Source organism: Amycolatopsis dongchuanensis (assembly GCF_039542405.1).
Lineage (GTDB): Bacteria > Actinomycetota > Actinomycetes > Mycobacteriales > Pseudonocardiaceae > Amycolatopsis_E > Amycolatopsis_E sacchari.
Genome location: NZ_BAABIB010000093.1, coordinates 1 through 55,903, shown reverse-complemented (window position 1 = coordinate 55,903; position 55,903 = coordinate 1). Strand labels below are relative to the sequence as shown.

Sequence of the window (55,903 nt, the reverse complement as noted above, 5' to 3'; positions counted from 1 at the left end):
CGACCCGCCGCCCCCGACGATCGTCGTCGCGTTCTCGGTCACCCGCACCTGCCGCGCCCGGCCGAGGTGCTCCAGCGTCATGGTCTCCAGCGTGAACCCCGACTGCTTCGACAGCACGGCACCGCCCACCACCGCGGCGAGGTCCTCCAGCTTGTGCAGCCGCCGGTCGCCGAACCCCGGCGCGCGCACGGCCACCGACGAGAACGTGCCGTTGACGTGGTTGTGCACCAGCATGCTCAGCGCGGGACCCTCGACGTTCTCGGCGATGACCACCAGCGGCCGCGGCTGCCGCATGATCCGGTCCAGCAACGGCATCAGCTGCTGCACCTTCGTGATCTTCTCCGCGCACATCAGGATGTACGGGTCGTCGAGCACCGCCTCCAGCCGCCCCGGATCGGTGACCAGGTACGGCGACACGTAACCGTTGTCGAACTCGAACCCCTCCACGAACTCCACCGACATCCCCAGCGCCGGCGACTCTTCGACCGTGACCACTCCCCCGTCGCCGACCGTGTGCAGCGCCTTCGCGATCACCGAACCGACCGCGTCGTCGTCGTTCGCCGAGATCGCGGCCACCCTCGCGTAGTCCTGTTCGGACACCACCGGGTGCGCCGCCTTCTCCAGGTGCTCCACGAGCCGCCCGACCGCGTGGTCGATGCCGCGTTTGACCAACACGGGATTCCCGCCGCGGGCGATGGCCCGCATCCCCTCGCGCACGATCGCCTGCGCGAGCACCGTCGCCGTGGTGGTGCCGTCGCCCACGACGTCGTTGGTCTTGATCGCCGCTTCCTTGACCAGCTGCGCCCCCATGTTCTCGAACTGGTTCTTCAGGTGGATCTCCCGCGCGATGGTCACGCCGTCGTTGGTCACCACGGGCGAGCCGGTGATCTTCTCGATGATCACATTGCGCCCCTTGGGTCCCAGCGTCGACTTCACCGCCTCCGCGAGTTTGTCCACTCCGGACAGCAGCAGCTCCCGCGCCTCCGCGCCGAACCGCAGTTCCTTGGCCATGCCGCAACTCCTAAGGCGTGAGGATCGCGCGGCCGCGGACCCGGCCGGCGTCGAGGTCGGCCAGCGCGTCGAGCGCCGCCTCAAGCGGGTACTTCCTGGTGTGCAAGGTGACCCTGCCGGTCTGCGCCAGCACCATCAGCTCGGCGAGGTCGTTGTACGTGCCGACGAGGTTGCCCACGACGTTCCGCTCGGTGGAGATGAGGTCGATCGTCGGGACTTCAAGCGTGCCACCGTAACCGATGACGAAGTGTGACCCGTCGCGCCTGGTCATCGCGAAGGCGTCCTGCTGGGCGCCCTGTTCGGCGACGAAGTCGAGCACGACTTCGGCCCCGTGGCCACCGGTCAGATCGAGCACGGCCTCCACGTGGGAACCGTCACCCAGCACGGTTTCATCCGCGCCGAGCTGTTCGGCGAGCTTCAGCGCGTCCGGGTTCCGGTCCACCACCACGACTTTCGCCGCGGTCAGCGCCCGCAGCGACTGGATGCCGATGTGCCCGAGGCCCCCGGCCCCGTTCACGACGCACACGGTGCCCGGGTACAGCAGCGGCACGGCCTTGCGCACGGCGTGGTAGGCGGTGATCCCGGCGTCGGCGAGCGCCGCCACGTCCGCCGGGTGCGTCGACGGGTCGAGCTTGATGCACGCCCGCGCCGACGTGAGCAGGTACTCCGCCATCCCGCCGTCGCGGTTGAGGCCGGGGAACACGCTGTTCTCGCAGTGCATGTCGTTGCCCGCGCGGCAGGCGTGGCACAGCCCGCAGGTCGGTGTCGGGTGCAGGATAACCGTGTCCCCCACCGCGACGTTGGTGACCGCGGAGCCGACCTCGTGCACCCAGCCCGCGTTCTCGTGGCCGAGGGTGTACGGCATCGTGATCTCGGCCAACCCGTCCCACTGCCCCTCGATCAGGTGCAGGTCGGTGCGGCACACCCCGGCGCCGCCGATCTTCACCACCACGTCGAACGGCTCCTTCGCGGTGGGTTCCGGCACCTCCTCGACGACGGGTGAGCGGTGGTACTCGTGCAGGCGGACGGCTTTCATCCCGTGCCCTCCTCTTCCGCGATCCCCGGGTAGCGCACGCGCAGCATCCCGCGGCACACCCCCGAGTTGGCCTCCATGCTGGTGCGGGTGAGCCGGGCGACCGCGAGGTGCCGCCGCACCTGTCCCGGCCCGATCCCGCCGCCGCTGCCCGGGTCGACCAGCAGCGGCGCGTCGTCGCCCGCGGGCAGCCCCAGTTCACGGCGGCGGGCCCGCAGGCGGTCGAGGTCGGCGCTCGGCGGGACGTCGCCGAGGGTGAGCGCCGGAGTGACCTCGACCCCGGCCGACCGCAGCGCGCGGCACACCCGGTCGGTGCCCGCGAACACGGCCTTGCGCAGGAAGTCGGCGCGCAGTGCGTCCAGCTCGGCGACCGCCTCCCCCTCGAACGAGGCGACGAACCCCGCCCGCGCCGCGACACCCCGGTTGATCGCCTCCGCCGCGAAGTGGTCCAGCAGCACGACTTCCGGCTCGGCGACCGCGGACACCGCGTCGTAGGCGTCCGCGACCATGAGGAACGCGAAGTTCGGGGCGCAGAAGTACGTCGGCAACCGCAGCTCGACGTACGCCCGCGTGCCCCGGACCTCGCACCTCGCGACGAAACCGAGGTCCGTCAGCGGCTCGTCCAGTTCCGGATCGCGGACGGTCGCCAGTGCGGACCACACCTCCTCGGCTGTCACGGGTTCGGCACGCCGACCGGCTCGACCACCTGTGGTGCCCGCAGCCGCAGCTCTTCGGGTACCTCGATGTCGTAGAGCCGGGCCGCGTTCAGGCCGAGGATCTTCTTCTTCTGGTCGACGGTCAGCGGCGGGAAGTCCGACAGCTCCTCGTCGGCCGGCATGTTCCAGTCCACGAACCCCTCGACCTGCCACTTCGGCTCCCAGATGGCGTAGTCCGCGCCGAAGACCAGCTTGTCCTCGCCGAGCCAGAACATCAGCTCGCCCATGACCTTCGCGAAGAACTTCGGCCGGGCGTGCATGAGGCCACCGATCACGACGGCGAGCCCCGCGTACACGTTGCGCTCCTGCGTGGCCATGAAGCAGAAGTCCTCGATGCGGGGCAGGCCGACGTGCTCGACGATGAAGTTCAGCCCCTGGAAGCTCGTGGCCACCTGGTCCACATCGGACACGTCGAACGCGTCCTTGTCCAGCGGCCAGATCGTCGGTCCCTTGTGGACGTGGATGTTCTTGACGCCCAGTTCCTCGCACTTCTCCAGGTACTTCGCGGCCTCGGGGTCCTTCAGCGACCAGCCCCGCGAATCGCCCAGCCACTCGGCGGTGTACAGCTTGACGCCCTTGCAGCCGTAGCGCCTGACCCGTTCGGTGAACGCCTTCATGCCCGCGTCGCCCTCGCGCGGATCGAAGTAGGTGTTGACCAGGAACTTGCCGGGGTGCTTCTCGGCGAGCGCGCCGTCGGTCTCGGTGGTGTTGAACCCGGTGCGGTACCACTGCCGCAGGTTGGTGGGCTGGAAGATCGCCTTGTCCACGTGCCCGGCCTCGAACAGGTCGTGCATCATCAGTTCCTCGGAGTACTTCTGGAACCGGTCGATGGGCCAGTGCGTCTCCTCCGGGCCGAGGCCCTGGTAGGCGTGGAAGCACTCGATCCAGCCCTTGGCGTACTCCTCCTGCCCCTCGACCCAGTTCGCCGGGCTCGCGTCCCAGAAGTGGGTGTGCCCGTCGACCACGAAGTACTTCTCGCCGTCCTTCTCGTACATCGCGGAGTCCTTTCAGCGCAGGGGCTTGAGGTCGAAGTCGAGGTACTCGGCGGCGTCCTCGGGGTTGGCGAACATGATCGTGCGGTCGTCGAGGTGGACCATGCGGCCGTAGTGGGTCGACATGCTCTCCTCGAACTCGGCCGCGTCGAACCAGCCCTCCTCCTCGCCCGCCGCCTCGTCGATGTCGGCGTACACGACGTCGAAGCGGCCCACGCCGTCGACGCGGATCATCGACGGCAGGTGCGTGATGGTGACGTTGTCGAGCCTGCCGAGCACCTCCGCGACGATGGTGCCGACCTGGTTGTTCATCAGCGTGAAGCCGCACCTGTTGGACGCGGTGCTGTCGGCCTTGAAAGGGCTTTCCGTCCGGGAACTCGTGGTGGTCACTGGTTCAGCTCCTTCGGTGCGGGCAGGCCGAGGTCGGCCAGGATGCCGCTGAACCGGCTCTTCGCCCGGTCCAGCCCGTCTTCGAACCGCGGGGGTTTCGCGTCCGGCTGCGACCACAGGGGCTGCAGCGTCCGCGCGGCGTGCAGGCACCGCGGCACCCACTCGCCCAGCCACCCGCGCAGCAGGCTCCGGTTGTGCTCGGCGAACTCGCGGTCGTCGACGAGCAGCCGGAACAACGCGCGGGTGTACCGCAGGTCGCGCTCGGAGAAGTCGTACTCCTCGGCGCCGATCAGCGTCGGCGTCACGAAGTCCCCGTTGGCGGGGGCGGCCTGCTGCACGAGGTTGCTGCGGAACAGCTCCCCCACGAGCGGCTCGAACACGACGTTGGCGGCGAACACCGCCTCGGCCCAGTCCCAGATCCCCGTCAGCTGCTCGGCGACCTCGCGCACGCCCTGCCACGCCGGGTCGTCGTTCCACGTCACCAGGTGCGCCGTGCCGTCGAAGTGGCTGATCTCCTCGGTCAGCGTCAGGTTGTACAGCGCGAGGTCCTGCGCGGCGCGGATGCGGTGCATGCTGTTGACCGCGATCGCCGTGTTGTGCATGTTCGTCGGGCCGCGGCGGTTGGCGTTGGCGAACAGGTACAGCCCGAGCCCGTGGTCCACGTGCATCCACGCGCCCACGTGCTGCGCCACGAAGTGCGTCCAGTTGCGGTTCCACTGGTCGAACGCCTTGGCCTGCCGCGCCGCCTCGACGTTCTGGTTGAGCTGGCGGACGACGTTGGCGTTGTAGCGGTAGAGCGTGAGCTCCCACTCCTCGTTGGGGTCGCGGAACTCGTGCCAGCCGTGGGCGGGCCAGTCGTAGCCCCGGCCCCCCGATCCGGGGCCACGCTCCGGCACCGGCCGGTCCGAGCCCCAGGCCTTCAGTTTCGTCCACTCCAGCGGGTAGCCGCCCTGGCCGTCGGCGAAGCCGTACAGCCAGCCCTGCGCCAGGTAGTGCCGCGGGTCGGGCTGCACCTCGACGGTGACGTCCTCGTAGTGGCTCTGCTTGCGCTTGGCCGGGTCGAAGTAGTTGAACCGCCGCAGGTTCGAGTCGGGGAACTCCCTCGCGCCGGCCTCGGCGTCGGTGAAAACAGGCTTCGGCACACTGCGGACGGGTGTGGTGGTCGGCGTAGACATCGGTTTTCACCCTTCGCCTGTCGTGGTGAACTTGTCGTAGAACACCCGCTTTTCGGGCACGCCCAGCGCGGGCAGCAGTTCCAGTGCCGCCTCCACCATCGGAGGCGGCCCGCAGACGTACGCGTCGGCGCCGCGCAGCGCGGTCTCCCGCCGCCGGACGACGTCCGTGATCAGGCCCGTCTCCCCGTCCCAGCCGTCACCGTCCGGTTCGGACAGTGCCGGGACGTACCGGAAGTCGGGCAGTTTCTCCTCCAGCGCATGCAGTTCCTCGGTGAAGCAGAGGTCACGGCGGCGGCGCGCGCCGTAGTAGAACACCGCGGGCCTGCCGATCCCGCGTTCGGCCATCGAGCGCAGCAGCGCCAGGATCGGGGCGATCCCGGCGCCACCGCCGACGAACACCACCGGCGCGTCCGGGTTGTCCCGCAGGGTGAACACCCCGAACGGCCCGGTCACGGCGAGCCGGTCGCCCGGCCTCAGCCGGGTGTCGAGGAACTGCGAGAACAGGCCGCCCGGGTAGACCTTGATCACGAACTCCAGGCGGCCGTCCTCCCGGCACGAGGTGTTGGCCATCGAGAACGAGCGCGTCTCCTCCGTGCCGGGGACGGCGAAGTCCAGGTACTGGCCCGGGAAGAACTTCAGCGTCTCCGGCTCCAGGAGCCGCACGACGAGGTGCCGCAGGTCGTGCGTCACGTGGCCGATCGACACGACCTCCACCACGCCCTCCTGGATCGGGAGGCCGGAGTGGATCATCTCCTCGTCGTAGTTGAGCAGCTCGATGGTCAGGTCCTCGTACGCGTGTGCCCGGCACAGCAGCGTGTAGCCCTCCTCCTTCTCGAAGTCCGGCAACGCGAACGTGGAGTACCGCTCGTGCTCGACGTCGTCGCCCTCCAGGAGGAAGGACTTGCAGGAGGCGCACTGCCCCTCCTTGCAGCCGTGCATGAGCATGACGCCCTGTTCCGCGGCCGCGCGCAGGATCGTCTGGTCCTCGTCCGCCTCGATCTCGATGCCGACGGGTTCGAAGCGGACGACGTGCTTGTCGGCCATGTCAGCCGGCCGGTGCCGGGCGACCGGCGGGGCCCTGCCGGTGGTAGTCCGCCACGAACGCGGCGCGCTCGTCGTCGGTCATCTGGTTGAGCAGCACGTTCGGGCTCTGCACCTCGGGCATGCGGCGCAGGTGGTCCAGCGTCCACATCCGCTTGGGGTCGAGGTCGAGGTGCGGCTGCGCGACCATCGTCTTTCCGTCGTCGCGGACGAAGCCCATGTCGCTGACCACGTCGGCCCAGTTCCAGCCGTGGTACAGGGTCTCCCATTCGCGGGCACCGATCAGCTTGCCCATGTTGGGGGTGTTGCGGCCCTGGTAGGTGGGCCGGAACGCGGTCGCGTCGGTCCAGTGGCAGGTCTCCGAGCAGTAGGTGCGCCACTGGCCGTCCACCTGGTCGCACACCATGTCCTCGCGGACCAGGCACGGCACCATGCAGGTCCAGCAGCGGTGCGGGTACACGTAGTCGACGTCCTCGGCGACGATCGGGTGGTGCCCGTTGGGCTTCGACAGGCGGTTGTAGTTCTCCCACCACTTCCCGTACTTGTCGTACCAGCCGGGGTACTTGTGCTCGAACCACTCGAAGTCCTCGTCCGTCATCGGGTCTATCCGCCAGTAGTTGGCGAGCCAGCCGGTGGCGAAGAACTGGGCGACCTCGTGCACGTAGCCCTTGTTCCAGATCCGGTTCCACGCCTCCTCGATGAGGTCGTGCGGGATCACCAGCCCGTACTTCTCCAGCGGCACGAGGTAGCTGCGGTAGTAGTCGTCGTAGATCCACCGGCGCCACATCTCGGCGTAGCTCTCGCGGTCCTTGCGGCGGTCCTTCGTGCCGTACTCGATGAACGTGCCGATCGCCGCGTCCACGACGCAGTGGTTGTTCCACCAGGCGTAGCGCAGGTCGCGTTCCAGCAGCTGGTGGTTGCTCTCGTCGGAAAGCGCCATCAGCAGGGTGGCGTAGCCGTTGCTGATGTGGCGGGACTCGTCGGACTGCACGGAGTGGAACACCGTCGGCAGCAGGTAGTCGCCGTTGGCGGCCGCCTCGGCGGGCATCGCCACGAAGAGAGTGTTCGTGAAAGCGGTTTCCGCGACGATCGTCAGGTAGATGCTGGCGGCGGTGATGGCGTCACCGGTGATGAAGCCCTCCGCGAACTGGCGGCCGATCGTGCCGCAGTAGTCGTTCTGGAAGTTGCGCAGCGACGAGTTGAACCCGGCGGGGTCGATGTAGTTGTTCATGTACAGGCGTTTGAGGTTCTGCTGGATCGTCGAGTGCCGGACCTCGTCGATCATCTGGATCGCCTGGCCGTTGTGCAGTTCCGGGTTGGGCACCGTGCGGAACAGCAGCGGCATGGCGCGTGCGGCGGAGATCTCCGGCAGCGGGATGATGGACAGGAACAGCTTCTGCCACTCCAGCCACCGTTCCTGCACCTGCCGGAACATGTTGCCGCGGATCGCGCCGTCCTCCGCGCCGTAGACGCGGTGGTCCTTCTCCTCCTGCATCGGGAAGTAGGACCGCAGGACCTGCTTGAGCGGGTCCTTCTTCTTGGCTTTCCGGAACGTGTAGTCCGTGCCGTACTGGGAGACGGGCTCGTGGTAGGCCGGTTCCCAGGACAGTTCCTGGATCTTCTGGTGGGCTTTCGCCACGCTCTGGCGGCTCATGTCGGCTCCTTGGGGCGGCAAGTCCTGTGCCGACGATTACAAGGCCCCCGGCCCGCGTCGCGGGTCTCAATATGAGACAGCGCTACGGCTCGCCGAGCATCCGCTCCCGCAGCTCCGCCAGTTCCCGGTGCGAAGCGTCACCGACGCGCGAGTCGCCTTCCGCGCGCGGCTCGATGCCGAGCGCCCGCAGCAGAGCCGCGGCGGGCTCCCCCGGATGACCGCCGTCGCCCAGTTCCGGGTGCAGGCCCTGCTCCGCCAGGTGCGAGAACACGACGTTCACGATCGTCCACGGGTTGTACGTTTCACCGCGCATGCCCCCATCCCACCGCCGCCGGGCGGCGCGGGCTGTCTCAATTTGAGACACCGGCACGGTGGCCCCCTGGCCTACCCTGTGAGCACGACACAGCGAGGTGCCGGGAGGCCAAGGTGGACCGTGCGACCACGATCCGGCCCGACGACGAAGGCCTCGCCCGTACGCGCGAACGGTTCCTCACCAGGGAACCCGTAGAGCCCGGCGAGGTCAGGGACCCGATTTTGGCTTCGTGGTGGCGTTCGCGCGAGTTCCGCGTGCCCGCCGACCGGATCGACCTGCCGTTCCTCGGCGACGCCGACCCCGAAACGCCGTTGCTGCGCGGCGCCGCCCCGGTGCTGGAGCGGCTGGGCGACCAGCTGGCGGGCCAGCCGATCAGCCTCATCCTCACCGACCCGGCCGGTGTCGTGCTGACGCAGCGCACCGGCGACCGCGACCTGCACCGGCACCTGGAGCGGGTGGAGCTGGTGCCCGGCTACAGCTACGGCGAACGGTTCGTGGGCACCAACGGCATCGGCACCGCGCTCGAGGACGGCCGCCCCACCTACGTCTTCGGGCACGAGCACTACGCCGAGCACCTGGAGAACCTCGCGTGCGCCGGCGTGCCGATCCAGCACCCGATCTCCGGCAAGACCATCGGCGCCGTGGACCTGACGTGCTGGCGCAAGGACGCCGGCGGGCTGCTCGTCGCGCTCGCGCGCAGCACGGCCGAACAGGTGCGGCAGGCGCTGCTGACGCACAGCAGCCTGCGCGAGCTGGTGCTGTTCCAGTCCTACCTGCAGGCGTGCCGCCGCACGACGGGCATCGTGCTGGCGTTCAACTCCGACGTCGTGATGATGAACGACAGCGCCCGCCGCCTGCTGGACCCGGCCGACCAGACGATGCTGCTCAACCGCGCGCACCAGGAGCTGGCCGAGCGCCACCGCGTCACCACGACGGTCACGTTGTCCAGCGGTGGCAAGGTGCGGCTGCAGTGCCGCCGGGTGAGCGGCCACCGCGAGGGCGAGGTCGCGGGCGGCGTGCTCACGGTGAAGCTGCTCGACTCCGACGAGAGCGCGGGTGTCGCGCTGCCGGTGGTGCCGATGTTCCTGCCCGGCGTGGTCGGCTCGTCCCCGGCGTGGTTGCGCGCCGCGCAGGACGTCGATCTCGGCTACGGCCGCGAATGGCTCGTGCTCGCGGGCGAGGCGGGCAGCGGCAAGTACACCCTGGTGCGTGGCGTGCACCAGCGGCGCAACCCGGCCGGGCGGCTGCACGTGCTCGACGCGGCGCGCCGGACCGAGGACTGGGCCGGCGACCTGCGCCGCGAGCTCGTCACCGACCCCGTCGACACCCTCGTCGTGCGGCACGTCGACCGGCTGCCCCCGCCCGGCCTCGGCGAACTGGTGGCGGCGCTGCGGGAGGCGCGCGGCAGCACGTGGGTCGCGGTCACCCTCGCCCCGGACGCCGACGCCGACCCGGCGCTGCTGGAGTTGTTCCCCCGCACGGTCACCGTGCCCCCGCTGCGGCGGCACGCCGATGACCTGCGTGACCTGGTCCCGCTGCTCCTCGGCCGCCTCGGCGGCGGGCTGACCTGCTCGCCCGCGGCACTGCACCTGCTCATGCGCGCGAGCTGGCCCGGCAACGTCACGCAGCTGTACCGGGTGCTCAAGCAGGTCACCCAGCGCCGCCGCACGGGCACGATCGTGCCGACGGACCTCCCCGCCGAGTACCACGCGCTCGCGCGGCGCCCGCTCAACCGGTTCGAGACCGTCGAGCGGGACGCCATCGTGCGGAGCCTGGAGGACGCCAACGGCAACAAGGTGCGCGCCGCGAAGCTGCTGGGCATCTCGCGCGCCACGATCTACCGCAAGATCCACGAGTACGGGATCGTCACGCCCGGCCGCTGACCGGTTCGCCCGGTTTCCGCGTGACGCGTGTTACTCCCCGCGTCCGCACGGGAATGCTCTGCGACACCCGCGGGCTTCGAGGAAGCGAAGCCGTTTCCGAGGAGGGTCATGTCGCAGGACGCCCAGCCCGTCCGCAGTCTCCGGCTCGTCATGGTCGTGCTCGCGTTCTCGTGCGGGGCGACGGTGGCGAACCTGTACTACCCGCAGCCGTTGCTGGACGAGATCTCGCGCGCGTTTTCGGTGAGCCAGGGCGCCGCCGCGCTCGTGGTGACGCTGACGCAGCTCGGGTACGCCGCGGGCATGGCGTTGCTCATGCCGCTCGGCGACCTGCTGGAGAACCGCGGCCTGGCCGCGCGCACGCTCGTGTTCACCACGATCGCGCTGGTCGTCGCGGGCCTGTCGCCGGTGTTCGGGGTCTTCCTGGCCGCGTCGGTGCTGATCGGCATCACGTCGGTGGTGGCGCAGATCCTCATCCCGTACGCCGCGCACCTCGCGCCCGAGGAGCAGCGCGGCCGCTTCGTCGGCACGGTCATGACGGGGCTGCTGCTGGGGATCCTGCTGGCGCGGACGGTGTCGAGCCTCATCGCGGAAGCGTGGGGCTGGCGGACGATCTACCTCGTCTCCGCCGGGCTGATGCTGCTGGTGGCGGCGGCCGTCGTGCGGCTGCTGCCGCGCCGCGAGCCCGGCCACGACGTGCGGTACCCGCACCTGATGCGGTCCATCCTGACGCTCGCCCGCGAGGAGCCCGCGCTGCGCCGGCGTGCCGCGTGCCAGGCGCTGATGTTCGGTGCCTTCAGCGCGTTCTGGACCACGGTGGCGTTCGAGCTGACCGGCAGGCACGGGCTGACGCAGACGGGTGTGGGGATCTTCGCGCTCGTCGGCGCGGCCGGTGCCGCCGCGGCCCCGGTCGCGGGGCGGCTGGGCGACCGCGGGTACGGCCAGGTGGCCAGCGGGGTGGCGCTCGCGCTCGGCGCGGCGGCGATGGTGCTGGCCGACGTCGGGGTGGGCAGCCTCGTCGTGCTGGCGGCCGCCGGCGTGCTGCTGGACCTCGCCGTGCAGGGCCACCAGGTGCTGAGCCAGCGCGAGATCTACGGTCTGCGGGCCGACGCGAGGGCCCGGATCAACACGGTGTTCATGACGACGATCTTCGTCGGTGGTGCCGCGGCGTCGGCGATCGCCGGGGCCGTTTACGATCTTGCCGGGTGGACGGGCTCGAGCCTGTTCGGCGCGGCGCTGCCGGTGCTCGGCCTGGCAATCTGGACCTGGTCCCGCGTGCGCGCCCGGCGCGGAGCCCACACCGGGTTGACACCCGTGGGGTAAAGATGAGCTTGTCTCATTTTCTGGAGCTGGGGAGGCCAGGATGATCGGCCACGACGAGGCGCTGCGCGCCGTCGAAGGCAGCCTCGACCGGCCGTCCGCGGCGCGGGTCTACGACTACTTCCTCGGCGGGGACACCAACTACGCCATCGACAGGGAGTTCGCCCACAAGATCCGTGCCCGGCTCCCGCTCATCGGGCAGTACATGCGCACCAGCAGGCAGTTCCTCGCGCGTGCCGTGCGGCGGTGCGCGGAGCTGGGCGTGACGCAGTTCGTCGACATCGGCTCCGGCCTGCCCACCGCGGGCAACGTGCACGAGGTCGCCGACGAGACGCGCCCGCAGCGGGACTCCCGCGTGGTCTACATCGACAACGAGCCGGTCGCGCTGGCCCATTCGACGCTGCTGCTGGCCGACACCGCCGATCCGGACCGGCACCGGGCGATCGCGGGTGACCTCCTGCAGCCCGACCTGGTGTGGGAGCGCGTGCTCGAGACCGGGCTGATCGACCTGACGCGGCCGGTCGCGCTCGTCGTGAACGCGGTGCTGCACTTCATCAAGGACGAGACCGGCCCGGACTCGGTGCTGGCGGCCTACCGCGACGCGCTCGCGCCGGGCTCGCTGCTCGTGCTGTCGCAGATGACGAACGAGAACCCGCGCAGCGACGACGAGCGCCAGGCGCTGGCCGACCTCGTGGCGTACTACGAGCAGACGACGAACCCCGGCCAGCTGCGCACGACGGCCGAGTTCGCCCGCTTCTTCGGGGACTGGGACCTGCTGGAGCCGGGCCTGGTCTACGCACCGGCGTGGCACCCGGACGAGGAGACGGTGTTCGCCGCCGCGCCGTCGGAGTCCCGCGTGATCGGCGGCGTGGGGCGGAAGCCGGGGGCGTGAACGTCCTCTCATTCATCATCCCTGCTTATCAATCCCCCGCAAATCAGTCTTTGTGCTGACGGAATCCGCTCCCTAGGTTGGAGGTCGACCGGCGAGCGGAAATGAGGCACGGACGATGGAGTTGCGGCACCTGCGGTACTTCGTGACCGTCGCCGAGACCTGCCACTTCGGGCGGGCCGCCGAACGCCTGCACATCGCGCAGCCCGCGCTCTCCCAGGCCATCCGGCAGCTGGAAGCCGAGCTCGGCGCCTCGCTGTTCACGCGCACGACGCGGCAGGTCGCGCTCACCGCGGCCGGCGGGTTCTTCCTCGCGGAGGCGCGGCGCGTGCTCGGCACCGTCGAGGAGAGCGTGCGGGGCGTGCGCCGGATCGCCGACGGGCGGCTCGGGCTGGTGCGCATCGGCTTCACCGGCACCGCGGCCTTCTCCCACCTGCCGGCGATCGCGCGCAGGGTGCAGCAGGAGCTGCCCGGCGTCGCGCTGGAGATCGAGGCCGACCTGCTCACCCCGGCCCAGTGCGACGCGCTGCGTGACGGCACGCTCGACCTGGCCGTGCTGCGCCCGCCGACCCGCGGGGACGGGATCGAGCTGCGCACCCTGGAGGTCGAGCCGCTGATCCTCGCGGTGCCCGCCGCGCACCCGCTGGCCACCGCACCCACCGTCTCCGTCGCGGACCTGCGTGGCGAGGGGTTCGTCGGTTACGCCAGCAAGGACTCCGTCGTCAACGACGCCGTCAACCGCGCCTGCCAGGCCGCGGGGTTCAGCCCGCGCCGCGAGCACGACGCGGCGGGCACGGCCGTGCTGCTCGCGCTCGTCGCGGGCGGGCTCGGCGTCGCCGTGGTGCCGGCGTCGGCCAGGGCCCTGCCGCTGGCGGGCGTGGTGTTCCGCGACCTGGCCGACGGCGGCACCGTCGAGCTCGCGCTCGCCTGGCGCGGCGACGACGATTCGCCGCTCGTCCGCGCCGTGCTCGACGTCCTCGAAACCCCCGGCTGCGAGGTGTCCCGGTGAAGATCACCCAGGTCGAGGCGATCCCGTTCGCCATCCCCTACCGCAAACCGCTGCGCTTCGCCTCCGGCGAGGTGCACACCGCCGAGCACGTCCTGGTCCGCGTGCACACCGACGACGGGATCGTCGGCGTCGCCGAGGCACCGCCGCGCCCGTTCACCTACGGCGAGACGCAGGCGAGCATCGTCGCGGTGCTGGAGCAGCTCTTCGCGCCGCAGGTCGTCGGCCTGAGCCTGCTGGAACGCGAAGAGCTGCACGCCCGCCTCGGCCGCACGGTCGGCAACCCGGTCGCGAAGGCCGCGCTCGACATGGCGGTGTGGGACGCGCTCGGCCGCACGCTCGACGTGGGGGTCACCGAACTGCTGGGCGGCTACACCGACCGGATGCGCGTGTGCCACATGCTCGGTTTCGACGAACCCGCCGCGATGGTCGACGAGGCCCAGCGGATGCGGGACACCCACGGCATCACCACGTTCAAGGTCAAGGTGGGCCGCCGCCCGGTGGCGCTCGACACCGCCGTGGTGCGCGCGCTGCGGGAGAACCTCGGCGAGGACGTGGAACTCTACGTCGACGGCAACCGCGGCTGGACGGCCTCGGAGTCGGCGCGGGCGATGCGGGAGATGGCCGACCTCGGGCTACTGTTCGCCGAGGAACTGTGCCCGGCCGACGACGTGCTCGGCCGCCGGTGGCTGGTGTCCCAAGTGGACGTTCCGTTCATCGCCGACGAGTCGGCCGTCACCGCCGCCGACGTGACCCGCGAAGTGCTGGGTGGCTCCGCCACGGCGATCAGCATCAAGGTCGCCCGCACGGGGTTCACGCATTCCCAGCGCGTGCACCACCTCGCCGAGGGACTGGGCCTGGAAGTCGTGCTGGGCAACCAGATCGACGGCCAGCTCGGTTCACTGTGCGGTGTCGCGTTCGGAGCGGCCTTCCGGCTCACCTCGCGGCGGGCCGGGGAGCTGTCCAACTTCCTCGACCTCAGCGACGACCTGCTCGCCGAGCCGCTCGAAATCAGCGACGGAGAGCTGGTCATCCGTCCCGGCGCCGGCCTCGGCGCCGAACTCGACCCCGGCAAACTCGCCCACTACCGCCAGGACCAGTGACCGGCACCGGAATCAAGGAGGATCCCATGACCGCCACACACGCCCCCGTACCCACCGCCGCGGACTCCGGCAGCAGCGCCACCGAGCGCTTCAAGGCCGACAAGTCCGGCAACGTCGCCAACACCTCCCCGGAGCGCGTGGACCTGCTCGTCCGCGAGGTGCTGTCGGCCGTGCACGACACGATCCGGCGCCACAAGGTCAGCTACGCCGAGTACAACGCGCTCAAGGCGTGGCTGATCGACGTCGGCGAGACCGGCGAGTGGCCGCTGTTCCTCGACGTGTGGGTGGAACACGTCGTCGAGGAGGTCGCGACCGAGCACCGCGAGGGCAACAAGGGCACGATCGAAGGCCCGTACTACGTGCCGGGCGCGCCGGAGCGCGGCTCACGCGGCTCGGTGCCGATGCGCGAGGACGAGCCCGGCACTCCCCTGCTCTGGACCGGCCGGGTCACCTCGACCGACGGGCAGCCGCTGGAGGGGGCGAAGATCGAGCTGTGGCACGCCGACGCCGAGGGGCTGTACTCGCAGTTCGCGCCCGGCATCCCGGAGTGGAACCTGCGGGGCACGTTCAGCGTGGAGCCCGACGGTTCGTTCGAGATCACTACGGTGCGCCCCGCGCCCTACATGATCCCCACCGACGGCGCGTGCGGCAGGCTGATCGCGGCCGCGGGCTGGCACCCGTGGCGCCCGGCGCACCTGCACGTCAAGGTCTCCGCGCCCGGGCACGAACAGCTCACCGCGCAGCTGTACTTCCCCGGTGACCAGCACAACGAAGACGACGTCGCGTCCGCCGTGAAGCCGGAGCTGATCCTCGACCCCAAACCGTCGGGCGACGGGAAGGGCGAGACAGTCGTCTACGACTTCGCGCTCGACCCGGTGCGGGGCTGAGGGCGCCATGCTGTTCCACGTCCGGATGGACGTCCGGCTCCCCCACGACCTCGACCCGCAGGTCAAGGCGGACCTCGTGGCCAGGGAAAAGGCGTACAGCCAGCAGCTGCAGCGGGCGGGCAAATGGCCGCAGCTGTGGCGGATCGCCGGTGAGTACGCGAACTTCTCGGTGTTCGACGTGGACTCGGCCGAGGAGCTGCACGAGCTGCTGTCCGCGCTGCCCCTGTTCCCGTACCTGGACGTCGAGGTCACACCCCTGGTCCGCCATCCCTCCAAAGTGGACTGATCACCTAGCCTCGATTGGGCCGAATGGAGCAGTTGCCCGGCGCGCCGCGGCCCCCCAGGTGAAACTGCTGGGGGAACGCGAGGAGGTCCGATGACGGGTGGCCCGGTGGCGCGGCGGGCGTCGCGCGCGGAGAGCAGCAGGACCGCGCAGGTGGCGGGGCGCCTGGGCATGGCGTGCTGGGGGCTCGTGCACCTGGTGGTCGCCTACCTCGCGGTCCGCGTCGCGTTCGGGGACAGCGGGCACGAGGCCGACCAGAAGGGCGCGCTGCAGGAGATCGGCGGGACCGCGTTCGGGCAGGTCCTGCTGTGGGTGCTCGCGGTGGGGCTGATCGCGTTCGGGTTGTGGCAGGGCATGCTCGCCGCCACCGGGTACGGCTGGGTGCGGGAACACGGCAAGCGCGTCCGGAAGCGGATCGGGTCCGGCGCGCGCGGCGTGGTGGTGTTCGGCCTGGCGTACACGGCGATCCGCCTCGCCACGGGCAGCGGTTCGGGCTCGGGCGACCAGGCGCAGCAGGAGTTCACGGCGAAACTGCTTTCGCTGCCCGCGGGTCCGGTCCTGGTGGCCGTCGCGGCCGCCGTCGTGGTCGGCGTGGGCATCGCCGCCGCCGTGAAGGGGGTCAAGCGGAGCTTCCTGCGTGACCTGGACACCAGCGAGCTGCCGACGGGCAGCCGGCACGCCGTGGAGTGGCTGGGCGCGGCGGGTTATGTGGCCAAGGGGCTGGTGTACGTGATCATCGGCGCGCTCCTCGGGTACGCCGCGCTGCGGTCGGACGCCCGGCAGGCGGGTGGCCTCGACAAGGCGCTGCGCACGCTCGCCGCCCAGCCTTACGGCGTGGTGCTGCTCATGGTCGTGGCGCTCGGGCTCGCGGCCTTCGGCGTGTACTGCTTCGCGGCCGCGCGGGCACACCGGAGCTGACGGTGTGACTCGGTCGGGCTAGCAGCACGACCCGAACGGGTGGTCACGGGCATGCCGGGGCCGCTACCTGGGAAAACGCTTCACATGGATCCTCGGCCCGTGTTGTTCGCCGCTCTCACCGGGGCCGTGCTGACCGGCGGCGTCCAGGCCGCCGTCGCCGCCATGCCGGCGGCTCCCGTCGTCCAGGGGGTCGGGGACGGGGCCGTCACCACTTCCGACGTCCTCGACCGCGTCCACGTCACCGCGGCCGATCCGCGGAGCGTCCGGCTCGTCCTCGACGGGACGCCGTTGCCCGTGCGGTACGACGGCCAGCGGATCGTCCCGCCGCGGCTGCGGCTGCCCGAGGGCACCCACACCCTGACCGCGCAGCTGGGCGTGCTCGCCGACTTCCCGCGTGCCGAGGTCTCCCGCACGTTCACCGTCGACGACACCCCGCCGCGGATCTCGCTCGAGCCCGTCGAGGCCGGTGATCTCCGCGTGCCCGTGACCGTCCGGGGCGTGGCGTCGGGCGCCGAACGCGTGATGCTCAACGGCGAGCCCGTCGACGTCGGCTCCGACGGGAGCTTCAGCGCGACGCTGCCCACCCCGCCGGGGAGCGTCGACCTCACCGCCCAGGACCGGGCGGGCAACGTCACCCGCACCGAACAACCGGTGCACGCCAAGCACCCCGGCATGCGTGGCGTCCACATGACGGCGCTCGCCTGGGCCTTCCCCGCCCTGCGCGAACCGGTGCTGCAGATGGCGCGGGACGGCCTGATCGACACCGTGCAGCTCGACATCAAGGACGAGGACGGCGAGATCGGCTACGACTCGCAGGTGCCGCTCGCCCGCGAGATCGGCGCGGCGAAGGGCTACTACGACGCGCGCGCCGTGCTGGACCAGCTGCACGCGATGAAGATCCGCGTGGTCGGCAGGCTCGTCGCCTTCCGGGATCCACTGCTGGCCAGGGCTTCCTGGGATGCCGGCCACCGCGAGCGACTGGTCCAGACCAGTGATGGCGAGGCCTGGGCGAGCGGGTACGGCGACTACACCTTCACCAACTTCGCCAACCCCGAGGTGCGGGACTACAACATCCGGCTCGCCGCCGAGGCCGCCGAGCTCGGCTTCGACGACATCCTCTACGACTACATCCGCCGCCCGGAGGGCTCGCTGGACCGGATGCGGCTCCCCGGCCTGACCGGCACGCCGGAACAGGCGATCGCCGACTTCCTCGAACAGAGCCGCGACGCCGTGCACGGGCACGGCGCGTTCCTCGGCGCCTCCGTCTTCGGCATCGCGATCACCCGCCCGACCCAGATCGCCCAGGACATCCCGGCGATGTCCCGCGAGGTCGACTACATCGCACCGATGGTGTACCCGTCGCACTGGGGCCGGGGCGAGTACGGCATCGACGACCCCGAGGACGCTCCCCACGACATCACCGCACGCTCGCTCGCGGACTTCGCGAAGCAGGCGCGGCAGGGCGGCGCCATCACCATCCCGTGGCTGCAGGCGTTCAGCATGCACCGCACCTACGGTCCCGCGGAGGTGCAGGCGCAGATCGCCGCGGCGAAGGAGAACGGGATGGACTCGTTCCTGCTGTGGAACGCCGCGTGCCGCTACGACCCGGCCGCGCTGGGCGGCTGAGGGCCGAGCCCGAGCGCAGCCAGCCACACGTGGGTCAGCGTCGCGGTCGTGTCGTCGAGTGAGCCGCCGCCGGCCACCGCCTGGTAGAACGCCCGCTCGGTCATCCACACCAGCGCCGCGGTGACGGCAGGCGCGTCCGCCGGTCCCGGACCTGAGGGCACCCCGGCCCGCTCGGCGATGCGGCACGTCGTCTCGGCGAGCGCGGTGACGGCCGAGCGCCACGCCTCGTCGATGGCCGGGACCGACGGTGACAGCTCGACCGCCGCCCGCATGACGTCCCCGTGCTCCCGCCACATGCGGGCCGTCTGCCGCAGCCCCTCCCGCAGCGCCTCAGCCGGCGCTCCCGCCGCGTCGGCGGCGTCGACCTCGGCCCGCAACGCGGTGACCGTCCGCTCGACGAGCGCGGCCAGCACGTCGTTCTTGGAGCCGAAGTAGAAGTAGAAGGCGCCACGCGTGATCCCGGCGGCGGTGGCGATCGTCTCCACCGTCATCGCGTCCGGCCCCGCACCGGCCAGCTGGCGCTCCGCCGCGTCGAGGATCGCGCGTTCCCGCAGGTCTCCCTTGCTGGGCGCGACCCGCCTGCGGCCCCGCCCCTCCGTAGTCCGAGGCACCGGGCAATCCTAGCGTCGAGAAATTTCGACGCGGTGTCGACGAGCGCGATCACCGCCGCACGTCGTGTTCGCCCGAGGGTGGAAGGGGTACCCGTCCGGCGTAACGCCGAGCAGGAGGGAGCACGGGGTGAGCGGTCGGGTGGTCGTGGTGACCGGAGCCACCGGCGGGGTCGGACGGGCGACGGCGCGGGCGTTCGGGGCCCGCGGCGATCGCGTGGCGGTGCTGGCGCGCGGCGAGGAGGGGTTGCGCGCGGTGGCCGGGGAGATCGACGCCGCGGGTGGCCAGGCGCTGCCGCTGGCGGTGGACACCGCGGACCACGCCGCGGTGGACGCGGCGGCGGACCAGGTCGAAGCGGAGCTGGGCCCCATCGACGTGTGGGTCAACGTGGCGTTCACGTCGGTGTTCGCGCGGTTCACCGACATCCGGCCCGAGGAGTACCGGCGGGTCACGGAGGTGACCTACCTTGGCTACGTGCACGGCACCCGCGCCGCGCTCGACCGCATGCTGCCCCGGCGCCGCGGCGCGATCGTCCAGGTCGGTTCGGCGATGGCCTACCGCGGCATCCCGCTGCAAACCGCCTACAGCGGGGCGAAGCACGCGATCCAGGGCATGCACGAAGCGCTGCGCAGCGAGCTGCTGCACGACAACGCGGGCGTGCACGTGACGATGGTGCAGCTGCCCGCGGTCAACACCCCGCAGTTCGGGTGGGTGCTGTCGCGGCTGCCGAAGCGTGCCCAGCCGGTGCCGCCGATCTACCAGCCGGAGGTCGCGGCGAAGGCGATCGTGTACGCGGCCGACCACCCGAGGCGCCGCGAGTACTGGGTCGGCGCGAGCACGGTCGGGACGCTGCTCGGGGACAAGGTCATCCCGGGCCTGCTCGACCGCTACCTCGCGCGGACGGGCTTCAAGTCCCAGCAGACGGACCAGCCGCGCCCCGCGGACCAGCCGGAAAACCTCTGGCACCCGGCGGACGAGGACATAGACCACGGCGCGCACGGCGAGTTCGACGACCGGGCGCACGGGCGGAGCCCGCAGGTGTGGGCCTCGCAGCACCACGCACTGCTCGGGGTGCTGGGCACGGGCGCGGTGGCGGGCGTCCTCGCGTGGCTCCGCCGCCACTGACCACAGTGGACCTCAGCCGGGGCCGGGCCCGGGGTTGGGCCCGATGGAGAACACGATGAAGCGGCCCGCGGCGCAGTCGACCGCGCCCTTGGACGGCAGCGGCGTGCCGTTGCGGTCGAGGACGAACCCGAAGTTGCCGCCGGAATTCTTGGTCAGCGACACGAGCGTCAGGTGATCGCCCTGTTCGTGCCGCAGGCGGAGGAAGCCCGGCAGGCTCCCCCGGTCGCGGGCCTGCTGTCCCATGCGGACGGGCGTCTGCGAGTACCGCGTCACGAGATCGGTCAGCTGCCCCTGCCCCTCACATGGGGAGAGCGGCGACGCCCACCGGAAGGTTCACCCGGCTCATTCTGCCGCCCGTCGTTCGTGTTGCGGGAGAGCGCACGCGCCCCCAGGCTGGGACGGGTCTGCCCCCGTCCCGCTGAGGAGCGCGATGCCGACGTTGCTGCTGGGTGCCGTGGCGTACGACCCCAAGGTCGTCACGATCTGGGCCGGGTTCCGCGCCTGGCTGCGCGATCACGGCCTGCCCTTCGACTTCGTGCTGTACAGCAACTACGAGCGGCAGGCCGAGGACCTCGCGAGCGGCCGGATCCACGCCGCGTGGAACTCGCCGCTGGCGTGGCTGCGGGTGCGGCGCCTGGCGGGCCACCACGTGCGCCCGCTCGTCATGCGGGACACCGACCAGGACCTCACCTCCGTCGTCGTCGTGCGGGCCGATTCGCCGTTCGAGCACCTGCGCGACCTCAAGGACCACCGCGTCGCGGTCGGGGCGATCGACTCGCCCCAGGCGACGCTCATCCCCGTCTCCCTCCTGCGCCACGCGGGGCTGACACCCGGCGAAAACGTGACCGTGCGGCGCTTCGACGTCGGCGTCGGGCTGCACGGCGACCACATCGGCGGCGAGCGTGACGCCGCCCGCGCCCTGCTCACCGGGGAGGCCGACGCCGCCGCCATGATCGACGCCAACCACCTGCTGTTCAGCGGCGAAGGCACGCTCCCGGCGGGCAGCACCCGGGTGCTCGCCCACAGCGAGCCCTACGACCACTGCGTGCTGGCGGTGCACGACAGCGCCCCGGCCGGGCTCGCCGACCGGCTCGGCGAGCTGCTGCTGTCCATGTCCTACGCCGACCCCGGGGTCCGCCCGCTGCTCGACCTGGAGGGGCTCACCGAGTGGCGGCCCGGGCGCACGACCGGCTTCGGCCCGCTCGAAGCCGCGATCTCAGAAAGCGCTTTCTACGACGAGGACGGGCGGCTCACCGAGCCGGAGTACCGGCCGTGATCCTCGACCTCGGTCCGCTCGCGTTCGACGAGGGCGCGCACCTGCTCGTGCGGCGGGCGCTGCGCGACCTGCCGCCGGGCGCCGAACTGGCGGTCACCGGGGCGGATCCCACGCTCGTGGTGCACCTGAGCGCGTGGTGCCGCACGCACGGGCACCGGGCGCGCCCGGCCGAGGAGCACGGCGTGCGGGCGTGGGTCGTGCGCGGCCGGGCCGACCTCGACCGCTGGTCCGGCGCCGAACGCGCCGGAGGACCGCACCCGGACGGCATCGTGCCGACAGCCTCGCCGCGCTGGGGCCTGGCCGCACGCGGCGCACTGGTCGAGTCCGGCGGTCCCGAAGCACCCTTCGACCTGGTGGACCGGGATCTGGTGTGGGCCGACGTGGCACCCGCGCTCTACCGGCACGCGGCCTCCGCCCAGTGGGACCCCGAACGCGCCGTGGCCTGGGACGCGGAGTTCGCGCTGCCGGACGAGATCGAGCGCGCGGTCGTGCAGGTCATGACCTACCTGGTGGAGAACGAGCAGGCGGCGCTCGTCGTCCCGGCGCGGCTGCTGTCCCGCATCCACCCGCAGTTCCGCGAGGTGATGCAGCTGCTCGCGGTCCAGGCCGCCGACGAGGCGCGGCACGTCGAGGTGTTCAGCCGCCGCGCGCTGCTCACCGGCGGCGAGCTGGGCACCTCCTCGGCTGGCGGCCGGGCCTCGCTGACGACGCTGTTGGCGGAGACGGACTTCTCGATGGCGTCGTTCCTGCTGTCCGTGCTGGGCGAAGGGACTTTCCTGACCCTGCTGGAGTTCCTGGAACAGCACGCGCCGGATCCGGTGACGCGGCGCGTGACCGGCCTGGCGCGCCGCGACGAGGCGAGGCACGTCGCGTTCGGTGTCGCGCACCTGCACCACCTCGGCACGCTCGACCCCGGGCTGCGCCCGCGCCTGCGGGCGGCCGTCGAGCGGCGGCACGAGACCCTGCTCGACACGGCGGGGCTCAACCAGGACGTGTTCGACGCACTCGTGGTGCTCGCGGCGGGCGCGTGGACGCCGGACGCGATCGCGCGCGGGTGGCGTGCGGTGCAGGCGCTGCAGTCCGCAATGGACGATGGGCGGCAACGACGGCTGGTGCACCTGGGTTTCCCCGCCGACGAGGCCGCCGAACTCTCCCGGTTGCACACCCGCAGCTTCATGTGAGTTCAGACCTGCTGCTTGCTCTTCGGCGCCTTCGGCCGGTGGATCTCCTTCGCGGCGCGCGTGGTGATCACGCTGAACTGGCCGTCCGCCTCCATGCGGGCCTCGTGGACCTGGCCGAGGTCGGCGATCCCCTGTTCCCGCAGCTGCCCGCGCAGCTCCTCCTCGGTCACCAGCTCGCGGCGCATGTTGTGGCGCAGCAGGCGCCCGTCGCGCACGAGCGGCAGCGGCCGTGGCCGGATCAGCCGCTCCGCCCACGCCCACCGCGCGGCGACCCAGTTGAGCAGGAACGACCAGCCGATGATCACGGCGACGAGCAGCAGCCCGTCGGTGATCGACTGGTACTGCCCCGCCATCCCGTTCTGCGCCGCGTCGGCGATCAGGACGACCACGAGCAGGTCGGTGACGCCGGTCGTGCCGCTCTCGCGTTTCAGGATGACCCGCAGCAGCACGAACAGCCCCAGGTACATGGCGCTGCCCCGCACCAGGATCTCCACCGGGTGCGTCTGCGGATCGAGGATCTGCGTCCAGTCGGGCACACTGCCGCAGTACCCGCTGGGCGCTGGTCCATGCGTGGCCGTCGCCGCCGGGGTTTTCCCCCACGTGGACGGGGGTAGCTCACGGCGTGTCACGAAAGCGGCTGCTGGGCCGGCTCGACCGGCTGGAGGGTGACTGGGTTTCCGGACGGCTGCCCGCGGCGCGCCCCTCGCGGGCCACGGTGGTGCTGAGCCTCGCCGCGCGCGGCGGGCTGCTGTGGTGGCTGGCGGCGGCCGTGCTCCTGGTCCGGCCGGGACGGTGGCGGCGTGCCGGTCGCCACGCCGCGCTCGCGGTCGGCATCGCCCTGCCGGCCAGCCACCTGCTCGGGCGCCTGCTGCTCCGGCGCCGTCCGCGGGCGGGTGACCTGCCCGCGCGCCGCGCGCTGCCGGAGACGCCGACCTCGCCGGCGTTGCCCTCCGCGCACGCGTGCGCGGCCGCGGCGTTCACCGCCGCGGCCGCGCTGCAGGCTCCGCCGGTCGCGGCCCTCGCCGCGCCCGTGGCGTTCGGGGTCGCCTACTCCCGCGTGCGCACCCGGGTGCACTGGCCGTCGGACGTCCTCGCCGGTGCCGCCCTGGGCGTGCTCGTCGCGGGCGCGACGCGCCACCTGGTGCGCTGAACCGGTGTCAGCCTTGGGAAATCGCCTGCACCAGGTCGCCGACCTGCGGGTCGTCCAGCGCCCGCGCGACGTCGGCCTGCGCGACGATCCCGACCAGGTCGTGCCCGTCGATCACGGGCAGGCGCCGCACCTGGTGCTGGGCCATGGTGCGGAAGATCTCCGGCGCCTCGTCGTCGGCGCCGATCGTGACCGCCTCGCCCTGCGCGAGGTCGCCCGCGCGCATCGCCCTCGGGTCCTTGCCCTCGGCGAGCACCTTCACCACGATGTCTCGGTCGGTGAGCATGCCCTTGAGCCGGTTGTCCTCACCGCAGATGGGCAGTGCGCCGACGCCGGTGTCCGCCATCATGCGGGCGGCGTCCAGGATCGTGTCGCTCGTGCGCACGCATTTCGGGTCGCGGGTCATGATTTCGCGTGCCTTGGTCATCGCTGCCTCACTTCCTCTGCTCTCCCCCGGTCGCGTACCCGGGCGCCCCGGGCGCAAACGGGGTCAGGCGGCGTGGCCGGGCTCGAAACCCCGCACCTCCTGGAAGGTGAGCTGGGGGCGGGCCTCGCGCCGCACGACGGCGGACGTCGGGCGCACGAGGAAGCCGACGTGGTCCCCCGTGTCGTGGCGGTCGAGCACCTCCCCGGTGAACAGCGCGGGGCTGTCGTCCAGCAGCGGCACGCCGTCCGGGCCGGGCCGCCACGCGCAGCGGGCGAACTTGTCCTCCTCGTCCCCGGTGTGCGAACCGAACAGCGAGGCCAGTTCCCGTTCGGCGGTGGTCAGCGTGTGGACCGCGAGCGTCGGCGCGTGACGTGCGACTTCGTAGGTGTGGTTCTTCTTCGACAGCCAGATCATGAACCGCGGCGGGTCGATGCTGCACTGGGCGGCGAAGCCCACCAGGCAGCCCGCGCGCCGGCCACCGTGTGCGGTGGTCACGACGAACATGGAGTAGTCCAGTGCACCGACGAGGTCGTGAAAGCGCTCACTCAGTTCGCCATCCATACAGGTGAAGCTACTACCAGCGACGGGCAAATCCGTGTTCCTCCGTCCACCCGACGGGGAGTAGGGGCAGAGTGAAGCGGGTAGACGGAGTCACCCGCCCGGGGGCACAAGTGGAGGTGGACGATGACGGTCGGAGACGGCCAGGCGCGCGGCAGGTCCGGCCGGAGTGGTGACGCCGCGGCGGCGGTGCCGTGGCGGTGGCGGGTGGCCGCCGCGCTGAGCTGGCGGTTCCTGCTGATCGTCGCGGCGCTCGGGGTCGTGTTCTACCTCCTCGGCTACCTGTCGGCCGTGACCATTCCCGTGGGCATCGCGCTGCTGGTCTCGGCGTTGTTCGCCCCGCTGGTGCACCGGCTGGAGAAGTGGCACGTGCCGAGGGCGCTGGCGACGCTGATCGCGATCGTGGTCGGGCTGATCGTCGTCGGCGGGGTCCTGACGCTCGTGATCACGACCGTCACGGCGAGCCTGCCGCAGCTGCAGGAGCAGGTTTCGGCGAGCCTGTCGAGCATCAACGACTGGCTGCAGCGCGGTCCGCTCCACCTCTCGCCCGAGCAGCTGCAGAGCTTCCTGAACCGGACGATCGGGGCGATCAACGGGAACTCGGCCGAGCTGGCCAGCCGCGCGCTGAGCACGGCCACCACCATCGGCAGCATCCTGACCCAGGCGCTGCTCGCGCTGTTCACGCTCATCTTCTTCCTCTACAGCGGGCCGCAGGTGTGGGCGTTCGTGCTGCGCGCGTTCCCGCGCGAGGTGCGCGACCAGGCGGACGTCGCCGGGCGGCGCGGGTTCGCCTCACTGGTCAGCTACGTGCGGGCGACGGTCGCGGTCGCGTGCGTCGACGCGGTGTGCATCGGCGTCGGGATCTGGATCGTCGGCGTGCCGCTCGCGGTCCCGCTGGCCGCGCTGATCTTCATCGGCGCGTTCGTGCCCATCATCGGCGCCGTCGCCAGCGGCGCGATCGCGGTGCTGATCGCGCTGGTGGCCAAGGGGTTCGTCGCCGCGCTCGTGGTGCTGGCGATCCTGATCGCGGTCATGCAGCTGGAAGGGCACGTGCTGCAGCCGTTCCTGCTCGGCCGCGCGGTGCGGCTGCACCCGCTCGCCGTCGTGCTCGCGATCGCCGTGGGTGTGGAGGTCTCCGGCATCACGGGCGCCCTGCTTGCGGTGCCGATCCTGGCGGTGATCAAGTCGGCGATCGGCTCGCTGCTGCGGGACCCGGACGAGCTCGACCCGCACGACGTCAACGCGCTGCGCCCCCGCAACGCCCGGCCGCTGCCCGACCAGCAGGCGGAGGCGGTCGCCGAACCGGACGTCGTCCCCGACGAGGACGCCCGCGAACCCTGACGGGTCCGGTTGCGGTGTCCCTTAATGCCAGGCGGCGAGGACCGCCGCGAAGGTCGAGCGCTACCGCGCCGAAGGTGTGGCCGGGATGGCTGATCGCAGCAGCCGCCCGCACCGCAGCCCGGCCCGCACCCGCGGCACAGTGGTGCGGGCCATCGTGCGGCTGCGGTGGCGGCACCGGCTGGGCCGGTCCAGATCACCGGCCACAGATCAATGGCACGGGCCTACACCCGCCTACTACCCGTGCGAGACCGTGCGACGGGCAGCGCTACCGCGCATCACCCGGCTGACCAACCTCCCCGGACGCCACGACTACAGGCGCCCCTCCGCGGTCAGTTTCGCCAGTGCCGCGGCGTGGTCGGCGTGGATCGAGAACAGCGGCCACAGCCCGGCACCCTGCAGCACACGCCGCACGGGAGCCGAGCCGACGACCAGTTCGAGCGGCGTGCCCGCGTCGAGCGCGCGCTGCCGCAGGCTCGTGAGCAGGTGCAGCCCGCACGAGGAGCAGAACGAGACGCGGGAGAGGTCGACGACCAACGCGGTGGTGTCCGACGCCGGTTCGTGCTCCAGCGCCCGGTCCAGTGAACCGACGCTCGCCCAGTCGATCTCGCCTGCCGCCAGCACCCTCGTGATCCCGCCCGGGCCCCGGATCGCCGTCACCGACAACGCCGCTCGCCCGCCCGCCGGTGCAGGCGGGTGGCGGAATTCCGGGGAAAAGGTGATGGCCGCTCCTGTCCGTTGTAGACGGTGCCCGTCCGGGAGGCCGAAACCCGACCCTACGCATGCCGCAGCGGTGACCGCAACCCCCGCCCGGTTGCCGGACAGGGAATTCCCGACGGCCCGCGCTGTTCAGCCGGCCGCGCGGGTCAGCCCCGCGTTCCCCGCTCCCCTGCTCAGCACGACCCGGTCGGTGCGTTCGAGCGCCAGCGCCGAACGGGCGGGATCGAGCCGCGGATCGGCCGCCGTGCGCAACCGGATCGGAGGGCCGAGGTCGATGACCGTGGGTACGTACTCGGCGCGGTCGACCGTCCAGCCCGCGCCCGACCGGGTGAAGTGGAACCGGCCGACCAGCCCCTCCTCGGTGATCCCGCGCGGTTCCGAATGCCGGGCGATCGAGTTGCCCAGCCCATAGGCCACCCACTTCCCGCCGATCTTCTCGATCGGCTGCACGACGTGCGCGTGGTGCCCGATGATGAGGTCCACGGCGGGGTCGGCCAGCAGTTGCTTCGCGATCCGCTGCTGCTCGGCCGTGGGGTCCTGCTGGTACTCCACGCCCCAGTGCAGGCTCGCGATCACCACCTGGGCCCCGGCCTTCTTCGCCGCCCGCGCCGCGGCGAGCACGGCACTCGCGTCGAGGGTGTTGGCGACCCAGGGCCGGTCGGCGGGCAGCTTCTTGCCGTTGAACCCGAACGCGTAGGAGACGTGCCCGACCTTCACCCCGTGCACGTCGAGCACGAGCGGCGTCCTGGCCTCCTGCGCGGTGCGCGCGGACCCGGTGTGCTTGATCCCGGCGGCGTCCAGGTCGTCGAGCGTCCGCTCGATGCCGTCGGTGCCGGTGTCGAGGGTGTGGTTCGAGGCGGTGGAGCAGTCGTCGTACCCGGTGTCGGCGAGCGCGGCCGCGATCTCGGGCGGGGCGCTGAACTCCGGGTAGCCCTGGAACGGCCCGTCCTCGGGGGCGAGCGGGGTTTCCAGGTGGCAGATGGCCAGGTCGGCCTTGCTGATCACGTCCCGGATCCCCGCGAGTTCCGGGCGGTAGTCCCGCTTACCGCCGCCGTCCTCGGTGGCCTGCTCGGTGAGTTCGGGGTGGATCAGCACATCCCCGGTCGCGACCACCGTGAACCCCGGGTCGGCGGCGGAGGTCACCGGCGCGCTGGAGGGCACCGGGGCCTGCCCCGCTTCCGTCGTGCAGCCCGCCACCAGGGCTACTGCCGCCAGCACTCCGAGCGCCTGCTTCACCCGCATGGGCGGCATCCTGCCAGTGCGCGGTAGCAGACGGTCATCAGGGCGCGGCGAAGACGGTCTTCATGAGCTCGACCAGGACCCGCCCGTCGGCGGCGAAGGCCACCTGGGCGTTCGGGGTGCCGGTCGCGTTCGGCCGCACGTCCATCACGGTGCGGCCCACGGTCAACTCACCGCTGGTCTCGACCTCGACCCGCACCGGCCGCGTGGTGATCACCTCGGGGCGGACCAGGTAGGCGACGCACACCGCGTCGTGCACCGGAGCGGTGTCGCGCACCGCCACTCCCCCGCCGGCCGTGTAGGCGTCGATCCGTTTCGTGATCAGCGTGGCGGCCGCGGTACCCGACGGGGTGCCGAGGGCGGCCAGTTCGTCGCAGTCCTCCCGGGTCACGAGCGCCTGGTGCGTCGCGTCGAGCGGCACCAGCGTAAGCCGGTCGAACCCGGCGGCGAACACCTTCGCGGCGGCCTCGGGATCGGCCCACACGTTGAACTCGGCCGACGGGGTCACGTTGCCGTAGGCGTGCGCCCCGCCCATGATCACGACCTCCTCGACGGCGTCCCGCACGGACGGGTCGATCGCCAGCACGGTCGCGAGGTTGCTCAGCGGCCCGACCGGCACGAGCGTGATGCGTTCGGTCGTCGTGCGCAGGGTGTGGAGCAGGAACTCCACGGCCGAAGGCTCCCGCGGGGCGCTGCGGGCCTCCGGCAACGGCAGCGTGGTGCCGTGCATGTCCCGCGGCGAGTCGCTTTCGAAGTGCCGCTGCCCGGGGAAGCCGGGCCGCACGACCGGCCGGGCCAGCCCGGGGTGCACCCCGATGTCCGGGCGGCCGATGTGGTCGAGCACCCGCAGCGTGTTGTCGGTCGTGCTCGGCAGCGGCGCGTTGCCCCGCACCGTCGTGACCGCGAGCAGGTCGAGTTCGGGGTGCCCGGCGGCGAGCATGATCGCCACCGCGTCGTCGGTGCCGGTGTCGACGTCCAGGATCAGCTTGCGCACTACCGGGCCTTGTCGCCCACGCCGTCACTCATGATCGGCAGCCTGCCGGAAGGGGCACGTTCGCATCAACCGGTTTGCCCGCCGCTCACCCGCGCGCGCAGTTTCCGCGCCGCCGCGACGAACCGGGGGAACTGCGGCGGCCGGTCGCCGCCCCGCGCGGGCCTGCCCGCGTTCAGCCGTTCGCGTTGCGGCACGACGACGTACTTCGGGTCACGGGTGGACTCCACACCCGCCTCGAACACGCCGAACCGCTGCAGCGCGCTGCCGGTGAGCAGCGCGAGCCCGGACAGCGCCGCGGCCGGGCGGCTGCGGCCGGCCACCAGGGTGCCCAGCGCCCCGCCGACCGTCAGGTACTCCGCCCACTTCCGCAGCCGGTGCGCCTTGCCCGTCGTGTAGGCCTCCGCGGACAGGCCCAGCCGCCGTTCCAGCAACCGCGACGCGACGACCTCCAGCCCCGCGCCCGTGGCGGCCAGCCGCCGCGCCGGGCCCGCCTCCTCGACCGGTGCCAGCAGCATCCCCAGCCCGCCGCCGCTCGCCGCGGCCGAGCCGGTGAACACGAACGGCAGGTACTGGTGCGCCTCGTGCCACGCCGGCACCGCCGTCTGAGACAGCAGCACAGCCGTGTAGGACGCGACTCCGGGCGCGACGGCCGCCGCCGACAACCCCGCCGGCCGGGCCGCCCAGCCCAGCAGCTTCCCCGGCCACGTCCGCCGCAGCGCCCGCGGCATCAGCTCCGCCACTCCGGCGAGCCCCGCACCGGGGCCGTACGCGGCGAGGATCCACGTGCCGACGCTCATCGGCGAACTCGGCTTCGCGACCCGCAGCATGTGGTGGAACCGCTCCGGCCGCCCCAGGTCGGCGACCAGGAAGTACGTGCTCGCCGCGATGCTCACCAGCGCCCCGGCGCGCCCCACCCGGCGCAGCTCCGGCCGCCCCGTCAGGTCCGCGCCCGCGCCGAGCATCGCCGCACCGGCCGACAGCCCGCCGGTGAACAGGTACGCCGGGATCTTCCACTCCCACACCGGCGACTTGAGCACCGCGCGCCCGTAGTAGGAGCGGAACTCCGCCTTCGGCACCGCGGACTGCTCTCGGCTGCCGTCGCCGCGGCCGAACACCTGCGCGTGGATGTCACGTGCCCCGGCGTCGCTGCGCCGTTCCCGCAGCAGCGGGTCCTCGCCGTTCGTCATCGCTTCCCCCGCCCCAGGAACGCCGACACCACGGCGCCCACGAACACCGACGCCGCCATGCCCGCGTACTTCCACATCGACGGCGCGTCCCGCGTCGGCACCACCGGGTCCGGCGGCAGCCCGTACACCTCAGGCTCGTCCAGCAACAGGAAGAACGCGCCGTCGCCGCCCACGCCGTCGTCCGGGTCGTGCCCGTACAGCCGCGCCTCGGGCACGCCGCGCTCGTGCAGCTGCTCCACCCGCCGCGCCGCGCGCTCCCGCAGCTCGTCGAGCGGCCCGAACTGGATCGAGTCGGTCGGGCACGCCTTGGCGCACGCCGGTTCGAGCCCGTCCTTGAGCCGGTCGTAGCACAGCGTGCACTTCCACGCCCGCCCGTCGTCCTCGCGCCGGTCGATCACGCCGTACGGGCAGCCGGACACGCAGTAGCCGCAGCCGTTGCAGATGTCCTGCTGCACCACCACCGTGCCGAACTCGGTGCGGAACAACGCGCCCGTCGGGCACACGTCGAGGCAGCCGGCGTGCGTGCAGTGCTTGCACACGTCGGAACTCATCAGCCAGCGGAAGTCCTGCCGGACCTCCGCGCCCGTGGCGTCCCCCGGCCGCTCGAACTTCGGCACCCCGAGGTCCACCGGCGCCGTGCCCAGCTCACCGCCGCCGCGCTCGGCCAGCTCGATCGCCGACGCCACCGTGTCGGCCGAGGTCTGGCTGCCCGAAGGCCCGGTCGGCAGTCCCGCGAGGCCGGGGTCCTGCCCGCCGAGCGGACGGCTCTGCTCGACGAACGCCACGTGCCGCCACGAATCCGCGCCCAGCATCCCGGTGTTGTCGAAGGACATGCCGAGCAGGTTGAACCCGTCCTCGGGGACGAGGTTCCACTCCTTGCAGGCCACCTCGCACGCCTTGCAGCCGATGCACACGGAGGTGTCGGTGAAGAACCCGACGCGAGGCGGGTGCTCGCCGTACCCGGCGTTCCCGGCCGGGTCGTCCAGGGGTCCGTAGAAGCTGTTCTCGCTCACGATCGCTCCTCCGGCTCCATGTGCGCGACGCCGGCGTCCTGCGTGGTGTCCACCTGCGTACCGGTCTGCGGCGTGATCCCCGCGCGCTGCCGGTACTCCGCGACGTACTCCAGCAGCGCCGGGCCGCGCGGCCGCCGCCCCGGCTGGATGTCGCACGTGGCGACCTTGCTCTCCTGGATGAACACGTTCGGGTCCACCACCACCCCGAGCAGGTCGTTGACGACGTCGCCGTCCACCAGTCCGGTGTGGCCCCAGTGGTAGGGCATCCAGATCTGGTGCACCACGCGGTTTTCGATGCGCAGCGGCGTCATCCGGTCGGTGACGAACACGCGCGCGTCCACCGCCGTGCGGCTGGTGATCACGTGCGCCCAGTCCAGGTGCGCCAGCCCGCGTTCGGCGGCCAGCTCCGGCGAGACCTCCACGAACAGCTCGGGCTGCAGCTCCGCCAGGTACGGCAGCTGCCTGCTCATCCCGCCCGCGGTGTGGTGCTCGGTGAGCCGCGCCGCGGTGAACACGAACGGGAACACCTCGCCGTGCGGCTCCGGCGGCGACGGGTTCGACGGGTTGTCCGAGCGGCCGTACACCTTGCGCACCGGGCTGCCCTGCTGGGCGTACAGGGCGTTGCGCACCGGCGACTCGTGGGGCTCGTAGTGCGTCGGCAGCGGGCCGTCCAGCACGCCGTTCGGCGCGAACAACCAGCCCTTGCCGTCGGCCTGCATGATGAACGCGTCGTCCCCGCGCAGCGCCTCCACCCCGACCGCGCCCGCGGGCGGGCGGTAGTCCGGTGGCTTCGTCTTCTCGAAGTCGGGCACGTCGTGGCCGGTCCACTCGCCCTTCTCGGCGTCCCACCAGATGAGCTTCTTGCGCTCGCTCCACGGGCGGCCCTGCGGATCGGCGGACGCGCGGTTGTAGAGCACCCGCCGGTTCATCGGCCAGGTCCAGCCCCACTCCGACTCGTACGGGCCCTGCTCGTCGTGGGGTTTGCGGCGTGCGGCCTGGTTGACCTCGTCGGCGTACACCCCGCTGTAGATCCAGCAGCCGCACGCCGTCGACCCGTCGGCCTTGAGTTCGGTGTAGCCGTTGACGGCGCGGCCGGTGGTCAGGTCGATGCCGTTCATGTGGCGCAGGACGTCCTCGCCCGAGGGCTCGTCGCCCTCCATCGCGTAGTCCCACATCAGGTCGAGCAGCGGGCGGTCCCGCTCGTCGGTGGAGCCGGCGAGCTTCTCGCGGAGCTTGCGGCCCAGGTGGTAGGTGAACCACAGCTCCGAGCGCGCGTCACCCGGCGGTTCGACCGCCTTGTCCCGCCACTGCAGCATCCGCTGCGTCTGCGTGAACGTGCCCGCCTTCTCCACGTGGGAGGCGGCCGGGAAGAAGAACACCTCGGTCCGGCACGTTTCGGGTGTGATCTCGCCGGTCTCGACCTCGGGGCCGTCCTTCCAGAACGTGGCGCTCTCGATCATCGCCAGGTCCCGCACGACCAGCCAGTCGAGGTTGGCCATGCCCAGCCGCTGCAGCCGCCCGTGCGCCGAGCCCACCGCGGGGTTCTGGCCCAGCAGGAAGTAGCCGAACACCTTCCCGTCGACCATGTCCATGACCGTGCGGTAGGTGCCGTGGTCGCCGTTGATGCGGGGCAGGTAGTCGAAGCAGTAGTCGTTGCCGGCGGTGGCGTGCTCGCCCCAGTACTCCTTCAGCAGCGACGTCATGTACGCGTCGGCGTTGTGCCAGAAGCCCTTCTGGTTCTGCCCGACGATCCTGCCGAGGTAGTCCGACAGCGTCCGCTGGCCCGCCTGCGGCATCGCCAGGTAGCCGGGCAGCAGGTTGAACAGCGTCGGCACGTCGGTCGACCCCTGGATGCTGGCGTGCCCGCGCAGCGCGAACACGCCGCCGCCGGGACGGCCGATGTTGCCCAGCAGCAGCTGGATGATCGACCCGGCGCGGATGAACTGCGCGCCCAGCGAGTGCTGCGTCCAGCCCACGCTGTAGACCAGCGCGGCCGTGCGCTCGCGGCCGGAGTTCCGCGTCCACGCCTGCGCCACCCGCAGGAACTGCTCGGCAGGCACGCCGCACACGCGTTCCACCATCTCCGGCGTGTAGCGGGCGTAGTGCCGCTTGAGGATCTGGTACACGCAGCGCGGGTGCTGCAGCGTCGGGTCCGACGGGATTTCCTCGCCGCCGCTGGACAGCGGCGGCCCACCCGAACCGTGCTGGTCCGGCGCGCCGTGCTCCTTGGCACCGCTGCCGCCACGGCCACCCGCGTGCGTCGACTCGTAGTGCCAGCTCGACGAGTCGTAGGAGGCGGTGTCGTGGTCGTACCCGCTGAACAGCCCGTCGAGGTCCTCGGCGTCCTGGTAGCTCTCGTCCACGATGAACGCCGCGTTGGTGTAGGCCGTGACGTACTCGCGGAAGTCCAGCTCGTTGGACAGGATGTAGTTGATGACGCCGCCGAGGAAGGCGATGTCACTGCCCGCGCGCAGCGGCACGTGCCGGTCGGCGACCGCGCTCGTGCGCGTGAACCGCGGGTCGATGTGCACGACCTCGGCGCCCCGGGCCTTGGCTTCCATCACCCACTGGAACCCCACCGGATGGGCCTCGGCCATGTTCGAGCCCATGATGACGATGAAGTCCGAGTTGACGAGGTCCTGCTGGTAGTCCGTCGCGCCACCGCGACCGAAGGAGGCTCCCAGACCGGGAACCGTGGCGGAGTGTCAAATACGGGCCTGGTTCTCGATCTGCACGGCGCCCAGCGCGGTGAACAGCTTCTTGATCAGGTAGTTCTCTTCGTTGTCCAGCGTGGCGCCGCCGAGGCTCGCGAAGCCCATCGTGCGGCGCAGGCGGTTGCCCTTGGCGTCGGTCTCCTGCCAGCCCTTGTGGCGCGCTTCGAGCACCCGGTCGGCGACCATGTCCATCGCCGTCTCGAGGTCGAGGTCCTGCCACTCGGTGGCGTAGGGCGCGCGGTAGCGGACCTTCTTCACCCGCTGCGGGCCGGTGACCAGCTGCTTGCTCGCGGATCCCTTCGGGCACAGCCGCCCGCGTGAGATGGGGCTGTCCGGGTTGCCCTCGATCTGGACGACCTGCTCGTCCCGGACATACACCTTCTGCGCGCAGCCGACCGCGCAAAAAGGACAGACGGAGTGCACGACGGAGTCGGCGGACGCGGTGCGGGGCGTGAGCCCGGCGGAGCGCGCGGACTGGGCCGCGGCGCCACGGCCGAGCGGATCGGACCCGGTCACCTGGCGGTAGACCGGCCACGACCGGATCCACTTCCCGAGGTCCATCCCCGTCCCTCCGTTCGAAGTCGCTCGCGGCTACCCGCCCGTCTTCCCGATCAAACCCCGGAAGTCAGCCTCGCGCAACGACCAGCGTCCGCGTGCCGCCGTCGCCCCGCCGGGTGATCCCGCGGGCGTCGAGCTGTTCCAGCAGGGGCACCGCGACCCGGCGCGTGGTGCCGAGCGCCCGCCGCGCTTCGCTCACCGTGAAGGGCTGCGGCAGCGTCGCGAGCGTCGCGGCCGCGCGTTCGAAGGCGTCCGGCCCCAGCACGATCCCGTCGGCGACGCGCACCAGCCGTCCCGTGCGCACCGCGGCGGCGAGCTCCCGCGTGCCGAGCTTGAGCTCGGTCAGCTCGTCGGCTTCCGGCGCGCGGAACGGTTCGGCGGCCAGCCACTCCTCGACCGTCCGCACCGCCTTGTCCACGCGCGGCGGCAGTCCCGCGCCGGGCTTCCGGACCAGGCCGTCCGCCACCTCGAGCCCGGTGCCCGCCAGCAGCGTGGGGACGAGCTCGGCCGCGGGCAGCCCGGCTTCCTGCCGCAGGGCCTCCAGCGGCATACCCGCCGCCACGTCGTGCTCCGCGGCCCAGCGCTTCACGGCCGCGACGGCGTGTTCGCGCCGTTCGCGCCACCAGTCCGGGTCCACGACCCACTCACCGATCCGCTGACCGGTCTCCGGCAGGCCCATCGCGCGCAGCTCGGCCGCCTTCGCGCACGCGGGCGGGCGGACGCCGCCTTGTGCCAGCTCCTCCGCGCGTGCCCGCGCCGCGCCCCGCCGCCGCAGCGCCGGTGGCCGCACGTCGAGGACTTCGACCCCGGCGGCGATGCGGTGTTCACCGGGATCACGCAGCAGCCCGGTGTCGCCGACCCGCAACGGCAGCGGCCGGGCCAGGCGCAGCCGCGCCGCGTTCGTCCCGAGTGGACGGACGTGCACCGGTACCGCGGCGGAGCCCAGGTGCAGCACCAGCTGGCGGTGCAACTCCCCCGCCCCGCGCAGCGCCACGTCGATCTCCGCCGTCTCCAGCCACGCGCCCGGGGTGCGGACGGTGTCACCGCGGCCGATGGCGCGGCGGTCCACCCCGCGCAGGTTCACCGCGACCCGCGCCACCGCGGCGACTTCGGCGCGGTCCTCGCCCAGCGACTGCAGGCCGCGCACGGTGACGCGCTGCCCGGCGTGCTCAAGCTCGTCGCCCACGCGGATGGCGCCGCCCGCCAGCGTCCCGGTCACGACGGTGCCCGCCCCGCGGACGGTGAACGACCGGTCCACCCACAACCGCACGTCCGCCTCCCGGTCCGGCTGCGGCAGGCGGTCGACGAGCGCGGTCAGTTCCGCGCGCACGCGGGCGAGGTCGGTGCCGAGCACGACGGGCGGATCGGCCAGCGACGTGCCCGCGAAACGGTCCCTCGCCTGTGTGATCGCGGGCTCCGGGTCGGCGAGGTCGGCCTTGCTGATCACCAGCAGCGCCTGCCGGACACCGAGCGCGTCGAGCGCGGCGAGGTGCTCGTCCGACTGCGGCATCCAGCCCTCGGTCGCGGCGACGACGAACAGCACCGCGGGCACCGGTCCCACCCCGGCGAGCATGTTCGCGACGAACCGTTCGTGCCCCGGCACGTCGACGAACGCGATGCGCCTGCCGTCCAGTTCGGTCCACGCGAAGCCGAGGTCGATCGTCAGCCCGCGGCGTCGTTCCTCAGCGAGCCGGTCGGGCCACATCCCGGTGAGCCGGTGCACCAGCGTGGACTTGCCGTGGTCCACGTGGCCGGCGGTGGCTACGACGAACACGCCAGCACCGCCGCCACCAGCAGCTCGTCCTCCTCCGGCGCGACCGTGCGCAGGTCGAGCACGCACCGCCCGGCCTCCAGCCGCCCGACCACCGGCGGGTCGCCGGTGCGCAGCGGCGCCGCGCACGTCTCCGGCAGGCTCACCCCGGCGCTGGGCAGTTCGACGCCGGGCGCGCCTCCCCCGCCGACCGCCGCGGAACAGTCCACGGCACGCGCTCCGGGCAGCCGGGCGGCGATCCGTTCCGCGCGGGCACGCAGCTCCGCCGGGTCCGCGGTAAGCGCTTTCTCGACCGGCGGCGGCGGGCCCACGAGGGTGGCTTCGAGCGCGGCCAGGGTGAGCTTGTCCACGCGCAGCGCGCGGGCGGCCGGGTGCCGTCGCAGCCGTTCGACCAGCCCCGCTTCGCCGAGCAGCAGGCCCGCCTGCGGGCCGCCGAGGAGCTTGTCACCGCTGGCCGTCACGAGGTCGGCGCCTTCGCGCAGTGCGGTGGTGGCGTCGGGCTCGCCGGGCAGGACCGGGTGCGGGCGCAGCAGGCCGGAGCCGATGTCCACCACGAGCGGCACGTCGAGCTTCGCCAGCTCGCGGATGCCCACGGCGGAGGTGAAGCCGGTGACCTGGAAGTTCGACGGGTGCACCTTGAGCACGAAACCGGTTTCCCGGCCGATGGCCGTCGTGTAGTCGCGGAGGCTCGTGCGGTTCGTGGTGCCGACCTCGCGCAGCCGCGCCCCCGTCGATTCCAGCAGCTCGGGGATGCGGAACCCGTCGCCGATTTCGACCAGTTCGCCCCGGCTGATCACGATTTCCTTGCCGGGAGCCAGGACGAGCGCGGTGAGCAGGAGCGCGGCGGCGTTGTTGTTGACCACGTGCACGCCGCCGGCCTCGGGTACTTCGGCCGCCAGCGCGGCGAGCGCGCCGCGGCCCCGTTTCGCGCGGCGGCCGGTGGCGAGGTCGAACTCGACGTCGGTGGCGCGGCCCGCGGTGGTGACGGCGTCGAGCGCGGCCTGTGACAGCGGGGCGCGCCCGAGATTGGTGTGCACGACGACGCCGGTCGCGTTGATCACCGGGCGCAGGCTCGCGGCGGTCGCGGGCAGCGCGGCGACGGCGTGCTCGGCCACCTGCTCCGGCTCGATCTCCCCGTCGCGGGCGCGTTGCTGCGCGTGCGCGATCACCGACTTCACGAGCGTGCGGCCCAGGACCCGTTCCGCTTCGGCGAGCCGGGGGTGCGTGAGCAGGACGTCCGTGCGGGGGACCCGCCGGCGGGGGTCACCCACGGCAGGCCCCGGGAGCGTGGCGGAGGCGGACGGGAATCGAACCCGCCAGCGGCAGGACCTGCCCCTCGACGGTTTTGAAGACCGCGCCGGTCACCAGACCGGATACGCCTCCCTGGACCATGGCGACCATCATGGCAAGCCCCGGGCGGCGGCGCGAACCCGGCGGGGGCAGCATGGTCGCATGGCCACCCGACTGACCCAGTACGCCCACGGTGGCGGCTGCGCGTGCAAGATCCCGCCCGGTGAGCTGGAGGACGTGGTCCGCGGGCTCGTCGCGGCCCGTCCGCGGGACCCGGCGGGCGAGCTGCTGGTGGGCCTCGACGACGGCGACGACGCGGCCGCGGTGCGCATCGAGGGCGGCACGGCGTTGATCGCGACGACGGACTTTTTCACCCCGGTGGTGGACGATCCGTACGACTGGGGCCGGATCGCGGCGGCGAACGCGCTTTCCGACGTGTACGCGATGGGCGGGCGGCCGGTCGTGGCGGTCAACCTGCTGGGGTGGCCGCGTGAGGTGCTGCCGTTCGAGCTGGCGGCGGAGACGCTGCGCGGCGGGCTGGACGTCTGCGCCGCCGCGGGGTGTCACCTCGCGGGCGGGCACAGCGTGGACGACCCGGAGCCGAAGTACGGCCTCGCGGTGACGGGCGTGGCCGACCCGAACCGGTTGCTGCGCAACGATTCCGGCAAACCCGGCGTTCCGCTGTCGCTGACCAAACCGCTCGGGATCGGCGTGCTCAACAGCAGGCACAAGGCGACGGGAGAGCGCTTTCCGGAGGCGATCGAGGTGATGACGACGCTCAACGCCGAGGCGTCCCGTGCGGCGCTGGCGGCGGGCGTCGAGTGCGCGACCGATGTCACCGGGTTCGGGTTGCTGGGGCACCTGCACAAACTCGCGAGGGCGAGCGGCGTGACGGCGGTGGTCGACTCGGCTGCGGTGTCCTATGTGGAGGGTGCACGGGAGGCACTGGCGGCGGGTTACGTCAGCGGCGGTACGCGGCGGAACCTGGACTGGGTCGCGCCACACGTGGATCTGTCGGCGGTGAGCGAGGAGGAGGCCCTGCTGCTCGCGGACGCCCAGACGTCGGGCGGGCTGCTCCTCGCGGGGGAGATCCCGGGCGCGCCGGTCATCGGGGAGCTCGTGCCCCGCGGGGAGCACACGATCGTGGTCCGGTAAGCGCTTTCAGGGGGTGTTGGGGCTGAGCTACGAGCTCCGGCGGAGGGGCAGCCGCGGGTCAGGTGCTGCTGCCTCCGAGGGAGCCGTGGGTCGGGTATTGCTGCCCCGGCGACGAGGGAGCCACGAGTCGCGTAGTGCTGTCCCGTAGAAGGGGCAGCCGCGGGTCGGGCGTTGCCGCCCCCGAGGGAGCCGCGGGTCAAGTGCTGCTGTCCCCCGCGCAATGGGAGCCGCGAGTCGGGTAGTGCTGCCCCGTCGAAGGGGGAGCCGCGAGGCACGTAGTGCTGCCCCGTCCGAGGGGCAGCCGCGGGTCAGGTGCTGCTGCCCCGAGGGAGCCGCCGGTCAGGTGTTGCTGCCTCCGTCGGAGTTCTGCGTGCCGAGGCGGCCGCCGGGGAAGTTGTGGCCGTAGCCGGGGTGCGGGCCGCGGAACTGGTGCTGACCGGTGCCGTGCCCGGCGGTGGCGTGGCCGATCGCGAAGCCGCCGCCCCCGCCGATGAGGAACGCGGCCGCGATCGCCGCCGCGATCAGGGCCGTCCGGCGGCCACGTCGCGGTGGGACGGGGCCGCCCCTCGGCGGGGCGTAGTACGGCGGTGGTGGTGGCTGGTTGCCGCCGGGTGTGCCCGGTTGGGGTGCTGCGCCCGGGGCCTGGTGCCACGCCGTTTCCGGGCCTGAGCCCGCCGCGTGCCCGGGAGGCAGCTCCCCGCGGGCTGCCCGGCCGGCGGCTGATCGGCCGTCCCTTGCCCCGCCGGAGGCGGCGCGGTCGAGGCTTGGGCGGCGGGCTGGCCTGCCGTGGCCTGGTCGGCGGGACGCTGGTCCGGGGCGCCATGCCGGGCGGTGGCCTGGCCTGCCGGAGTCTGCGCTGCCGTAACCTGGTCGGCGGCGGGCGGGCCCGCCGGAGCCTGTCCGGCAGAAGGCCACCCTGCCGCGGCCTGTCCTGCCGTGGGTTCCGAGTCTGCCTCCCCGGAACCCGCAGCCGCGCGGCCGGCGGCAAAGCGTCCGGTCGCGGCTTCCGGGCCCGCAGCGCCCGGTGCCTGTCCACCCGATCCCGGCGCGCCTTCCGGCCGCTCGGGTTCTTGCCTCTGCTCCATGCCCTGATGGTCGGTCGTGACGCTGAAAAGAGGCCGTGGTCACCCTGAAGAGTTCCTGTGAAACCCGCGCCGTATAGGTCGTTATACGGCATGATCAGCGACAGGACGGGTAACCGGCGATCATGACGACCTCACCCTTCGAGCCGGACCCGCACCTCGGCGAGCAGCGCATCGCAGCCGCCGATCCCGGGCCCGGCGCACCCGAACCCGCACCCGGCTTCGGCCCCCGCGGCAGCGACGACGTCTCCCCCGACGAAGCGCCCGACGAGGACCGCGAGGATTCCTGAGGCCCCACCGCACCCTCACCGGCCTCCGGCGAACTGCACCACCTGCTGGTACGTCGGCCGGTTCTGCCAGCTGATCGGATCGTGGGTGATGCCGCCCATGGGGCGCTGGACGATCGAGTCCGCGCACCACTGCTGCCCCGCCGCACACGTGCCATCCGTCGGGTACACCGACGTCGCCGGCTCGGCCGCCGCCTGCGCCAGGCTCGTCAGCAGCGCAGTCCGGCACGCGGCCAGCGCCCCACCGCCGCAGTACGGCTGCGCGAGCCCGCCCGCCACCGGCTCCCCCAGCACCGCACGCAGGTCCTTGTCCACATAGGACCACCACCCGTGCTGGAAGGCCGAACCGCGGTGGGGCGCCGCCTCGTTGGCCGAACCACCGCCACCCACCGGGCCGTTCTGCCCGTTCGACGGCGACTCGTTGATCTGCAGCGCCCCGGCCAGCGCCGTGAACAGCTCCTCCCCCATCCCCGGCCGGAACTCCGCCTGCACCAGCAACGGCCACCACGCGTCCATCACCTTGATGGCGTCCGCATCGGCGTACGTCTTGCTGCCCGGCGCCGCCTCGACGCGCTTCGCCCCGTGGGACAGCCACGTGCGCAGCTCGGCCACCGCCGCCGCCTGCGCCGGATCGGTCACCGGCGCGCTGTCGATGACCTTCAACAGGGTCGGCAGCACCTCCTCGCCCCGCAGGTCGGTCACCGCCGCGTCCTCCATCGCGCGCACGACGTCCGCCCGGCTCACCGGGGTCCCACTCGCCACCAGCGCCGAAAGCCGCGTGTCCAGCAGATCGGCCCGGTGCACGCTCGCCTCGCCGAACGCCGCCGACGTGTAGTCCCGCGCCTGCTTGTTGTTCCACGACACGTAATAGTCCTGGTTCACCGACTGCGGGTGCTCGGCGTCGCCGGTGCGGTCCGACGTGTTCGCGGCCGGGTCCCAGTTGCGCCACTCGTACCGCGGCTCACCCACCACCGGCAGGTTCGGGTCCACAGTGGACGGCCGTACGGGGTTCCAGCCCGAGTTGTAGTAAGCGGTTTCCGTGGCGTTCACGTAGAACCAGTTGAAGGTGTAGTTGATCTGCGCCGCCGCGGCCTGGAACTGGGCGGCCGTCCGCATCTGCGCCGGGTCGTTGAACCGCTGGAACCCGACGATCGAATCGGCCTCGTGCCGGTAGGTCGAGCGCTGCGCCGCGTACGCCACCGGGCGCCCGCCGATCGTCGCCCGGTACTGCACGAGCCCGTACCGCGTCCGGTACACGACGAGCCGGTACGAGCCGGCCACCGTGGTGTCGGCGACCGTCGGCTGCCAGGAGTTGCGCACCTCCAGCGGCTCCATCGGCACGCACTGCCCGTTGTCCAGGTAGTACGTCGAGTCCGGGCCCGGCGACGAGCCGTCCGGCGCGCACAGCTGGAGCGCGAACGTGTCCGTGATGTCCTGCGAGGCCGACGTCGCGCTCCAGGCGTAGTCCTGCCCGCGCCCGAGCTGCACGTAGAAGTTGGTGCCCGCGAAGGAAACCCCGCGTGCGCTGATCCCCGGCCCCTGCAGTTCCTGCAACATCAGCAGCTGCGGCGCGAAATACCCCGTCTGGGGACCGAAAACCGCGATGGGATGCCCGTCGTCGGTGTAGCGGCCGGACACGACGAGCGCGTTGGACATGCCGTGCTTGCCGGACAACCCAGGCAGCACGCCCTTGTCGAACATCCCCATCGCGGGCGCGAGCGCGGGTGGCACGGCGACGTCCGCAGACGCGGGCGCAGCGCTCGCCGCCGAGCCCGTCGGGTCGTAGACCTCCTGCTGCGGCCGGACCGAACCGGGATCCGGCAGCGCCACCCCCTCGGGGTTCGCGGGGCTCGCGGCGTACGGGAAGGACTGCCCGTCGTGCAGCGTCAGCGTGGCCTCGGGGTCGTTCTGCTCGCGGAAGGACTGCCACACCTGCTCGCCCAGCGCCGGGCCGTACTTGGCCTGCGCGGCCTGTTTGACGAGCGCGGACTGGACCTCGCCACCACCGCCGGTGCCGAACAACGCGCCGACGACCCCGGCGATCGCGATGAGATCGGTCGCCGCGAACGGCTGGATCGTGCCGGCGTTGGTGATCGCGTCCACGTGCCCGGTGAGCACGTACTCGCCGGGGAAGTAACGGCCCGCCTTCGCCTGGCGGATGTAGGTGTTGAGGCCGTCGAGGTAGGCGGTGATGTCGGCGAGCGCCTGCGACCCGGCGGCCCCGCTCGCAGCGATCCGGTCCACCTGCGACTGCAGGTCCTGCTCCGTGTACGGGGCGGCGGCCCAGAAGGTCTGCTCCAGCTCCCGGTTGCCCTCGGCGCCACCGGCGAAGCTGGTCAGCTGCCCGCGCCCGACGTGCCGGAACAGGTCCATCAGCCACAGCCGGTCCTGCGCCGCCGCGTACCCGGCGCCGAACTCCGTGCCGGACCGCGTGGTGCCGTAGACGTGGGGGACGCCGGTCGCCTTGTCCCGCACGATGCTCACGTCCGAGCGCGGCCGGATCGTGCTCTGCACCTGGTCCGGCGGCACGCCGAAGGCGGAGGAGTTGAAGTACTCGTCGATCGTGGCGTCGGTGATCGAGCGGTAGTCATTCGGCAGTGCCGCGTACGGGCCGAGCTGGTCGGAGGCGTGTGCCGGCTTGGTGCCGAACAGCTTGTTGGCGAGGATTTCGGCGAGCGTCGCGTTGCCGTTCTCGCCGGGCGGCAGGATGTCGTGGCACTGGTTGCCGCAGTAGTCGGTGGTCGCCGCCTCGGCAGGGGAAGCGACGACGGGAGCGACGGCCGTGACCGCCGCGAGCAGGGCCGCCGTGGCCCGTGTCCTGGCTGTCCGGAACATGCACCGGGACGGTACGCGCGGACTCCGCTATTACGAAAGTCCCTCACGTTTTCTTCCGTCGAACGGGCCAGTCCGTACGGAGGGCTTCCGGCCAGGACCGGAAGCCCTCCGCCCCCTCACACCAGTTCGTAAGCGGTCTCCGCGGGCTCCTCCGCACGCCGCCTGCGGACGACGCCCGAGATCGCGATCAGCAGGCCCACCACGGCGATCCCGGTGACCACGCTCAACGCCGGGCGCAGGCCCGTGAGCAGGTTCGCCGCCGACGCGTCCTCACCGCCGTTCGCGGTGAGCACCGCCGTGACGACGGCCAGGCCGATGGCGCCGCCCACCTGGAGCGAGGTGTTCAGCAGGCCGCCCGCCAGCCCCTGCTCGTCGTCGCTGATCCCGGTCGTGGCCTGGATGTTCAGCGACGAGAACGCGAGCGTGAAGCCGATGCCGAGCAGGATCATGCTGGGCAGCACCGAACCGGCGTACCCGGAGTGCTCGTCGACGCGCAGGAACAACGCGTACGCGGCGACGTGGGCGACCACCCCGGCGAGGATCGTGCGCGGCGTGCCGATGCGGTCGATGAGCGGTTCGATGCGCGGCGATCCGAACGCGACGATCAGTGCCGCGGGCAGGAAGCCGAGCGCGGTCTGCAGCGCGGACCAGCCCAGCACCGACTGCAGGTAGAGCATCACGACGAACTGGAACCCGATGTAGGCGCCGAAGAACAGCGCGCCGCCGAGGTTCGCCCGCGCCAGCGGGCCGGAGCGCAGGATGCCCAGGCGCAGCAACGGGTGCGGGCTGCGCCGCTCGATCAGGACGAACGCGGTCAGCAGCGCCGCGGCGACCACGAACGAGATGAGCGTGCGCGGCGCCGCCCAGCCGACCTGGGGTGCTTCGACGACGGCGAACACCAGCAGCAGCGAACCGGCGGCGCCGGTGACCGCGCCGGGCAGGTCGTAGCCGCCGCGGCCGCGGTCGGGCCGGTAGGACGGGACGAGCCGGTAGCCGAAGGCCAGCGCGGCCAGCGCGATCGGCACGGGCAGCAGGAACGTCCAGCGCCAGCCGACCTCGGTCAGCAGTCCCGAGAACACCAGGCCCGCGGAGTACCCGCTGGCGCCGAACACGGCGAAGATGCTGATGGCGCGGTTGCGCGCCGGGCCCTCGTGGAACGTCGTGGTGATGATCGACAGCGCGGCGGGCGCGGTGAAGGCGGCCGCCAGCCCCTTCACGAAGCGGCTCGCGATGAGCAGCGCGCCGTTGTCGACGAGGCCGCCGAGCAGCGACGCGAACGCGAACACGGTGACCGCGACGAGGAACACGCGGCGGCGGCCGAGCAGGTCGGCGGCGCGCCCGCCGAGCAGGAGCAGCCCGCCGTAGCCGAGGACGTAGCCGCTGACGACCCATTGCAGCGCGCTCGTCGAGAGGTTCAGGTCCGCCCGGATCGAGGGCAGGGCGACGCCGACCATGGACACGTCGAGCGCGTCGAGGCCGATCACGGTGGACACGGTGAGCAGGACACCCCACAACCGCGCGTTCCAGTGCGTCGAGGAGGTGGACAAGGGCTCGGGTGAACTCATGGAGCCGAGATTACATGCGTCTGCATCTAATGCAAGGGGATTTAATGTGTTTGCATAAAATTCACGCGCATGCTATGGTGCGGTCGTGAGCGACGTAGCCGAACGGGGTCTGCTGAGGCAGTGGCACGACCTGCTGAGCCTGCACGCGACCGTGTCAGGGGCGCTGGAGAGCAGGCTGCAGGAGCGGCACGGCATCGGGGTGACGGAGTTCGAAGCGCTCGAACAGCTCGTGACGGCGGGGCGGCAGTGCCGCGGCACCGAGCTGACCGAGGTGGTGCACCTGAGCCAGAGCGCCACTTCCCGCCTCGTGGCCCGGATGGAGCGTGAGGGGCTCGTCGAGCGGACGATGTGCCAGGACGACCGTCGCGGGGTGTTCGTCAACGTGACCGACGAGGGCCGCCGCCGCTACCACGAGGCCAAGCCGACCCACCGCGAGGTACTGGCGGAACTGCTCTCCTGATCGTCATCCTTCCGACGACACTCCTCTTGTCATCGCCGCGACGACTTCCTATCCTGGAAGTGCGCGTTGACATGGGAAAAGACGAGGAGGGACAGACGATGTTGATGCGCACCGACCCCTTCCGCGAACTGGACCGGCTCACCTCGCAGGTGTTCGGCAACCCCGGCACCTGGTCCCGCCCGACCTCGATGCCGATGGACGCCTACCGCGCCGGCGACGAGTTCGTGGTCTGCTTCGACCTCCCCGGCCTGACCGCCGACGCCATCGAACTGGACGTCGAGCGCAACGTGCTCACCGTCAAGGCCGAGCGGCGTCCCCCGCACGGCGGCGAGGACGTCGAGATGCAGGTCTCCGAGCGGCCGCTGGGCGTCTTCTCGCGCCAGCTGTTCCTCGGCGACGGTCTCGACACCGAGCACATCCACGCCGACTACGAGGCGGGCGTGCTGACGCTGCGCATCCCGGTCGCCGAGCAGGCCAAGCCGCGCCGCATCGAGATCGCCGGCAAGGACGAGCCCAAGCAGCTGGGCGCCTGACCCCGCGCCTGCCGGGGCGACCCGGCGGGCGCTGTCCACATCGGAGTCCACATCGGACCCCGGTCAGACCTCGCGAGCCTGTTCCAGCAAGGCTTCCCCGAGTGCGGCGGCCTCCGCGCGGGACAGGCTCACCCACTCCACGTGGTCGTCGTCCCGGCCCGAGGAGATCCGCAGTGCCACCCAGCCGGTCGGCACCACCGGCAGCTCCGCGCGGCTCACCGTGATGCGCCGCCCGCACCGCGTCGCCAGCGTCTTCCGCCGACCGGACATCCCGCACCTCCGCTGACCAGAACCCGTGCTACACGGGATAGAGCGCGCGGGATGCGGCCGCTATTCCCCTCCGGCCGGGCCGACGTCCGGCTGCCGGCCGGGCCGCAGCGACGCGTGCCGTTGCCCGGGGCCGGGCCCCCGCCGGGCGGCGAGCGCGTCGGCGACCAAGCCCGTGGCGAAGCCGTAGACGGTCTTGTGCAGCAGGTCCACCGCCAGCTCCCGCCGCGGCCAGGTCTGCGGCGGAGCGCCGACGCCGGTGGCGTTCTCCAGGATCTGGTCGTTGCTCAGCCGCACCACGGTGAACATCGCCGACGCCACCGGGCCACGCAGGCCGGCGTTGGCCATCAGCGCCCGCACCACCCCGGCGAGCGCGCCCTGGCCGAAGTGCATCACCAGGTTCCCGCGCAACCGCGAACCGGTCAGCCGTGCGAGGACTGCGCCGGGGACCTGCGAGTCCGGCCGTCCGGTGCACCGCTGTTCGAGCTTCTCCCCCACCGTCATCACCGCCGTGCCCACGGCTCCCGCGAGCAGGCCCTGCCACACCGCGCTCCTCAGCATGGCTCCCGGCTACCCGCTGCGCGGCCGGGAAACCTCAGGCGACCTCGTCGACCGCGAGCAGTCCCGCCAGGCCGAGGAACGCGAGCCCGCTGCCGAAGGCGATCCGCCGCCGCACGCGCGGCCGCAGCCCGCCCGCGCCGAGCCACGTGCCCGCGGCGATGTAGCCCAGCCCCACGACCAGTTCCACCACGAGGTAGGCCAGCCCCAGCAACGCGAGCCCGGACGCCTCGGTGGTGAACTGCGGCAGCAGCGCGGCGAACAACAGCAGCGCCTTCGGATTGCTGATGGCTACGGCGAACTCGTGGGCCACCACCGGCCACCAGCCACCCGGAGCCGGGGCGGGGCCGTCGGCTTCCGGGAGGCGCCGCGCCTGGCGCAGGCTGCCGATGCCGATCCACAACAGGTACGCCACACCCACCCACTTGATCACGGTGAGCGCGGTGGCCGAGGCGGCCAGCGCCGCCCCGAGTCCCGCGACCGCGAGTCCGATGAGGACCGTGAACGCCGCCAGCCTGCCGCCCACCCCGGCGAGGGCGTGTCCCGGCCCGTGGCGCACCGCGTTGGTCAGGCCGAGCAGCTGGTTGGCGCCGGGGATGAGGGAGACGAGGAGTGCGGCGGGGAGAAAACCGGCCCAGTTGGTCACGGCGCCGATGCTAGTTCGGCTCCCGGGCGACGGGGCCGGACGAGCAGGCAGGTGTGCACACCCGGGCAACCGCGGTTTCCGCATCCCCCATCCGGGCAACCCACCAGGCACGTTCTTCTGGGAGGTTGCCATGACTGACAGGACACGCCTGCACTGGGTACCGGCCACCGCGGCCCGCTGCTGGCTCAGCCTCTTCGCCGGCGTCGTGCTGCTCGGCTCCAGCATCTGGATGCTCAGCACCGGCGACGAGCGGCTGCCGGTGTTCAGCGTGGTCGCGGCGGTCGCGGCGGCGCTGCTCGTGATCATCGCGGTGGTCGGCCTCGTCTCCCCGCGCCTGCGGGGACGCTGATCAGCCGGCGTCCACGTCGCGGAAGAACTCGCGCAGCGCGGCGGCGAGTTCAGCGGGTGCTTCCAGCGCGGCGTAGTGCCCCACGCCGTCGAGCGTGACCGAGCGGATCTTCCCGGCCGCGACCTGGGAGACGGTGTTCGCCGTGAAGTCGCCACCACCGGCGCCCACGGCGAGCACCGGCACCGTCAGCGGACGCGCCTGGGCGAGCGCCACGATCTCGTCCCCCTCGCGCAGCATCGATTGGTAGAGACCACTCGCGCCGCGGAAGCCGGACGGCCGCGAGTAGGTCCTGGTGAACTCGTCGAGGTCCGCGTCGGTGATCGCGTCCGGGTTCGCGCTCAACGCGGGGAACGCGAACTGGCCGAGGAACTCCCGTTCGCGCCCGGCGAGCAGCAGTTCGGGGATCCCGGGCGCGGCCAGCACGCCGATGTGCCAGCTGCCGCCGCGGGTGACGTCTCCCAGCGCTTCCAGGCCGAAGCCCGGCAGGCCCATCTCGATCGCGGTGAAGCTGCGGACGTCTTCGGGGTGGGTGGCGGCGAGCCGGAAGACGGTGGCACCGCTGATGTCCTGGCCCGTCAGGTGAACCGGTCCCGCGCCGAGCAGGCTGATCAGCTCGTGGAGGTCCTGCGCCGCGGTGGCGCTGTCGTACTCCCCCGGCCCGGCGTCGGAGTCACCGAAACCGCGGAGGTCCACGGCGAACACGCGGTGGTCCGCGGCGAGCAGCGGGATCAGCCGCGAGAACGCCCACCACGATTCGGGGAACCCGTGGACGAGCAGGACCGGGGAGCCCGTGGTACCGGCCTCGACGTAGTGCAGGCGGGTGCCGTTCACGGCGGCCGTGTGGTGGGTCAGCTCGGGCATGGCGTCCTCCAAATGGACAACTTGGTTGTCTTCGAGAATAGACAACTATGTTGTCTTTGTCGAGGACCGTACGCTGAGGACCATGTCCCGTTCCGGTGCCGATCTCGCCCTGCTCCTCCTCGGGGGCTTCCGCACGCTCGTGGACGCGGCGCAGGCGGAGCTCGCGAAGCGTGGTCACGCGGACGTCCGGCCGGTCCACGACTTCGCGATCAGGGCGATCGCCGCGGGCGCCGACAGCGCGTCCGAACTGGGCCGCCGCATGGCGGTCTCCAAGCAGGCGGCCGCGAAGACGATCGCGGTGCTGCAGGAGCGCGGGTACGTCGCACGCGAGCCCGACCCCGCGGACGCCCGCCGCAAACGGCTCCAGGTGACCGATCGCGGCTTCGAAATGCTGCGGACCGGCGAAGCGGTCTTCGACGAACTGCGCGAGGAGTGGCGCCGCCGGATCGGCGCGGCGCAGCTGGACGAACTCGAGGCGCGGTTGACCGAATTGGTGGGGAAGGACCCCGTTCGCCTGGACGCGCCCGGATGGGTGGCACGAGACCTCGGCTGATCGCCGACTTAAGGTCAGTACCATGGAATATCGGCAGCTGGGTAGGTCGGGACTGCGGGTCTCGGTTCTCACGATGGGCACGATGACGTTCGGCGGCCGGGGAGTCTTCGGCAACGTCGGCAACACCGGGGTGGACGACGCGCGGCGGCAGGTGGACCGCTACCTCGACGCGGGCGGGAACCTCGTCGACACCGCGAACGTGTACTCCGGCGGGTTGTCCGAGGAGATCGTCGGGCAGGTGCTGCGCGGGCGGTGGGACCGCACGCTCATCGCGACCAAGGCCAGGATGGCGATGGGCGACGGCCCGAACGACGCCGGCCTGTCGCGGCACCACCTCGTGCGCGAGTGCGAGGCGAGCCTGCGGCGGCTGGGCACCGACCACATCGACCTCTACCAGGTGCACGAGTGGGACGGCCTGACCCCGCTCGAAGAGACCCTCGCCGCGCTCGACGACCTCGTGCGGGCGGGCAAGGTCCGCTACGTCGGGGCGTCCAACTACTCGGGCTGGCACCTGATGAAAGCGCTCTCCGTGTCCGAAAAGCACGGCTACGCGCGCTTCGTCAGCCAGCAGATCTACTACTCACTCCAGGCGCGCGAGGCGGAGTACGAACTGGTGCCGATCTCGCTCGACCAGGGGCTGGGCGTCCTCGTGTGGAGCCCGCTCGCCGGTGGCCTGCTGTCGGGCAAGTACCGGCGCGGGCAGCAGGCGCCCGAGGGCTCGCGGCACCTGTCCGACTGGGACGAACCACCCGTGCGCGACCAGGACAAGCTCTACGACACCGTCGAGGAGCTCGTCTCCATCGCGGAGTCGCACGGTGTCTCCCCGGCGCAGGTGGCGCTGGCCTACCTGCTCGGCAAGCCCGCGGTGACCTCACTCGTGATCGGCGCCCGCACCGAGGAGCAGCTCGCCGACAACCTCGGCGCGGCGGACCTGCGACTGTCCGAAGAGGACCGGAAGCGGCTCGACGCGGTGAGCGCGCCGCCCCTGCTGTACCCGTACTGGCACCAGGTGAAGACCGCGTCCGACCGGCTCGGCCCCGCCGACCTGTCGCTGCTCGGCCCGCACCGGTAAGCGCTATCCGCCCACGCCGAGTGCCTGCCGCGCCCCCGGGTGCAGCGGCACCGGCGCGGTGCGGGACGCCAGCTCCCTGCTGATGTCCTTCGCCGCCGGGTGCACGGATGCCAGCTCCGCCTTGTGGTCCACGAGCAGCCGCGTGATCGCGCACGCCGAACCCACCGGGGAGTCCTCGCGCACCAGAAGGAGGTTCGGCACCACGATCGTGGGCACGTCGGCGGGCTGGCCGTACGCGGCGGCCGGGATGACCCCGGAGTCGTAGACCTCGTTGACCCGCTTGAGTTTCGGCAGCAACGGGGTCACGTCGAGGAACTTCACGCGGTCCCGCATGGACGTCACGATGTCCGTCAGCTGCGCGGTCGGCAGCCCGCCCGACCAGACCAGCCCGTCGAGCGTGCCCGCCTTGATGCCGTCCGCGGTCTTGGCCAGGTCCAGCCGCTGCGCCTGGATGTCGGCGGCCGGGTCCAGGCCCGCCGCCTCCAGCAGCCGGTTCGCGATCACCTCGGTGCCGGACTTCGGGGAGCCGGTGGAGATCCGCTTGCCGCGCATGTCGGCGACGCTGTTGATACCCGAGTCCGTCCGCACGAGCACCTGCGTGGAGTTCGGGTAGATCCGGGCCAGCGCCTGGATGTGCTGGGCCTGACCGTCGAAGGACCCCTTGCCGGCCACGGCGTCCGCGGCGGTGTCGGCGAGGGAGAACGCGACGTCGTAGGTACCGGCGGACAGCTGCTGGATGTTCTGCACCGAGGCGCCGGTTTCGGCGGCCGTCGCCCGCAACGCCGTGTTGTTGCTGATCAGCTGCGCGAGCCCGCCGCCGAGCACGTAGTACACGCCACCGCTGTTGCCCGTGGCGATCGTGATCCGCCCGGCCGCGGCGGTGCACTCCTGCCCGCCCGCCGCCTGCTCGGTGCGCTGCTTCCCGCCGCAGCCCGCGACCGCCGTGAGCGCCAGCGCCACCGCGGTCAGTCCTGCCAGCAGCCGGTTCATGCCGTCCTCCTTCGCAGTACCGCGTGCATGACCACGGCGGCCACGCCGCATCCGGCGCCGACGGCGATCGGCACCGGTTCGAGGTAGAGCAGGCACAGCGCGGCCGGCACGAGCAGCACCCGCACCGGCCACGAGACCTCGCCGAACAGCCGGCCGCCCGTCACGACCGCCAGTGCGGCGACCGCGAGCGCGGACACCGCGAGCACCCACACCACGGTGAGCGCGTCCGCCTGGAACAGCAGCGCGGCACCGGAGTCGGTGAGCACGAAGGCCAGCGGCACCAGGAACGCGGGCAGCGTGTACTTCCAGCACTGCCACATCGTCTTGATCACCGAACCCCCGGTGATGGCCGCGGCGGCGACGGCGGCGAGCGCGGTCGGCGGCGTCACCTCCGACAGGACCGCGTAGTAGAACAGGAACATCGCCCGCTCGGCCGCCGCGACGCCGAGGCTTTCCAGCGCCGGGCCGAGCACCACCCACGCGATGATGAACGACGCGGTGACCGGCACGGCGAGCCCGAGCACGCCGACGGCGACCGCGGACAGCACGACCGTCAGCACCAGCACCGCGGTCGGGTCGGTGGTGATGACGCGGGCCAGTTCGACCAGCGCGTCGGCGAGTTCGAGCCCGAGGCCCGTCTTGGCGATGGTCGAGGTGATCACCCCGGCGGCGGCACACACCGCGATCACCGGCAGTGCGGACCGGACGCCGGTGGCGAGCGCGTTCACCAGGTCGCGTGCCCACCCGCGCAGGTCGCCCCGCCGCGCGATCAGGGCGAACGCCGCGGCCACCCCGGTGGCGTAGACCACCGCGGCGAACGGCGGGATGTCGAGCGCGAGGAACACCACGATGATGCCCAGCGACACGAAGTGGTACCCGCCGCGCAGCAGCAGCCGCCGGACCTCGCCGCGGTGCCGGTCCTCGTCCGGCTGCCGCGCGAAGCCGAACCGCCGGGCGTCGGCTTCCATCGCCAGCACGACGCCGAGGTAGTACAGCAGCGTCGGCAGCGTCGCCCAGATCAGCACCTGCAGGTAGGAGGTCTGCAGGTACTCGGCGATGATGAAGGCCGCCGCGCCGAGCGTCGGCGGGGACAGGATCGCGCCGATGCCCGCCGCGGCGAGCAGCCCGCCCGCCTGCTCACGCGGGTAGCCCGCCTTGCGCAGGATCGGCCACGTGATCGCACCGACGCTGACGGCCGTGGCCGTGCCCGAACCGGAAACGGTGCCCAGCAGGAACCCGGAGAGCACGGTGGTCCGCCCCGGCGCGGTGCGCGACCGGCGGAACGCGGCGAACGAGATGTCCACGAAGAACCTGCCCGCGCCGGTCGCGTTGAGCACCGCGCCGTAGATCGTGAACAGCACGATGTAGGTCGCGGCGACGTCGAGCGGGGTGCCGTAGAAACCGCTCGCGTCGTTGTAGAGCGCGTTGACGATCTGCGCGAAGTCGATGCCCGCGTGTGCGATGCCCCAGTTCTGCGGCAGGTAGCCGCCGTAGTAGGCGTAGGCGAGGAACAGCAGGCACACCGCGGGCAGCACCCAGCCGGTCGCGCGGCGGGTGGCCTCCAGCACCAGGAGCAGCAGCAGCGCACCGGCGACGACGTCGAGGGTGGACAGCTGCCCCTGCCGGTCGAGGAACGCGTCGTAGCCGCCGAGCACCGGGTACAGCCCCACCACGAGCGCGACCACCGCGAGCACCCAGTCGACCGGGCCCGGGTCGTCGCGCGGTGCGGGCGGGCGGGAGCGCGGCCGGTAGCAGAGGAACACCAGCGGCAGCGCGCAGCCGAGGAAGATGACCAGGTAGAACTGGTTCCCCTTGCTGTACGGGAAGAACACCTGCTTGAGCACGAGCACGCCCACGGCGAGCGCGACCAGGTGGACGAGCAGGTCCGGGCGGCGCGAAAGGCGGCGCGCCGGGCGCTCCTCGTCGTACTCGGCGACGAGGTCGACTGGGTCATCTTTGACCGGTTTCGTCATCAACGCTCCCTTTGCGTTGATCACACGTTAGGGCTTCACGGCCCCCGGGGAAACCTCCGTTCGCCCGGCTTCGCGGAACGCGGCGGGCGAGAGGGTCCACCACACCAGGACGGCGCCGATCCCGTGCACCGCCGCACCGGCGAACCACACCCCGCGCAGGCTCCAGTGCGCGGCGATCAGGCCACCCGCCAGCGAGCCGAGCGGCGTCAGGCCCCACGCCAGCGCGCGGTGGCTGGTCAGGACCCTGCCGAGCAGCGCGCGGGGCGTGAACCGCTGGCGGCTGGACTGCGAGCACACGTTCCACACCAGCGTCGCGGCCGTCATCACCACCAGCACCGCGCCCACGGCGGCGGGCCACGGCGGCAGCACCGCGATCAGCAGGCTGGTGCCCGCGGCGAAGGTCTGCGCGATCCGCATCGACCACGAGTAGCCCAGCCGCGCGACGATCCGGTGCACCACGAACGACGAGAGGATCCAGCCCGCCGCGAGGCACGTGAGCAGCGCGCCGTAGCCGACCGGGCCGATGCGCAGCACCTCGGTGGCGTAGAGCACGAGCATCGCGTTGCCCGCGCTCGCGGCGAAGGACCCGAGCGCGACGGTGATCGTGATCGCCCGCAGCAGCGGGGTGCGCACCAGGTACCGCAGCCCCTCCCCCACGTCCCGCAGCGGATGCGCCCGTGAGGGTGTGACCGGCGCGGACGGGATGCCGCGGACCAGCAGCAGCGCCAGCAGGGCCGCGACGCACGCCAGCCACGCCGGCAGCCCGGCCGCGAAGGCCACGAGCCAGCCCGTGAACGGCGGCACGACGAACTGCACGAGGCCGCGGTCGATCAGCTGCAGCCGGGTGTTGGCGGCGGTGAGCCGGTCCGGCGGCACGACCTCCGGCACGAGCGCGCCGCTCGCGCCGTCGCCGAGCACCTGCGCCGAGGTCAGCGCGAAGGCCGCGAGCATGAGCAGCGGCAGGCTCAGCAGGTGCGCGGTGCCGAGCACGGCGAGGACGAGCGCGGCGGCGACCTCCACGGTGAAGGCCCAGGCGAGCACGGTGGTGCGGCGCACGCGGTCGATGAGCACCCCGGCGAACAGCGAGAACAGCAGCCACGGCGACTGCCCGGCCACGTTCACCCAGGACACGTGCCGCGGGTCGGTCGTGATCGAGACCGCCAGCAGCGGCAGCGCGGCCAGGACCAGCCCCTCCGCGGTCGAAGCCGAGATCGCCACCGCCTGGAGCCGCTTCCAGCCACCGTCCCCCGTCACGGGGGACCAGTGTGCCAAGGCGCTCCCCGGGTCGTCGTCCCTTTTTTTGCGTGCCGCAAGTAAGTGACAGAGCGCACGTTTCCGCCACACCCGGCGCGGGCATTCGATCTTCGTGACTCTCGCGTCCGATCCCCACCTCGACCTCGACTTCGCTCTCGACAACGGGTTGCGCGCCTACGTACTGGCCGTCAGCGCGGCGGTCGGCACGGGCTGGGAGGCGTGCTCGGTCGACAGCGGCACCCCGATGACCGCCTACATCGCCGTCGACGGGTCCGTGCCGGGCCACGGCGCGTGCGACGTGGCGCTGCTCTGGCACGAGGACCGCGGCTGGGCGGTGGTGCTGGAGACGCCGTCGGGCGAGGACCTCACGCTGGCGCGGCTCGGCGGACCGGTCGTCGCGGCACCGGAGGCCGTCGCCGGGTTCCTCGCGGCCGTGCGCTCCGGAACGCGTCCGGCGGCGCGGCCGGTGGTGCCGTCGTCGTCGGTCGAACTGGCGGCGGAACTGGGCGCGTACCAGGTGGATCCGCTGCCGTAGTGCGGTCAAGCCGCACCGTGCGCGGTGCAGGTGCCCGATTCGCCCGGAACCGGTGAGCACCCCCGCACCTTTCCTCCCCTTCGCCGCTTGCTCCCGACGATGGCCGTGGCGCGCCCGTCGCTCCAGGGACTAAGTTCCTGAACCACGGGGGCCATCCGGTCCCCGCCCGTGCCGTCCATTGTGGACACCGTCACCGGCGAGGAGCGGCGTGCCGAGGACCCTGTCGCACGACGAGTGCGTGAAGCTGGTGCGCTCGCCCGTGCGCTACCGCCGCGCGGAGCTGTCGGTCGACGGCCGGGACCCGTTCGTGCGCACCTGCCTGGTGCTGGACAACGGCGACTTCCTCGTGCCCGGCGACCGGGGGCTGGTCCGGACCGCGGCGGGCCGCACCGTCACGGTGACCGTGACCCACCGGAACCGGCACGTCCCCGGTGGCTGGACGGTGAGCGGGATCGGCCTGGCGAGGCCACTCGTCGCCGCCGACCGGCCGGTACCGCTGCCGCGCGCCACGGAGCAGGACCTCGACTTCCGCACCGGCGTGCGGGTCGTGGTCGCCCGGCTGACCGGCCAGCTGGTCTCGGTGGCCGAGGAGGTCTGAACCGCTGCCCACTGCGTGTCCAATCAGGACAGACGACCTTAGGAGCCGTCGCCGGGCAGGCGCAGCCGCCGGTCCACCACCGCCTTCGCCACCTCGGCCAGCGGCTGCCCCCGCCGGTAGGCGTGCACCCGCAGCCGGACCAGCGCGTCCAGGACCGGGATCCCGAGCTGCACGGCCACCATGCCCGCGGCCTGGTGCACCTCGGCGTGCCACAGCGCGGCCTCCCCGGCACCGCGGGCGGGGGCCCCGCTGAGCTCGTCGATCACCAGCAGCAGCGCCGTGTCGGCGTACACCACCGCGTCCAGCAGCTCCTCGGTGCCCGGTTCGCGGGGCTCGTCGCGGTGCAGGTCGAGCACCCCCACGCTCAGCGCGCCCAGCATGAGCGGCACGCTGTACAGCGCACGGACACCCCGCGCCGTGGCTTCCGGCGCGAAGGCGGGCCACCGCCCGGCACCGCCCTGCGCGGCCAGGTCGACGGCCACCACCAGCGTCCCGGAACCCGCCGCGTCGACGCCCGGCCCCTCGCCGAGGTTCACCGCCAGCTCGGTCGGCCCGTCCGCACCCGTCGCGTACAGCAGTTCCAGCGCGAGCAGTTCCAGCGCGCCGGGCCGCCCGGCCAGCGCCAATCCCGCGCCGCTCAGGGAAAGCGCGTCCACCACCGCCAGGCACACGTGACGCGACGACACGCGTTCCCCACGCCGCCGCGCGCAGTCCACCACGGCGGCCCAGACCCGCAGCACGCGGTCGGTTGCCACTCCTCCATCCATTCCGGGCCGGGCGGCCCCCGCGCCGGTGCGGCCCGCCACCTCCGCCCCCCTCGTTCCCGGACGGAGCCCCATCATGATCGCGTCGGCGGGGCGCCGGTAGGGAAGAAAGCCCCTAGCTGTGGTGTCCAGGGAGGTTGGTCAGGCGGGTGATCGGGGGTTTGCCGCTGGTTGCGCTGTGG

General features: G+C 72.1%; 55 protein-coding genes, 1 tRNA gene and 1 pseudogene (1 of these 57 cut by a window edge). 24 read left to right on the top strand and 33 right to left on the bottom strand.

Features of this window, described 5'->3' with window-relative positions:
* From groL to ABFX51_RS25735, 9 genes are all read right to left on the bottom strand, one after another.
* Positions 1-1,011, bottom strand: partial view of a chaperonin GroEL gene (gene groL / locus ABFX51_RS25775; protein WP_346055172.1) — the 5' portion only. It extends 681 nt beyond the left edge of the window; the window shows 1,011 of its 1,692 coding nt (coding positions 1-1,011); its start codon is at positions 1,009-1,011; the stop codon falls past the left edge of the window.
* A gap of 10 nt (positions 1,012-1,021) precedes the next feature.
* Entirely contained in the window at positions 1,022-2,047 is a 1,026-nt protein-coding gene (locus ABFX51_RS25770) for an NAD(P)-dependent alcohol dehydrogenase (protein WP_091503949.1), read from the bottom strand.
* A complete protein-coding gene (locus ABFX51_RS25765; protein ID WP_091503947.1) occupies positions 2,044-2,721 on the bottom strand; it encodes an iron-sulfur cluster assembly protein in 678 nt (225 codons plus the stop codon). The genes ABFX51_RS25770 and ABFX51_RS25765 overlap by 4 nt, the downstream gene beginning before the upstream one ends.
* Complete coding sequence (locus tag ABFX51_RS25760; RefSeq protein ID WP_091503945.1) at positions 2,718-3,755, bottom strand: amidohydrolase family protein; 1,038 nt, start codon at positions 3,753-3,755, stop codon at positions 2,718-2,720. Before ABFX51_RS25760 ends, ABFX51_RS25765 begins: the two co-directional genes overlap by 4 nt.
* Positions 3,756-3,767: 12 nt before the next feature.
* Positions 3,768-4,142 (bottom strand): propane 2-monooxygenase effector subunit MimD, encoded by a 375-nt coding sequence (gene mimD / locus ABFX51_RS25755; protein WP_091503943.1) that lies wholly within the window; start codon positions 4,140-4,142, stop codon positions 3,768-3,770.
* A complete protein-coding gene (locus ABFX51_RS25750; protein ID WP_091503941.1) occupies positions 4,139-5,317 on the bottom strand; it encodes a ferritin family protein in 1,179 nt (392 codons plus the stop codon). Before ABFX51_RS25750 ends, mimD begins: the two co-directional genes overlap by 4 nt.
* A gap of 6 nt (positions 5,318-5,323) precedes the next feature.
* Positions 5,324-6,361, bottom strand: a complete 1,038-nt coding sequence (locus ABFX51_RS25745; RefSeq protein WP_091503939.1) for an FAD-binding oxidoreductase — start codon at positions 6,359-6,361, stop codon at positions 5,324-5,326.
* Between the two features lies 1 nt (position 6,362).
* Complete coding sequence (locus tag ABFX51_RS25740; protein ID WP_091503937.1) at positions 6,363-8,012, bottom strand: ferritin family protein; 1,650 nt, start codon at positions 8,010-8,012, stop codon at positions 6,363-6,365.
* 82 nt (positions 8,013-8,094) lie between these two features.
* Complete coding sequence (locus ABFX51_RS25735; protein ID WP_346055170.1) at positions 8,095-8,325, bottom strand: hypothetical protein; 231 nt, start codon at positions 8,323-8,325, stop codon at positions 8,095-8,097.
* A gap of 113 nt (positions 8,326-8,438) precedes the next feature.
* Between ABFX51_RS25735 and ABFX51_RS25730 the strand changes: the two genes are divergently transcribed.
* From ABFX51_RS25730 to ABFX51_RS25690, 9 genes are all read left to right on the top strand, one after another.
* A complete protein-coding gene (locus ABFX51_RS25730; protein WP_346055169.1) occupies positions 8,439-10,208 on the top strand; it encodes a sigma-54-dependent Fis family transcriptional regulator in 1,770 nt (589 codons plus the stop codon).
* Positions 10,209-10,316: 108 nt separating this feature from the next.
* Positions 10,317-11,528 carry an MFS transporter gene (locus ABFX51_RS25725; RefSeq protein WP_346055168.1) on the top strand — a complete coding sequence of 404 codons (1,212 nt, stop codon included), beginning with the start codon at positions 10,317-10,319 and terminating at the stop codon, positions 11,526-11,528.
* A 40-nt stretch (positions 11,529-11,568) separates the two neighbouring features.
* Positions 11,569-12,417, top strand: coding sequence for an SAM-dependent methyltransferase (locus ABFX51_RS25720; RefSeq protein ID WP_346055167.1), 849 nt, complete (start codon positions 11,569-11,571; stop codon positions 12,415-12,417).
* Between the two features lie 115 nt (positions 12,418-12,532).
* Entirely contained in the window at positions 12,533-13,423 is an 891-nt protein-coding gene (locus ABFX51_RS25715; RefSeq protein WP_346055166.1) for a LysR substrate-binding domain-containing protein, read from the top strand.
* Complete coding sequence (locus ABFX51_RS25710) at positions 13,420-14,523, top strand: mandelate racemase/muconate lactonizing enzyme family protein (RefSeq protein ID WP_346055165.1); 1,104 nt, start codon at positions 13,420-13,422, stop codon at positions 14,521-14,523. The genes ABFX51_RS25715 and ABFX51_RS25710 overlap by 4 nt, the downstream gene beginning before the upstream one ends.
* A 26-nt stretch (positions 14,524-14,549) precedes the next feature.
* Positions 14,550-15,410: a catechol 1,2-dioxygenase gene (catA, locus tag ABFX51_RS25705; protein ID WP_346055164.1), complete on the top strand. Its 861-nt coding sequence runs from the start codon at positions 14,550-14,552 to the stop codon at positions 15,408-15,410.
* Between the two features lie 7 nt (positions 15,411-15,417).
* Positions 15,418-15,696, top strand: coding sequence for a muconolactone Delta-isomerase (catC, locus tag ABFX51_RS25700; RefSeq protein ID WP_346055163.1), 279 nt, complete (start codon positions 15,418-15,420; stop codon positions 15,694-15,696).
* 90 nt (positions 15,697-15,786) lie between these two features.
* The gene (locus ABFX51_RS25695; RefSeq protein ID WP_346055162.1) at positions 15,787-16,611 is read left to right on the top strand and encodes a DUF1206 domain-containing protein; all 825 of its coding nucleotides are present in this window, start codon (positions 15,787-15,789) and stop codon (positions 16,609-16,611) included.
* Between the two features lie 84 nt (positions 16,612-16,695).
* The gene (locus tag ABFX51_RS25690; protein ID WP_346055161.1) at positions 16,696-18,237 is read left to right on the top strand and encodes a putative glycoside hydrolase; all 1,542 of its coding nucleotides are present in this window, start codon (positions 16,696-16,698) and stop codon (positions 18,235-18,237) included.
* Here the strand turns inward: ABFX51_RS25690 and ABFX51_RS25685 are convergent.
* Positions 18,210-18,848 (bottom strand): TetR/AcrR family transcriptional regulator, encoded by a 639-nt coding sequence (locus ABFX51_RS25685; protein WP_091503922.1) that lies wholly within the window; start codon positions 18,846-18,848, stop codon positions 18,210-18,212. The genes ABFX51_RS25690 and ABFX51_RS25685 overlap by 28 nt on opposite strands.
* A 127-nt stretch (positions 18,849-18,975) precedes the next feature.
* Here ABFX51_RS25685 and ABFX51_RS25680 point away from each other — a divergent pair, with 127 nt between their 5' ends.
* Complete coding sequence (locus ABFX51_RS25680) at positions 18,976-19,971, top strand: SDR family oxidoreductase (protein WP_091503920.1); 996 nt, start codon at positions 18,976-18,978, stop codon at positions 19,969-19,971.
* A 12-nt stretch (positions 19,972-19,983) separates the two neighbouring features.
* On the opposite strand, the gene ABFX51_RS25675 is transcribed toward ABFX51_RS25680, so the two are convergent.
* Positions 19,984-20,244 carry a hypothetical protein gene (locus tag ABFX51_RS25675; protein WP_091503919.1) on the bottom strand — a complete coding sequence of 87 codons (261 nt, stop codon included), beginning with the start codon at positions 20,242-20,244 and terminating at the stop codon, positions 19,984-19,986.
* Between the two features lie 157 nt (positions 20,245-20,401).
* Here ABFX51_RS25675 and ABFX51_RS25670 point away from each other — a divergent pair, with 157 nt between their 5' ends.
* Positions 20,402-21,247 carry a phosphate/phosphite/phosphonate ABC transporter substrate-binding protein gene (locus ABFX51_RS25670; protein ID WP_091503917.1) on the top strand — a complete coding sequence of 282 codons (846 nt, stop codon included), beginning with the start codon at positions 20,402-20,404 and terminating at the stop codon, positions 21,245-21,247.
* Positions 21,244-22,428: a ferritin-like domain-containing protein gene (locus tag ABFX51_RS25665; protein WP_346055160.1), complete on the top strand. Its 1,185-nt coding sequence runs from the start codon at positions 21,244-21,246 to the stop codon at positions 22,426-22,428. The genes ABFX51_RS25670 and ABFX51_RS25665 overlap by 4 nt, the downstream gene beginning before the upstream one ends.
* Before the next feature lie 2 nt (positions 22,429-22,430).
* On the opposite strand, the gene ABFX51_RS25660 is transcribed toward ABFX51_RS25665, so the two are convergent.
* Entirely contained in the window at positions 22,431-22,964 is a 534-nt protein-coding gene (locus ABFX51_RS25660; RefSeq protein WP_346055159.1) for a DUF421 domain-containing protein, read from the bottom strand.
* Positions 22,965-23,050: 86 nt separating this feature from the next.
* On the opposite strand from ABFX51_RS25660, the gene ABFX51_RS25655 reads away from it, so the two are divergent.
* Entirely contained in the window at positions 23,051-23,578 is a 528-nt protein-coding gene (locus tag ABFX51_RS25655) for a phosphatase PAP2 family protein (protein ID WP_346055158.1), read from the top strand.
* A 7-nt stretch (positions 23,579-23,585) separates the two neighbouring features.
* Here the strand turns inward: ABFX51_RS25655 and ABFX51_RS25650 are convergent, their stop codons facing one another.
* The gene (locus tag ABFX51_RS25650) at positions 23,586-24,002 is read right to left on the bottom strand and encodes a CBS domain-containing protein (protein ID WP_346055157.1); all 417 of its coding nucleotides are present in this window, start codon (positions 24,000-24,002) and stop codon (positions 23,586-23,588) included.
* A 63-nt stretch (positions 24,003-24,065) separates the two neighbouring features.
* Positions 24,066-24,563, bottom strand: a complete 498-nt coding sequence (locus ABFX51_RS25645) for a flavin reductase family protein (RefSeq protein ID WP_346055156.1) — start codon at positions 24,561-24,563, stop codon at positions 24,066-24,068.
* A 123-nt stretch (positions 24,564-24,686) separates the two neighbouring features.
* Here ABFX51_RS25645 and ABFX51_RS25640 point away from each other — a divergent pair, with 123 nt between their 5' ends.
* Together ABFX51_RS25640 and ABFX51_RS39685 are read left to right on the top strand one after the other, a co-directional pair.
* Positions 24,687-25,901 carry an AI-2E family transporter gene (locus ABFX51_RS25640; protein ID WP_346055155.1) on the top strand — a complete coding sequence of 405 codons (1,215 nt, stop codon included), beginning with the start codon at positions 24,687-24,689 and terminating at the stop codon, positions 25,899-25,901.
* A 61-nt stretch (positions 25,902-25,962) separates the two neighbouring features.
* Positions 25,963-26,019, top strand: a pseudogene (locus ABFX51_RS39685) (leucine zipper domain-containing protein); the annotation flags it as partial.
* A 191-nt stretch (positions 26,020-26,210) separates the two neighbouring features.
* Here ABFX51_RS39685 and ABFX51_RS25630 read toward each other — a convergent pair.
* From ABFX51_RS25630 to ABFX51_RS25590, 9 genes are all read right to left on the bottom strand, one after another.
* Entirely contained in the window at positions 26,211-26,558 is a 348-nt protein-coding gene (locus tag ABFX51_RS25630; protein ID WP_346055154.1) for an STAS domain-containing protein, read from the bottom strand.
* A 189-nt stretch (positions 26,559-26,747) separates the two neighbouring features.
* On the bottom strand, positions 26,748-27,860 hold the full coding sequence (locus ABFX51_RS25625) for a CapA family protein (protein WP_346055153.1): 1,113 nt from the start codon (positions 27,858-27,860) through the stop codon (positions 26,748-26,750).
* 37 nt (positions 27,861-27,897) lie between these two features.
* Entirely contained in the window at positions 27,898-28,851 is a 954-nt protein-coding gene (locus tag ABFX51_RS25620; protein ID WP_346055152.1) for a nucleoside hydrolase, read from the bottom strand.
* Between the two features lie 65 nt (positions 28,852-28,916).
* On the bottom strand, positions 28,917-30,038 hold the full coding sequence (nrfD, locus tag ABFX51_RS25615) for an NrfD/PsrC family molybdoenzyme membrane anchor subunit (RefSeq protein ID WP_346055151.1): 1,122 nt from the start codon (positions 30,036-30,038) through the stop codon (positions 28,917-28,919).
* The gene (locus tag ABFX51_RS25610) at positions 30,035-31,054 is read right to left on the bottom strand and encodes a 4Fe-4S dicluster domain-containing protein (RefSeq protein ID WP_346055186.1); all 1,020 of its coding nucleotides are present in this window, start codon (positions 31,052-31,054) and stop codon (positions 30,035-30,037) included. The genes nrfD and ABFX51_RS25610 overlap by 4 nt, the downstream gene beginning before the upstream one ends.
* Positions 31,048-34,326 carry a formate dehydrogenase gene (fdh, locus tag ABFX51_RS25605; protein WP_346055150.1) on the bottom strand — a complete coding sequence of 1,093 codons (3,279 nt, stop codon included), beginning with the start codon at positions 34,324-34,326 and terminating at the stop codon, positions 31,048-31,050. The genes ABFX51_RS25610 and fdh overlap by 7 nt, the downstream gene beginning before the upstream one ends.
* A 64-nt stretch (positions 34,327-34,390) precedes the next feature.
* Complete coding sequence (locus ABFX51_RS25600) at positions 34,391-36,097, bottom strand: SelB domain-containing protein (RefSeq protein ID WP_346055149.1); 1,707 nt, start codon at positions 36,095-36,097, stop codon at positions 34,391-34,393.
* Positions 36,085-37,365 carry an L-seryl-tRNA(Sec) selenium transferase gene (gene selA / locus ABFX51_RS25595; RefSeq protein WP_346055148.1) on the bottom strand — a complete coding sequence of 427 codons (1,281 nt, stop codon included), beginning with the start codon at positions 37,363-37,365 and terminating at the stop codon, positions 36,085-36,087. The genes ABFX51_RS25600 and selA overlap by 13 nt, the downstream gene beginning before the upstream one ends.
* 17 nt (positions 37,366-37,382) lie before the next feature.
* Positions 37,383-37,477, bottom strand: a tRNA-Sec gene (locus ABFX51_RS25590).
* Between the two features lie 69 nt (positions 37,478-37,546).
* Between ABFX51_RS25590 and selD the strand changes: the two genes are divergently transcribed.
* Positions 37,547-38,539, top strand: coding sequence for a selenide, water dikinase SelD (gene selD, locus ABFX51_RS25585; protein ID WP_346055147.1), 993 nt, complete (start codon positions 37,547-37,549; stop codon positions 38,537-38,539).
* A 1,207-nt stretch (positions 38,540-39,746) separates the two neighbouring features.
* The gene (locus tag ABFX51_RS25580; RefSeq protein ID WP_177228499.1) at positions 39,747-39,911 is read left to right on the top strand and encodes a hypothetical protein; all 165 of its coding nucleotides are present in this window, start codon (positions 39,747-39,749) and stop codon (positions 39,909-39,911) included.
* 15 nt (positions 39,912-39,926) lie between these two features.
* Here the strand turns inward: ABFX51_RS25580 and ABFX51_RS25575 are convergent, their stop codons facing one another.
* Both ABFX51_RS25575 and ABFX51_RS25570 read right to left on the bottom strand, forming a co-directional pair.
* Entirely contained in the window at positions 39,927-42,743 is a 2,817-nt protein-coding gene (locus tag ABFX51_RS25575; protein ID WP_346055146.1) for a penicillin acylase family protein, read from the bottom strand.
* Between the two features lie 116 nt (positions 42,744-42,859).
* Positions 42,860-44,308, bottom strand: coding sequence for an MFS transporter (locus tag ABFX51_RS25570; RefSeq protein WP_346055145.1), 1,449 nt, complete (start codon positions 44,306-44,308; stop codon positions 42,860-42,862).
* An 85-nt stretch (positions 44,309-44,393) separates the two neighbouring features.
* On the opposite strand from ABFX51_RS25570, the gene ABFX51_RS25565 reads away from it, so the two are divergent.
* Positions 44,394-44,768, top strand: a complete 375-nt coding sequence (locus ABFX51_RS25565; RefSeq protein WP_346055144.1) for a MarR family winged helix-turn-helix transcriptional regulator — start codon at positions 44,394-44,396, stop codon at positions 44,766-44,768.
* A gap of 98 nt (positions 44,769-44,866) precedes the next feature.
* On the top strand, positions 44,867-45,301 hold the full coding sequence (locus ABFX51_RS25560) for an Hsp20/alpha crystallin family protein (protein ID WP_346055185.1): 435 nt from the start codon (positions 44,867-44,869) through the stop codon (positions 45,299-45,301).
* 63 nt (positions 45,302-45,364) lie between these two features.
* Here the strand turns inward: ABFX51_RS25560 and ABFX51_RS25555 are convergent, their stop codons facing one another.
* From ABFX51_RS25555 to ABFX51_RS25545, 3 genes are read right to left on the bottom strand one after another with little or no spacing between them, the layout of a single operon-like run.
* The gene (locus ABFX51_RS25555) at positions 45,365-45,571 is read right to left on the bottom strand and encodes a hypothetical protein (RefSeq protein WP_091503890.1); all 207 of its coding nucleotides are present in this window, start codon (positions 45,569-45,571) and stop codon (positions 45,365-45,367) included.
* A 60-nt stretch (positions 45,572-45,631) separates the two neighbouring features.
* Positions 45,632-46,129, bottom strand: coding sequence for a hypothetical protein (locus tag ABFX51_RS25550; protein ID WP_346055143.1), 498 nt, complete (start codon positions 46,127-46,129; stop codon positions 45,632-45,634).
* 34 nt (positions 46,130-46,163) lie between these two features.
* Complete coding sequence (locus tag ABFX51_RS25545) at positions 46,164-46,772, bottom strand: LysE family translocator (RefSeq protein ID WP_346055142.1); 609 nt, start codon at positions 46,770-46,772, stop codon at positions 46,164-46,166.
* A 130-nt stretch (positions 46,773-46,902) separates the two neighbouring features.
* On the opposite strand from ABFX51_RS25545, the gene ABFX51_RS25540 reads away from it, so the two are divergent.
* Complete coding sequence (locus ABFX51_RS25540; protein ID WP_091503887.1) at positions 46,903-47,121, top strand: hypothetical protein; 219 nt, start codon at positions 46,903-46,905, stop codon at positions 47,119-47,121.
* Here the strand turns inward: ABFX51_RS25540 and ABFX51_RS25535 are convergent, their stop codons facing one another.
* Positions 47,122-47,982: an alpha/beta fold hydrolase gene (locus tag ABFX51_RS25535; RefSeq protein ID WP_346055141.1), complete on the bottom strand. Its 861-nt coding sequence runs from the start codon at positions 47,980-47,982 to the stop codon at positions 47,122-47,124.
* Positions 47,983-48,064: 82 nt separating this feature from the next.
* Here ABFX51_RS25535 and ABFX51_RS25530 point away from each other — a divergent pair, with 82 nt between their 5' ends.
* Positions 48,065-48,535 (top strand): MarR family winged helix-turn-helix transcriptional regulator, encoded by a 471-nt coding sequence (locus ABFX51_RS25530; protein ID WP_346055140.1) that lies wholly within the window; start codon positions 48,065-48,067, stop codon positions 48,533-48,535.
* 22 nt (positions 48,536-48,557) lie between these two features.
* On the top strand, positions 48,558-49,607 hold the full coding sequence (locus tag ABFX51_RS25525) for an aldo/keto reductase (RefSeq protein ID WP_346055139.1): 1,050 nt from the start codon (positions 48,558-48,560) through the stop codon (positions 49,605-49,607).
* Positions 49,608-49,610: 3 nt separating this feature from the next.
* Here ABFX51_RS25525 and ABFX51_RS25520 read toward each other — a convergent pair whose 3' ends face one another.
* The 3 genes from ABFX51_RS25520 to ABFX51_RS25510 are packed head-to-tail and all read right to left on the bottom strand — an operon-like array spanning position 49,611 to position 53,824.
* The gene (locus ABFX51_RS25520; RefSeq protein WP_346055138.1) at positions 49,611-50,597 is read right to left on the bottom strand and encodes a TAXI family TRAP transporter solute-binding subunit; all 987 of its coding nucleotides are present in this window, start codon (positions 50,595-50,597) and stop codon (positions 49,611-49,613) included.
* A complete protein-coding gene (locus ABFX51_RS25515; RefSeq protein WP_346055137.1) occupies positions 50,594-52,570 on the bottom strand; it encodes a TRAP transporter permease in 1,977 nt (658 codons plus the stop codon). Before ABFX51_RS25515 ends, ABFX51_RS25520 begins: the two co-directional genes overlap by 4 nt.
* A 27-nt stretch (positions 52,571-52,597) precedes the next feature.
* On the bottom strand, positions 52,598-53,824 hold the full coding sequence (locus ABFX51_RS25510; protein WP_346055136.1) for an MFS transporter: 1,227 nt from the start codon (positions 53,822-53,824) through the stop codon (positions 52,598-52,600).
* Between the two features lie 112 nt (positions 53,825-53,936).
* Between ABFX51_RS25510 and ABFX51_RS25505 the strand changes: the two genes are divergently transcribed.
* Positions 53,937-54,359, top strand: a complete 423-nt coding sequence (locus tag ABFX51_RS25505) for a DUF6292 family protein (protein ID WP_346055135.1) — start codon at positions 53,937-53,939, stop codon at positions 54,357-54,359.
* 208 nt (positions 54,360-54,567) lie between these two features.
* On the top strand, positions 54,568-54,957 hold the full coding sequence (locus ABFX51_RS25500; protein ID WP_346055134.1) for a hypothetical protein: 390 nt from the start codon (positions 54,568-54,570) through the stop codon (positions 54,955-54,957).
* Between the two features lie 38 nt (positions 54,958-54,995).
* On the opposite strand, the gene ABFX51_RS25495 is transcribed toward ABFX51_RS25500, so the two are convergent.
* A complete protein-coding gene (locus tag ABFX51_RS25495) occupies positions 54,996-55,712 on the bottom strand; it encodes an ANTAR domain-containing protein (RefSeq protein WP_346055133.1) in 717 nt (238 codons plus the stop codon).
* Positions 55,713-55,903 lie beyond the last annotated feature (191 nt).

Bases quoted from the DNA above. Each gene is read 5' to 3' on its own strand.
- selD (WP_346055147.1), top strand. From the start codon at position 37,547: ATGGCCACCCGACTGACCCAGTACGCCCACGGTGGCGGCTGCGCGTGC.
- ABFX51_RS25690 (WP_346055161.1), top strand. From the start codon at position 16,696: ATGGATCCTCGGCCCGTGTTGTTCGCCGCTCTCACCGGGGCCGTGCTG.
- ABFX51_RS25560 (WP_346055185.1), top strand. From the start codon at position 44,867: ATGTTGATGCGCACCGACCCCTTCCGCGAACTGGACCGGCTCACCTCG.
- ABFX51_RS25625 (WP_346055153.1), bottom strand. From the start codon at position 27,860: ATGCGGGTGAAGCAGGCGCTCGGAGTGCTGGCGGCAGTAGCCCTGGTG.
- ABFX51_RS25550 (WP_346055143.1), bottom strand. From the start codon at position 46,129: ATGCTGAGGAGCGCGGTGTGGCAGGGCCTGCTCGCGGGAGCCGTGGGC.
- ABFX51_RS25535 (WP_346055141.1), bottom strand. From the start codon at position 47,982: ATGCCCGAGCTGACCCACCACACGGCCGCCGTGAACGGCACCCGCCTG.
- ABFX51_RS25570 (WP_346055145.1), bottom strand. From the start codon at position 44,308: ATGAGTTCACCCGAGCCCTTGTCCACCTCCTCGACGCACTGGAACGCG.
- ABFX51_RS25770 (WP_091503949.1), bottom strand. From the start codon at position 2,047: ATGAAAGCCGTCCGCCTGCACGAGTACCACCGCTCACCCGTCGTCGAG.
- ABFX51_RS25695 (WP_346055162.1), top strand. From the start codon at position 15,787: ATGACGGGTGGCCCGGTGGCGCGGCGGGCGTCGCGCGCGGAGAGCAGC.
- ABFX51_RS25555 (WP_091503890.1), bottom strand. From the start codon at position 45,571: ATGTCCGGTCGGCGGAAGACGCTGGCGACGCGGTGCGGGCGGCGCATC.
- ABFX51_RS25525 (WP_346055139.1), top strand. From the start codon at position 48,558: ATGGAATATCGGCAGCTGGGTAGGTCGGGACTGCGGGTCTCGGTTCTC.
- ABFX51_RS25530 (WP_346055140.1), top strand. From the start codon at position 48,065: ATGTCCCGTTCCGGTGCCGATCTCGCCCTGCTCCTCCTCGGGGGCTTC.
- ABFX51_RS25640 (WP_346055155.1), top strand. From the start codon at position 24,687: ATGACGGTCGGAGACGGCCAGGCGCGCGGCAGGTCCGGCCGGAGTGGT.
- catA (WP_346055164.1), top strand. From the start codon at position 14,550: ATGACCGCCACACACGCCCCCGTACCCACCGCCGCGGACTCCGGCAGC.
- ABFX51_RS25580 (WP_177228499.1), top strand. From the start codon at position 39,747: ATGACGACCTCACCCTTCGAGCCGGACCCGCACCTCGGCGAGCAGCGC.
- ABFX51_RS25540 (WP_091503887.1), top strand. From the start codon at position 46,903: ATGACTGACAGGACACGCCTGCACTGGGTACCGGCCACCGCGGCCCGC.
- ABFX51_RS25715 (WP_346055166.1), top strand. From the start codon at position 12,533: ATGGAGTTGCGGCACCTGCGGTACTTCGTGACCGTCGCCGAGACCTGC.
- catC (WP_346055163.1), top strand. From the start codon at position 15,418: ATGCTGTTCCACGTCCGGATGGACGTCCGGCTCCCCCACGACCTCGAC.
- ABFX51_RS25645 (WP_346055156.1), bottom strand. From the start codon at position 24,563: ATGGATGGCGAACTGAGTGAGCGCTTTCACGACCTCGTCGGTGCACTG.
- ABFX51_RS25750 (WP_091503941.1), bottom strand. From the start codon at position 5,317: ATGTCTACGCCGACCACCACACCCGTCCGCAGTGTGCCGAAGCCTGTT.
- ABFX51_RS25515 (WP_346055137.1), bottom strand. From the start codon at position 52,570: ATGACGAAACCGGTCAAAGATGACCCAGTCGACCTCGTCGCCGAGTAC.
- ABFX51_RS25745 (WP_091503939.1), bottom strand. From the start codon at position 6,361: ATGGCCGACAAGCACGTCGTCCGCTTCGAACCCGTCGGCATCGAGATC.
- ABFX51_RS25725 (WP_346055168.1), top strand. From the start codon at position 10,317: ATGTCGCAGGACGCCCAGCCCGTCCGCAGTCTCCGGCTCGTCATGGTC.
- ABFX51_RS25735 (WP_346055170.1), bottom strand. From the start codon at position 8,325: ATGCGCGGTGAAACGTACAACCCGTGGACGATCGTGAACGTCGTGTTC.
- ABFX51_RS25650 (WP_346055157.1), bottom strand. From the start codon at position 24,002: ATGACCAAGGCACGCGAAATCATGACCCGCGACCCGAAATGCGTGCGC.
- ABFX51_RS25720 (WP_346055167.1), top strand. From the start codon at position 11,569: ATGATCGGCCACGACGAGGCGCTGCGCGCCGTCGAAGGCAGCCTCGAC.
- nrfD (WP_346055151.1), bottom strand. From the start codon at position 30,038: ATGACGAACGGCGAGGACCCGCTGCTGCGGGAACGGCGCAGCGACGCC.
- ABFX51_RS25740 (WP_091503937.1), bottom strand. From the start codon at position 8,012: ATGAGCCGCCAGAGCGTGGCGAAAGCCCACCAGAAGATCCAGGAACTG.
- ABFX51_RS25760 (WP_091503945.1), bottom strand. From the start codon at position 3,755: ATGTACGAGAAGGACGGCGAGAAGTACTTCGTGGTCGACGGGCACACC.
- ABFX51_RS25670 (WP_091503917.1), top strand. From the start codon at position 20,402: ATGCCGACGTTGCTGCTGGGTGCCGTGGCGTACGACCCCAAGGTCGTC.
- ABFX51_RS25575 (WP_346055146.1), bottom strand. From the start codon at position 42,743: ATGTTCCGGACAGCCAGGACACGGGCCACGGCGGCCCTGCTCGCGGCG.
- ABFX51_RS25520 (WP_346055138.1), bottom strand. From the start codon at position 50,597: ATGAACCGGCTGCTGGCAGGACTGACCGCGGTGGCGCTGGCGCTCACG.